55 protein-coding genes and 2 riboswitches (1 of these 57 cut by a window edge) are annotated in these 57,671 nt (G+C 43.1%); of the genes, 50 read left to right on the forward strand and 5 right to left on the reverse strand.

Features of this window, described 5'->3' with window-relative positions:
• The 4 genes in view from M0R36_08510 to holA are tightly spaced (at most 37 nt apart) and all read left to right on the forward strand, a layout consistent with a single transcriptional unit that may run on beyond the window.
• Window positions 1–411, forward strand: the 3' portion of a protein-coding gene (locus tag M0R36_08510; GenBank protein MCK9555836.1) for a phosphatidylglycerophosphatase A. The gene continues 90 nt to the left of window position 1, outside the view; only the last 411 of its 501 coding nucleotides appear in the window; the start codon falls outside the window, past its left edge; the stop codon is at window positions 409–411.
• A gap of 37 nt (window positions 412–448) precedes the next feature.
• Complete coding sequence (gene bamD / locus M0R36_08515) at window positions 449–1,651, forward strand: outer membrane protein assembly factor BamD (GenBank protein ID MCK9555837.1); 1,203 nt, start codon at window positions 449–451, stop codon at window positions 1,649–1,651.
• Window positions 1,648–2,232, forward strand: coding sequence for an LPS assembly lipoprotein LptE (lptE, locus tag M0R36_08520; GenBank protein MCK9555838.1), 585 nt, complete (start codon window positions 1,648–1,650; stop codon window positions 2,230–2,232). Before bamD ends, lptE begins: the two co-directional genes overlap by 4 nt.
• 9 nt (window positions 2,233–2,241) lie before the next feature.
• The gene (holA, locus tag M0R36_08525; GenBank protein MCK9555839.1) at window positions 2,242–3,231 is read left to right on the forward strand and encodes a DNA polymerase III subunit delta; all 990 of its coding nucleotides are present in this window, start codon (window positions 2,242–2,244) and stop codon (window positions 3,229–3,231) included.
• A gap of 44 nt (window positions 3,232–3,275) precedes the next feature.
• On the opposite strand, the gene rpsT is transcribed toward holA, so the two are convergent.
• Window positions 3,276–3,530, reverse strand: a complete 255-nt coding sequence (gene rpsT / locus M0R36_08530; protein ID MCK9555840.1) for a 30S ribosomal protein S20 — start codon at window positions 3,528–3,530, stop codon at window positions 3,276–3,278.
• Window positions 3,531–3,715: 185 nt separating this feature from the next.
• On the opposite strand from rpsT, the gene murJ reads away from it, so the two are divergent.
• The 18 genes from murJ to recJ all read left to right on the forward strand — a co-directional run bounded on the left by murJ (window position 3,716) and on the right by recJ (window position 26,310).
• Window positions 3,716–5,221, forward strand: coding sequence for a murein biosynthesis integral membrane protein MurJ (gene murJ / locus M0R36_08535; protein ID MCK9555841.1), 1,506 nt, complete (start codon window positions 3,716–3,718; stop codon window positions 5,219–5,221).
• A 56-nt stretch (window positions 5,222–5,277) separates the two neighbouring features.
• Window positions 5,278–6,687, forward strand: coding sequence for an excinuclease ABC subunit UvrC (locus M0R36_08540; GenBank protein MCK9555842.1), 1,410 nt, complete (start codon window positions 5,278–5,280; stop codon window positions 6,685–6,687).
• A gap of 77 nt (window positions 6,688–6,764) precedes the next feature.
• Window positions 6,765–9,860, forward strand: coding sequence for a preprotein translocase subunit SecA (secA, locus tag M0R36_08545; protein ID MCK9555843.1), 3,096 nt, complete (start codon window positions 6,765–6,767; stop codon window positions 9,858–9,860).
• The gene (gene lnt, locus M0R36_08550; protein ID MCK9555844.1) at window positions 9,860–11,422 is read left to right on the forward strand and encodes an apolipoprotein N-acyltransferase; all 1,563 of its coding nucleotides are present in this window, start codon (window positions 9,860–9,862) and stop codon (window positions 11,420–11,422) included. The genes secA and lnt overlap by 1 nt, the downstream gene beginning before the upstream one ends.
• Window positions 11,422–12,514, forward strand: a protein-coding gene (gene prfB, locus M0R36_08555) for a peptide chain release factor 2 (GenBank protein ID MCK9555845.1) whose coding sequence is annotated in 2 segments (ribosomal slippage) — window positions 11,422–11,487 and window positions 11,489–12,514 — 1,092 coding nt in all. Because the reading frame shifts where the segments join, the coding sequence is not laid out codon by codon here. Before lnt ends, prfB begins: the two co-directional genes overlap by 1 nt.
• A gap of 86 nt (window positions 12,515–12,600) precedes the next feature.
• The gene (gene fusA, locus M0R36_08560; GenBank protein MCK9555846.1) at window positions 12,601–14,634 is read left to right on the forward strand and encodes an elongation factor G; all 2,034 of its coding nucleotides are present in this window, start codon (window positions 12,601–12,603) and stop codon (window positions 14,632–14,634) included.
• Window positions 14,635–14,651: 17 nt separating this feature from the next.
• A complete protein-coding gene (locus tag M0R36_08565; protein ID MCK9555847.1) occupies window positions 14,652–15,410 on the forward strand; it encodes a YebC/PmpR family DNA-binding transcriptional regulator in 759 nt (252 codons plus the stop codon).
• A 12-nt stretch (window positions 15,411–15,422) separates the two neighbouring features.
• Window positions 15,423–15,920, forward strand: coding sequence for a crossover junction endodeoxyribonuclease RuvC (gene ruvC / locus M0R36_08570; protein MCK9555848.1), 498 nt, complete (start codon window positions 15,423–15,425; stop codon window positions 15,918–15,920).
• A 9-nt stretch (window positions 15,921–15,929) separates the two neighbouring features.
• Window positions 15,930–16,547: a Holliday junction branch migration protein RuvA gene (gene ruvA / locus M0R36_08575; GenBank protein ID MCK9555849.1), complete on the forward strand. Its 618-nt coding sequence runs from the start codon at window positions 15,930–15,932 to the stop codon at window positions 16,545–16,547.
• Window position 16,548: 1 nt separating this feature from the next.
• Window positions 16,549–17,568 (forward strand): Holliday junction branch migration DNA helicase RuvB, encoded by a 1,020-nt coding sequence (gene ruvB / locus M0R36_08580; GenBank protein ID MCK9555850.1) that lies wholly within the window; start codon window positions 16,549–16,551, stop codon window positions 17,566–17,568.
• Window positions 17,568–18,101: an epoxyqueuosine reductase QueH gene (locus M0R36_08585; protein MCK9555851.1), complete on the forward strand. Its 534-nt coding sequence runs from the start codon at window positions 17,568–17,570 to the stop codon at window positions 18,099–18,101. Before ruvB ends, M0R36_08585 begins: the two co-directional genes overlap by 1 nt.
• Window positions 18,085–18,324, forward strand: a complete 240-nt coding sequence (locus M0R36_08590; protein MCK9555852.1) for a DUF2905 domain-containing protein — start codon at window positions 18,085–18,087, stop codon at window positions 18,322–18,324. Before M0R36_08585 ends, M0R36_08590 begins: the two co-directional genes overlap by 17 nt.
• Window positions 18,321–19,472, forward strand: a complete 1,152-nt coding sequence (locus M0R36_08595) for a SpoIID/LytB domain-containing protein (protein ID MCK9555853.1) — start codon at window positions 18,321–18,323, stop codon at window positions 19,470–19,472. Before M0R36_08590 ends, M0R36_08595 begins: the two co-directional genes overlap by 4 nt.
• A gap of 11 nt (window positions 19,473–19,483) precedes the next feature.
• The gene (queA, locus tag M0R36_08600) at window positions 19,484–20,515 is read left to right on the forward strand and encodes a tRNA preQ1(34) S-adenosylmethionine ribosyltransferase-isomerase QueA (GenBank protein ID MCK9555854.1); all 1,032 of its coding nucleotides are present in this window, start codon (window positions 19,484–19,486) and stop codon (window positions 20,513–20,515) included.
• A gap of 22 nt (window positions 20,516–20,537) precedes the next feature.
• Entirely contained in the window at window positions 20,538–21,647 is a 1,110-nt protein-coding gene (gene tgt, locus M0R36_08605; protein ID MCK9555855.1) for a tRNA guanosine(34) transglycosylase Tgt, read from the forward strand.
• A gap of 18 nt (window positions 21,648–21,665) precedes the next feature.
• A complete protein-coding gene (gene yajC / locus M0R36_08610; protein MCK9555856.1) occupies window positions 21,666–22,031 on the forward strand; it encodes a preprotein translocase subunit YajC in 366 nt (121 codons plus the stop codon).
• 26 nt (window positions 22,032–22,057) lie between these two features.
• On the forward strand, window positions 22,058–24,586 hold the full coding sequence (gene secD / locus M0R36_08615; GenBank protein MCK9555857.1) for a protein translocase subunit SecD: 2,529 nt from the start codon (window positions 22,058–22,060) through the stop codon (window positions 24,584–24,586).
• An 11-nt stretch (window positions 24,587–24,597) separates the two neighbouring features.
• Window positions 24,598–26,310, forward strand: a complete 1,713-nt coding sequence (gene recJ, locus M0R36_08620) for a single-stranded-DNA-specific exonuclease RecJ (protein MCK9555858.1) — start codon at window positions 24,598–24,600, stop codon at window positions 26,308–26,310.
• A gap of 9 nt (window positions 26,311–26,319) precedes the next feature.
• On the opposite strand, the gene rpmB is transcribed toward recJ, so the two are convergent.
• A complete protein-coding gene (rpmB, locus tag M0R36_08625; protein ID MCK9555859.1) occupies window positions 26,320–26,547 on the reverse strand; it encodes a 50S ribosomal protein L28 in 228 nt (75 codons plus the stop codon).
• Between the two features lie 118 nt (window positions 26,548–26,665).
• Between rpmB and recG the strand changes: the two genes are divergently transcribed.
• The 16 genes from recG to smc all read left to right on the forward strand — a co-directional run bounded on the left by recG (window position 26,666) and on the right by smc (window position 44,365).
• Window positions 26,666–28,723 carry an ATP-dependent DNA helicase RecG gene (recG, locus tag M0R36_08630; GenBank protein MCK9555860.1) on the forward strand — a complete coding sequence of 686 codons (2,058 nt, stop codon included), beginning with the start codon at window positions 26,666–26,668 and terminating at the stop codon, window positions 28,721–28,723.
• A gap of 3 nt (window positions 28,724–28,726) precedes the next feature.
• A complete protein-coding gene (gene rsmD, locus M0R36_08635; GenBank protein ID MCK9555861.1) occupies window positions 28,727–29,290 on the forward strand; it encodes a 16S rRNA (guanine(966)-N(2))-methyltransferase RsmD in 564 nt (187 codons plus the stop codon).
• A gap of 1 nt (window position 29,291) precedes the next feature.
• Window positions 29,292–29,774 carry a pantetheine-phosphate adenylyltransferase gene (gene coaD / locus M0R36_08640; protein ID MCK9555862.1) on the forward strand — a complete coding sequence of 161 codons (483 nt, stop codon included), beginning with the start codon at window positions 29,292–29,294 and terminating at the stop codon, window positions 29,772–29,774.
• 1 nt (window position 29,775) lies between these two features.
• Window positions 29,776–30,759 (forward strand): phosphate acetyltransferase, encoded by a 984-nt coding sequence (gene pta, locus M0R36_08645; protein MCK9555863.1) that lies wholly within the window; start codon window positions 29,776–29,778, stop codon window positions 30,757–30,759.
• 16 nt (window positions 30,760–30,775) lie between these two features.
• Window positions 30,776–31,246 carry a DUF177 domain-containing protein gene (locus M0R36_08650; GenBank protein MCK9555864.1) on the forward strand — a complete coding sequence of 157 codons (471 nt, stop codon included), beginning with the start codon at window positions 30,776–30,778 and terminating at the stop codon, window positions 31,244–31,246.
• A gap of 32 nt (window positions 31,247–31,278) precedes the next feature.
• A complete protein-coding gene (gene rpmF / locus M0R36_08655) occupies window positions 31,279–31,461 on the forward strand; it encodes a 50S ribosomal protein L32 (GenBank protein MCK9555865.1) in 183 nt (60 codons plus the stop codon).
• Between the two features lie 2 nt (window positions 31,462–31,463).
• Entirely contained in the window at window positions 31,464–32,468 is a 1,005-nt protein-coding gene (plsX, locus tag M0R36_08660) for a phosphate acyltransferase PlsX (protein MCK9555866.1), read from the forward strand.
• A 13-nt stretch (window positions 32,469–32,481) separates the two neighbouring features.
• Window positions 32,482–33,474, forward strand: coding sequence for a ketoacyl-ACP synthase III (locus M0R36_08665; GenBank protein MCK9555867.1), 993 nt, complete (start codon window positions 32,482–32,484; stop codon window positions 33,472–33,474).
• 101 nt (window positions 33,475–33,575) lie between these two features.
• Window positions 33,576–34,457: an ACP S-malonyltransferase gene (gene fabD, locus M0R36_08670; GenBank protein MCK9555868.1), complete on the forward strand. Its 882-nt coding sequence runs from the start codon at window positions 33,576–33,578 to the stop codon at window positions 34,455–34,457.
• Between the two features lie 18 nt (window positions 34,458–34,475).
• Complete coding sequence (fabG, locus tag M0R36_08675; GenBank protein ID MCK9555869.1) at window positions 34,476–35,219, forward strand: 3-oxoacyl-[acyl-carrier-protein] reductase; 744 nt, start codon at window positions 34,476–34,478, stop codon at window positions 35,217–35,219.
• Window positions 35,220–35,245: 26 nt separating this feature from the next.
• The gene (acpP, locus tag M0R36_08680) at window positions 35,246–35,482 is read left to right on the forward strand and encodes an acyl carrier protein (protein ID MCK9555870.1); all 237 of its coding nucleotides are present in this window, start codon (window positions 35,246–35,248) and stop codon (window positions 35,480–35,482) included.
• A gap of 79 nt (window positions 35,483–35,561) precedes the next feature.
• Complete coding sequence (gene fabF / locus M0R36_08685; protein MCK9555871.1) at window positions 35,562–36,803, forward strand: beta-ketoacyl-ACP synthase II; 1,242 nt, start codon at window positions 35,562–35,564, stop codon at window positions 36,801–36,803.
• Between the two features lie 101 nt (window positions 36,804–36,904).
• A complete protein-coding gene (locus M0R36_08690) occupies window positions 36,905–38,062 on the forward strand; it encodes an acyl-CoA dehydrogenase family protein (GenBank protein ID MCK9555872.1) in 1,158 nt (385 codons plus the stop codon).
• Entirely contained in the window at window positions 38,059–38,838 is a 780-nt protein-coding gene (locus M0R36_08695) for an electron transfer flavoprotein subunit beta/FixA family protein (protein ID MCK9555873.1), read from the forward strand. The genes M0R36_08690 and M0R36_08695 overlap by 4 nt, the downstream gene beginning before the upstream one ends.
• A gap of 283 nt (window positions 38,839–39,121) precedes the next feature.
• Window positions 39,122–40,321 carry an electron transfer flavoprotein subunit alpha gene (locus tag M0R36_08700; protein MCK9555874.1) on the forward strand — a complete coding sequence of 400 codons (1,200 nt, stop codon included), beginning with the start codon at window positions 39,122–39,124 and terminating at the stop codon, window positions 40,319–40,321.
• Window positions 40,322–40,786: 465 nt separating this feature from the next.
• A complete protein-coding gene (gene smc / locus M0R36_08705) occupies window positions 40,787–44,365 on the forward strand; it encodes a chromosome segregation protein SMC (protein MCK9555875.1) in 3,579 nt (1,192 codons plus the stop codon).
• 8 nt (window positions 44,366–44,373) lie between these two features.
• Here smc and M0R36_08710 read toward each other — a convergent pair whose 3' ends face one another.
• Both M0R36_08710 and M0R36_08715 read right to left on the reverse strand, forming a co-directional pair.
• Window positions 44,374–45,537, reverse strand: coding sequence for an aminotransferase class I/II-fold pyridoxal phosphate-dependent enzyme (locus M0R36_08710; GenBank protein MCK9555876.1), 1,164 nt, complete (start codon window positions 45,535–45,537; stop codon window positions 44,374–44,376).
• An 11-nt stretch (window positions 45,538–45,548) separates the two neighbouring features.
• On the reverse strand, window positions 45,549–46,037 hold the full coding sequence (locus M0R36_08715) for an Lrp/AsnC family transcriptional regulator (GenBank protein MCK9555877.1): 489 nt from the start codon (window positions 46,035–46,037) through the stop codon (window positions 45,549–45,551).
• Window positions 46,038–46,146: 109 nt separating this feature from the next.
• Window positions 46,147–46,281: riboswitch (FMN riboswitch) on the forward strand.
• A gap of 298 nt (window positions 46,282–46,579) precedes the next feature.
• Here M0R36_08715 and M0R36_08720 point away from each other — a divergent pair.
• From M0R36_08720 to M0R36_08765, 10 genes are read left to right on the forward strand one after another with little or no spacing between them, the layout of a single operon-like run.
• On the forward strand, window positions 46,580–47,785 hold the full coding sequence (locus M0R36_08720) for a bifunctional 3,4-dihydroxy-2-butanone-4-phosphate synthase/GTP cyclohydrolase II (GenBank protein MCK9555878.1): 1,206 nt from the start codon (window positions 46,580–46,582) through the stop codon (window positions 47,783–47,785).
• A 15-nt stretch (window positions 47,786–47,800) separates the two neighbouring features.
• On the forward strand, window positions 47,801–48,268 hold the full coding sequence (gene ribE / locus M0R36_08725) for a 6,7-dimethyl-8-ribityllumazine synthase (GenBank protein ID MCK9555879.1): 468 nt from the start codon (window positions 47,801–47,803) through the stop codon (window positions 48,266–48,268).
• A gap of 11 nt (window positions 48,269–48,279) precedes the next feature.
• On the forward strand, window positions 48,280–48,708 hold the full coding sequence (nusB, locus tag M0R36_08730; protein ID MCK9555880.1) for a transcription antitermination factor NusB: 429 nt from the start codon (window positions 48,280–48,282) through the stop codon (window positions 48,706–48,708).
• On the forward strand, window positions 48,701–49,525 hold the full coding sequence (locus tag M0R36_08735; protein MCK9555881.1) for a PHP domain-containing protein: 825 nt from the start codon (window positions 48,701–48,703) through the stop codon (window positions 49,523–49,525). Before nusB ends, M0R36_08735 begins: the two co-directional genes overlap by 8 nt.
• Window positions 49,526–49,538: 13 nt before the next feature.
• Window positions 49,539–50,453, forward strand: coding sequence for a signal recognition particle-docking protein FtsY (gene ftsY / locus M0R36_08740; GenBank protein ID MCK9555882.1), 915 nt, complete (start codon window positions 49,539–49,541; stop codon window positions 50,451–50,453).
• 4 nt (window positions 50,454–50,457) lie between these two features.
• On the forward strand, window positions 50,458–51,585 hold the full coding sequence (gene ribD / locus M0R36_08745; protein ID MCK9555883.1) for a bifunctional diaminohydroxyphosphoribosylaminopyrimidine deaminase/5-amino-6-(5-phosphoribosylamino)uracil reductase RibD: 1,128 nt from the start codon (window positions 50,458–50,460) through the stop codon (window positions 51,583–51,585).
• Window positions 51,585–52,229 (forward strand): riboflavin synthase, encoded by a 645-nt coding sequence (locus M0R36_08750; GenBank protein MCK9555884.1) that lies wholly within the window; start codon window positions 51,585–51,587, stop codon window positions 52,227–52,229. The genes ribD and M0R36_08750 overlap by 1 nt, the downstream gene beginning before the upstream one ends.
• Window positions 52,226–53,059 (forward strand): helical backbone metal receptor, encoded by an 834-nt coding sequence (locus M0R36_08755; GenBank protein MCK9555885.1) that lies wholly within the window; start codon window positions 52,226–52,228, stop codon window positions 53,057–53,059. Before M0R36_08750 ends, M0R36_08755 begins: the two co-directional genes overlap by 4 nt.
• Entirely contained in the window at window positions 53,043–54,038 is a 996-nt protein-coding gene (locus tag M0R36_08760) for an iron ABC transporter permease (GenBank protein ID MCK9555886.1), read from the forward strand. Before M0R36_08755 ends, M0R36_08760 begins: the two co-directional genes overlap by 17 nt.
• The gene (locus M0R36_08765; protein MCK9555887.1) at window positions 54,035–54,799 is read left to right on the forward strand and encodes an ABC transporter ATP-binding protein; all 765 of its coding nucleotides are present in this window, start codon (window positions 54,035–54,037) and stop codon (window positions 54,797–54,799) included. The genes M0R36_08760 and M0R36_08765 overlap by 4 nt, the downstream gene beginning before the upstream one ends.
• A gap of 3 nt (window positions 54,800–54,802) precedes the next feature.
• Here the strand turns inward: M0R36_08765 and M0R36_08770 are convergent, their stop codons facing one another.
• Complete coding sequence (locus M0R36_08770) at window positions 54,803–55,471, reverse strand: TonB family protein (GenBank protein MCK9555888.1); 669 nt, start codon at window positions 55,469–55,471, stop codon at window positions 54,803–54,805.
• Window positions 55,472–55,570: 99 nt separating this feature from the next.
• A riboswitch (cobalamin riboswitch) is annotated at window positions 55,571–55,696 on the forward strand.
• A gap of 77 nt (window positions 55,697–55,773) precedes the next feature.
• On the opposite strand from M0R36_08770, the gene M0R36_08775 reads away from it, so the two are divergent.
• Together M0R36_08775 and M0R36_08780 are read left to right on the forward strand one after the other, a co-directional pair.
• Window positions 55,774–56,727 (forward strand): PEP-CTERM sorting domain-containing protein, encoded by a 954-nt coding sequence (locus M0R36_08775; GenBank protein ID MCK9555889.1) that lies wholly within the window; start codon window positions 55,774–55,776, stop codon window positions 56,725–56,727.
• Window positions 56,728–56,859: 132 nt separating this feature from the next.
• Window positions 56,860–57,627 carry a prepilin-type N-terminal cleavage/methylation domain-containing protein gene (locus M0R36_08780; protein ID MCK9555890.1) on the forward strand — a complete coding sequence of 256 codons (768 nt, stop codon included), beginning with the start codon at window positions 56,860–56,862 and terminating at the stop codon, window positions 57,625–57,627.
• Window positions 57,628–57,671 lie beyond the last annotated feature (44 nt).

The following is a 57,671-nucleotide window of genomic DNA, read 5'->3' on the forward strand; positions in this document are numbered from 1 at the left end:
GGAACCTTAATCGGGTTTGCAATATTTTTTTTATTGAAAGACCATATCATCCTGAACAGCGGCTGTTTTTTTGTATTGCTCTGCGCCGGTTTTCTTGTTTCCGGCAAAGCGGAAAAAATGCTGGATAGAAAAGACCCGGGTTGTATTATTATCGATGAAATCGCGGCGGTTTATATCGTTTTTTTATTAATTGATATTCCCGAAAAGTTATTTTTTACCGCTATTATAACCGGCTTTATCGCTAACAGGTTTTTTGATATATATAAGCCCTTGGGAATAAATAAGTTGCAGCATTTAAACGGCTCGTTGGGTATAATGCTTGACGATATTTTAGCCGCTGTTTATTCGAATATTACGGTGCGTGTGGTTTTATTATTGACACTTAAATTGGCCTCCTATAAGATAACTTAGTTTTTTATTGTTTAAAAATAATTACACAGGTAAAAAAATGATGAGATATTGTTATAGAATAACAGTTATGCTGATACTGCTGTCTGTTCCCACGTTTTCTCCCGCTCCGTGGATATGGACCCCTGAGTCGGGGAAATTCGTCAATCCTAAATGGGAACCGAAAAAAAGCGCAAAACTTCAGATGGAATACGCTCATTCCCTTGAGGAAAAAAAAGAATATAAGGAAGCGGCCGAAGAATATAAAAAGGTGGCGAAATTTTTTCCGGGTTCGGCTTTTGCTCCCGAGGGCCAGATGGCAATGGGGAGGATGTATGAAAAAACGGGCAAATATTATGATGCGTTCCTGGGATATAAATCCATTCTTGAAAAATATCCTTCATACGGTCATGTAGACGATATATTAGATAATATTTATAAAATCGGAAACGATTTTCTGGCCGGAAGACGCAGATACTTATGGAAATTTAAAATTCTCAGCGCGACAGACAAAGCCGCCGAAATATTTGAATTTCTCGTCGAGCAGGCGCCTTTTTCAAAACTTGCGCCTGAGGCGCAATTTAAAGCCGGTTTAGCCTATCAGAAGACAGGCGATTACAACAAGGCAATCGAGGCTTACAAAAAAGTCCTGGAAGTTTATTCCGGCACGGAATTCGCCGATGACGCGAAATTTCATATCGGGATGTGCTGGTATGACAAATCAAGAGGCCCTGAATATGATCAGGAAGCGACGGATAATGCCATAAAAGAGTTGTATCAGTTCAGGAAAAAGTATCCTCAAAGCGATCTTATGGGTAAAGCGGCAGAGCTTATAACGGAACTGGAAGAAAGGAAAGCCGAAGAACTGTATAGAAACGGCGTCTTTTATGAAAAACAGGGTAATTACATATCTTCAAAAGTATACTATGAACTTCTGCTGAACCAGTATCCTGATTCCAAATGGTCTAAAAAGGCAAAGAGAACACTTTCTTCCGCCGGGTTTAAGCAGATGGAGGAACAGCAGGAACCGGTTGAGAAAAGAATTGAAAAAGAAAATAAGCTTATGGGCGGAGGAGTTGATAGCCGGGAAACATCGGTAACCATGCCTCTTGATGAAGCGGTGGAAATGGTAACAGAACCCGTAGGAGGGGCGGTTGAAACAGTTACGAACCCTGTAAAGGATGTATTGGCTCCCGACACGAAAGAAACCGCCGGAAGCGATGAGGATACAGGAGAAGCGCAAACAGAGGAGAATTCCGATTGATATATAATCCGGGACAGAAATTGATATTTGCCTGCTGTATGACGGTAATTTTACTGTCGGGGTGCGGTTATAAAACCGGTTCATTGATATTAGATGATTATAGGACGATCGCGATACCCGTCTTCAGGAACGAGACATACCAGGAAGATATTGAAAGTTATCTGACAAATTCAGTGATTGAGGAGTTTCAAAGGGATGGTTCACTGATGGTATCCGGCAAAAAAAATGCCGACCTCCTCCTAAAAGGCCGCGTAACAGGATGGAAAAGGACCGGCGAAAGATTTGCCGGAGATGAATATCGCGAAGTTGTCGAATATCAGCTGGAAATAACCGTGGTATTCGATTTGATGGACCAGAAAACCGGAGACTATCTTTTTAAAGATCTGAAAATAAGCGGGAACAACACTTATTTTATTAACCCCGACATCCCCGCTTCAAAAAGACGGTCAATCCCTCTGGAAAGAGAACAGCAGACTGTTATTATCAGCAAAGATATTTATGAATCGGAGAAAGCCTCTATGTGGCGGGCGGCAGAAAGAATATCCAGGCAAATACTCCAGAAAGTAGTTGAACGCTGGTAATTACTCAGAATGATATCCGATAAGAAAAAAAGAGAGACTCAAATCCTTCCTGTTTATCTGGTTTACGGCAAGGATACCGTCCGGATTAAAGATGCCCTCGATGACCTCAGGAAATATTTCACCGGAGACGCGGATAAAGATATAACCGTATATTCCGCCGGCGATACATCCATTGAAACCGTTCTGTGCGATATTTCAACAGTTACTTTGTTCGGCGACAGGAAACTGGTTATTGTCCGGTCGTGTGATGATTACGGCCCCGGCGGCTTTAAACAGATTCTGTCATATATACAAAATCCTTTCCGGCAGAATTGCATAGTGTTTGTTTTTGAAAATCTCCCCAGGCTTATATCTTCCTCCCTGAAAAATATAAGCGAAGAATGTATTAAGCATTATCCCGAAGTTAAATCATGGAAATTACCGGAATGGATAAAAAGCAGGGTGGAAAAACATGGCAGAAAAATCCAGCCGTCCGCAACGGGCGCGCTGGCCGAAATAATAGGCGATAATTCCGGGACAATGAACATGGAAATAGAAAAACTGATAACTTATTCCTATGAAAAACCTGTTATAGGAGATGACGATGTGCATGAAATAGCGTCAAGCGGCGAAGGCCAGTTCTGGGATTTGGTTAATAATATCGTCGGGCGCAATATGAACAAAGCCATGTCTGTTTTTCAGAAGATGGATTTTAAAGGTCCGGATGCCGCAGGGTTGATTATGGTGACACACAAAAAAATCCTTGAATTGATATTGGCAAAGTTGACAATACAGAAGAAAATATCAGTTGATGACATGTCCCTGATATTGAAACTGAATAACAGGAAGGATAAATGGAAAATAGACAGGATATTCAGGGAATCCGGGAAATATGACCTGCCCGCTTTAATCGGTATAATTAAATCCTTCCCCGGGATTCTGATGTCTGTAAGAAAAAATGATGACAGGACAGTTAAGGTAATTATCGAAAAAATGCTGATTGATTTCTGCCGGGCTTGAATAAAATAAACATTGCCCGGCAATGCGACCGGGCAAAACGCAGCTTATTTAAACAGCCTGGACAGATTTGATTTTTTATGGGCCGCCGTGTTTTTGTGGATTATTCCCCTGGAGGAAGCTTTGTCTATTACAGATGAAACGGCTTTGAATATTTTTAATGCTTCATCTTTTTTGCCTTCCTGGTAAAGTTTTATTGCTTTCGAAGAAAGCGTTTTAATAGAAGATTTCGTGGCCTTGTTTTTAAGGCGTTTTTTTTCGCTGTTGCGCATTCTCTTTTTCGCGGAACTGATATTTGGCATATTTATCTAACCTCCATAAAGTTATGTTATAATCTGTCTTTGCAAAGATATGGTAATTTAATAAAAGAGCCTGTGCTTGTCAAGAATTAAATTAGTTTTCGAAATCGGAAATGATAATTGATGAAAAAACACCATTTCGCTAAAATGTCGTTATAATCGGCGCGGCAACTGTATTCAGCAGGGTGTTGGGCGTTGTCAGGGAAATATTTGTATTTAAATTTTTCGATCCCTGGATTACAGACGCTTTTTTTGTTGCCTTGCGCATACCTTCCACATTAAGAAGGCTGTTTGCCGAGGGAGCTTTAAGTTCGGGTGTTATCCCTGTCTTTTCTGAATGGCTTAAAAACAAGACAAAGAAGGAGCAGGAGGAGCTTGCGGGCTCTCTTTTTATTGTTTTTACCGGCATATTATCTTTTGTGACTTTAGCCGGTGTCGTATTCAGCCCTCTTATTGTGCGTATATTCGCAATGGGTTTTGTCCATGACCCGGCGAAAATGAAATTAGCTGTGGGACTTACAAGAGCCCTTTTCCCTTTTCTTCTTTTTATCGGACTGGCATCTCTTTTCGCAGGGATACTTAATGCCAAGAAACATTTTTTCCTGCCTGCCTTCGGGCCCGCGGTCCAGAATATCGCATTTATTGCGGCTGCTGTTTTTATATGTCCGGTTTTAGGCCCGTTGCAGACTGATATGGTTTACGGACTGGCAATAGGTGTTATTGCGGGTGTAATTCTGCAGGTTCTTATCCAGATACCCGCTTTCCGGTTTTCCGATGTTAGGTTTTCTTTCGGGAACCCCTTAAAAAACAAAGGGGTAAAAAAGGTTTTGCTGCTTATGGGTCCGGCGGCCTGGGGATTAGGTGTTACGCAGATAAACCTTCTTGTAGACCAGTTTTTGGCTTCATGGCTGGGTGACGGCCCGATATCGTATCTGTATGCGGCGACACGGTTATACCAGCTTCCCATAGGTATTTTTGCGGTATCTGTTTCGACAGTCGCTTTCGCTCATTTCTCCGAATTAGCCGCTGAAAAAAATATCGCCGGGTTAAGAAACTCGCTGGTATATACTTTAAGACAGATTACTTTTATAATGTTGTGTTCGGGATTCGGGTTGATTGCGCTGGGTGTTCCCATAATAAAACTGTTATTCGAGTACGGCAGGTTCAGCCTGAACGGTTCGACAATGCCCACTTATTTTGCGCTGGTCGCGTACTCGGTCGGCATGCTTGCTTACGGTTCCTGTATTATTCTTGTAAGAGTTTATTATTCGATGAAGGATATGGGTACCCCTGTCAGGTGCGCCTCTATATCCTTGATATCCAATGTGGTTTTGAACTTAATACTTATAGTCCCCATGTCTTATGCCGGACTGGCGTTAGCCACCTCGATTTCGGCTTTCATAAATATGTTCCTGCTTTTTTATAAGATAAGGGAAAAAATCGGGCAGATAGATTATCCTTTGATGCTTAAGCATGTTTGCAAAAATATTATTCTGGGTTCCCTGATGGGGTTATCCGGTATTGCCGTGTATAAAGCATTGGTATACTTTGAAGGCGGAGCGGCTGGCATCACGGTAAAATTCATAAATGTTTTTTTGCCTTTCGGCGTTGCTTTGGCTGTTGTTTTTCTTCTGGCCCGCATAATGAGAATTAAAGAGCTTGAAGATGTAATAAAATCTTTAAAAAGAAAATGAATAAGCGCCTGAAATCCATTATTTCCGATTTTCCCCCGCATCCCGGAGTTTACCGTATGAGAGATGAATCCGGGAGGATTATCTATATCGGGAAAGCCGCTGTCCTGCGGAAAAGAATCAGGTCGTATTTTGCGGATTCCCGGAAACTTGATGGAAAGACCCTGTCTCTTGTAGGCGAAGTTTACAGCGCGGACTATATAGTTACAGGCACCGAAGCGGAAGCTTTGATCCTTGAAAGCAGATTAATCAAACAATATATGCCGAAATACAACATGCTTCTGAAGGATGATAAAAGTTATCCGTATATAAAGGTAAGCGTGAATGATAAATTGCCCGGAGTGGAAATCGCAAGAGAAAAGGTAAGGGATTCAAATTTATATTTCGGGCCTTTTACGGATGTAAGGCTTCTGAGAAAAACCGTAAAATATCTCAAAACCAGGTTCAGGTTGAGAAGTTGTAATTTTACATTGCCGGGCGCGCATGAATTTAAACATTGCTTATACCGGAAAATAGGTATTTGTGACGCCCCATGTATAGGGATGGTTTCCCGCGGGGAATATAATAAAAGGGTCGGGAAGCTGTGTATGGTCCTCCGGGGAAAAAGCGCCCGGCTTCTGAAGATTATGTATTCGGAAATGAAATCGGCGTCGGCCGCGCTTGATTATGAAAAGGCGGCATATGTCAGGGATTGTATAAATGCGGTGAAAACGGTCATAGGGTCCTCCGGAAGATATCATGAACTCAGTTTTTACCCGTCTTTTTCCGAAAAGGAGAATGAAGACCTGAAAAAGATACTGGAGATAAAACGGGATGTCAATGTGATTGAAGCTTTCGATGCTTCTTTTTCCCTGGGCAGGCATGCTGTCGGTTCCATGGTCAGGTTTGTGAAAGGCCTCCCGGATAAAAAGAGCTACAGGAGATTTATCATAAGCGATGTTAATTCAAAAGATGATTTCTCCATGATAAAGGAGATGGTCTTCAGGCGTTATAAAAGATTGCTTGAAGAACACAAGAAACTGCCTGACCTTATTATGGTTGATGGCGGTAAAATACAGCTTGATTATGCAATGCGGAGTCTCAGCTCCCTGCGGTTGAATCGCATACCCGTGATGGCGCTTGCAAAGAGATTTGAAGAAATATATCTGCCGGGCCGTAAATTCCCCGTCAGGATTCCCGGAGACAGCCCGGTATTAAAGTTCTTCCAGAGGATAAGGGATGAAGCCCACAGGTGCGCTATCGGTTATCAAAGAAAAATAAGCGGCAAAACGATGTTCAGTTCACTGCTCCGGAGGATAAAAGGAGTGGGCCCGGTGAGACAGGAAAAGCTTCTGAATTATTTTAAGACCCTGAACGGCATCCTGAAGGCCGATCCCGCGGAAATTGCGGATAAACTTTCAATAAGCGGGAAAGGCGCGGCGCGGATACAGAAGGAAATTACGAATTTAAAATCAAAACTCAAAACTTAACACTTACAACTAACTTAATCTTGAAAAACCGAAAAAGAGTTGATATACTCACTGTTCATTTATGATAAAGAGGCAATATGTTTTCGCTTATATTACATAAGATATTCGGTTCGAAAAATATAAGGGATTTGAAAAAACTATCTCCTGTAATAGACGAAATAAACAGGTGCGATAAGGAATATCAGTCTCTTTCCGATGATGAAATCCGCGCAAAAACCGCCGATTTCAGGGAGAGGATTAAAAAAGAGATAGAGGATAACAACCTGCAGCCGAAAATCGGCGAATTAAAAGACAGGTTGTCATCGACTTTCGACCAGAAAGACAAAAAAGAACTTAAGTCCAGGATCAACGGCATTTACAGGTCTGTTTTAGACCCTATCCTTCCTGAAGCTTATGCGGCTGTGAAAAATGTATGCCGCCGGCTTTTAGGCAGAAAATTCAATGTCTGCGGCCATGAAATAGAGTGGGATATGGTTCCCTTTGACGTTCAGCTTCTCGGCGCTATTGTCCTTCATCAGGGTAAAATAGCGGAGATGGCTACGGGTGAGGGTAAAACCCTGGTTGCTACAATGCCTTTATATCTAAATGCGCTTTTCGGAAAAAATGTGCATCTGGTTACCGTAAATGATTATCTTGCCCGGCGCGACAGCGAATGGATGGGGAAAATATATGAGTTTCTCGGTTTAACCGTCGGCTGTATCCAGAACGGCATGACTCCCGATGAAAAAAAGGTGCAGTATCAGCGTGACATAACTTACGGCACAAACAGTGAATTCGGATTTGATTATTTGCGGGATAACGGATTGGCGACATCCGCCGATGATATTGTGCAGAGAGGATATTTTTTTGCGATTATCGACGAAGTGGACAGCATACTTGTAGATGAAGCGCGAACACCCCTGATTATTTCCGGCCCTTCCAGTGTCTCGACTCATAAATATGACAGCCTGCGTCCGAAAGTTGAACAGCTGTATCAAACCCAATCCATGTTATGTAACAGGCTTATGAAAGAGGTAAAAGATTCCATGGCGGCGGGTGAAACGGATTTAATGAATACGGGTTTAAAGTTATTCAAAGTAAGCAGAGGGTCTCCCAAGAACAGGCAGTTTTTAAAAATGATGGAAAAAGCGGAAATAAGAAAACTTCTTGAAAGAACCGATCTGGAGTTAAGGTCGGATTTGAAAAAAGAAGCCGAGATAAGGGTTTTGGAAGATTTGTTTTTTAACATTGATGAAAAAGGGCATGATATAAAATTAACCGAAAAAGGGCGTTTGGAGTTAAGCGCCGGAGGGGAGGATGAATATATAATCCCCGATATAATCACTAAATGCCAGGAGATAGACGAAGACAGTTCCATGGACGAGAAAACGAAAGCCGGGCTTAAAGCAAAGATAGAAAGGCATTACGAAGAAATATCCGAGAAAATCCATAATATAAACCAGTTGCTGCGGGCATATTCCTTATTTGAAAAAGATGTTGATTATATAGTTATGGACAACAAGGTCGTCATTGTCGATGAATTTACGGGAAGGATGATGCCCGGAAGAAGGTTCAGCGACGGTCTTCATCAGGCCCTGGAAGCAAAAGAAAAAGTCAAGATTGAAAGAGAGACCCAGACTTACGCGACTATAACAATACAGAATTATTTCAGATTATACGATAAACTCGCGGGAATGACGGGAACTGCCGAAACCGAAGCTGAAGAATTCAACCATATATACGGGCTTGATGTAACAGTGGTGCCCACCAACAAGCCGTGCGCGCGCAAAGACGATAATGATGTTATATACAGGACAAAGAGAGAGAAATACGCCGCGATAATCGAGGAAATAGCCAGGTTAAACAAGGAAGAAAACAGGCCTGTCCTTGTCGGGACAATCTCCGTTGAGGTATCGGAGCTTTTAAGCAGGATGCTGAAAAGAAGGAACGTGCCCCATGAAGTTTTGAACGCGAAATACCATCAGAAAGAGGCGGAGATAATAAAGCGCGCCGGTATGCCGGGCGCCGTGACCATAGCAACCAACATGGCGGGAAGGGGAACCGATATTAAACTCGGTAAAGGCATAGCGGAAAAAGGCGGCCTTGCTGTGTTAGGCACGGAGAGGCATGAATCAAGAAGGATCGACCGTCAGCTTAGAGGCAGGTGCGCGAGGCAGGGGGATCCGGGCAGTTCGCAATTTTTTGCTTCGCTGGAGGATGACCTGATGCGACTGTTCGGTTCCGACAGGATATCATCCATCCTTCAAAAGATGGGAATGGAAGAAGGACAGGAGTTGGCGCATCCTCTCCTTAACAGGTCCATAGAAAATGCGCAGAGAAGAGTTGAACAGCGGAATTTCGACATAAGAAAGCATACCCTTGAGTTTGACGATGTGCTGAATAAGCAGAGAGAAGTTATTTATGAGAACAGGATGCAGATATTGTTTTCTCAGGACCCCGAAAAATATTATTTGAGTATTGTTTATGATTTAATCAGGGAAAAAACCGCCGAGTACTGCCAGTTGTATAACGAATTGTCCGAACCCAGCCCTTATGAGTTTATAAGATGGGTAAATAATATATTGCCCGTTAACCTTGAAGCGCAGCCCATAATGGGCGCGGGAAATGATCCGGATGCCATAGCGGATATTATAGATGACAGGGTAAAAAGGGTCCTTGAACTGAAGAAAGAAATCGAGGGAGAGAAAGAAGTCTCCGTTTTAATCAAATTTGTCATGCTCAATACCATAGATAATATGTGGAAATCGCATTTGTATAATATGGATGATCTGAGGCACGGCATACACATGCGCGCGTATGCGGCGACCGGCGAGAATTTTGTTCTCGGGGAATACAGCAAAGAAGCCTATGCCATGTTCTCGGAAATGATGGCTAACATTAACCAGCGGATAGCCGCTTCTTTATTCAGAACCACCATGCAGCCGGGAAAAATGGATGAATTCATAAAAAACCTTCCCAGGTCCTATAAGCATGAAGAAATAAAATCCTTTAATCTGAATCCCCCTTCCTCCGGAAATGAATCTTCCGAACCGGCCGGCGCTTCGGGGAATCCTAATATTATGAATAAAGCGGCTACCGTGAGGAGGGAAGGTATCAAAGTCGGAAGAAATGACCCCTGCCCCTGTGGAAGCGGTAAAAAATACAAGAAATGCTGCGGAGCTAATTCCCTGTAATGAAGTTCAAAGTTTTTTACTCTCCCGTTATTTTAGCCGCATTAGCGGCTCTTTCGGGAACAATTATCTATACGGCTTATTATCCTGTCAGGCACCGCTTTGCCATAGTGGCGGGTCTGGCCCTGCTTTTTTTTGTTATAAAAGCGGCGTCATTATCGAAATATGTTTTTTTCTACGGGCTTATCGCAGGCATTTTTTACTTCACGCCTTTGCTGTGGTTTGTAAAATTCGTTTCCCTGCCCGCGGCCTGCGTCTTAATTTTTTATCAGGCCTGCTTTATCGGGGTTTTCAGTATATTGGCAAAAAAAATCTCGGAACGGTATAAGTTATACGGAATATTTTTTTATCCTTTTTTATGGGTGTCTGTTGAATACATAAGAAGTTCCGGCAATATGGGATTCCCGTGGATGCTGGCAGGGAATGTTTTTGACGCCGGGGCGGGTTTTTCATGGCTGGCGGCATGCGGAGGCGTCTGCCTCATATCTTTTTATCTTGCGCTGTTGGCATGCATAGCGGTTTTTGTTTTCGAAAAGAAGGCAAGATTGTCATTGAGGTTTATAGTTATTGCGGGCGCGATAATCTCGTTTCTTTTATTGTATCGCGAACTTCCGGATAGCAGGGATAATAAATTCTCCGGAGACTATATAAAAATAGCTTTAATCCAACCCTCGATACCTCAGAACACAAAATGGGACAGGAATTCCAAAGATTACATTCTCGAAAGATACAGGGACCTGACTGTTAACGCGGCATTGAGATTCCCCGAGCTGATAATATGGCCGGAATCATCTTTGCCTGGAATAATACCCGATAATGAAGAAATAGAGGAATTTATTCAGTCTGTATCTTCGCAGATAAACACCGCATTACTTATAGGCATCCAGACTTCGCGATACGAGAACGGGGAAAAAAGATATTTCAATTCGGCTGTCCTGTATTCAGAAAAAGGGGAAAAAATCCAGACTTACGATAAGCGCCAGCTGGTGCCCTTCGGGGAATATGTGCCGTTATCAAAAGTATTTTATTTTTTGAAAAACTTATCTCCCATAGGCGAAGGATTCAGCAGGGGTCTGTCACACAGTATTTTTGATTTACAGGATGCGTCAAGCAGGGTAAACGGTCCATGCAAATTCGGCGTCACCATCTGTTATGAAGATTTATTCCCGTCTATAAGCAGAGACTATGTGTCTAAAGGCGCTGCTTTTATCGTAAATATCACAAATGATGCCTGGTACGGATACACGTCGGCCCCGTTCCTGCATGCGCTTTCCTCTTCGATGAGGTGTATCGAAAATGATGTGCCCATGCTTAGATGTGCAAATACAGGTCTCACCTGTTTTATAGACAGGTCGGGTATAATAACAAGGGTAGCCGGAAGTTCAAAGGGAGTGCTTTTTCAGCCGGATATCTTGTTTGTAGAACTTAAAATGGATGAAATAACCAAAAACAGCAGAACTTTTTATAATAAGACCGGCGACCTTGTCGCCTATGCGTCTTTTGTTGTTTTAATATCTTTGATGACAAAAACAAAAATTCATAACTTATTGGGAAGGAGTATATAATGCAATCAGAGTTAAATCAAAGATTTAATAATGTAAAAAACCGTGTTCTTCAAATGAGAGGTTATCTTTGACGTCGATAACAAGAAAATAAAGCTCGGGGACTTCGAATCAAAGATGGCGGAATCTGATTTTTGGCTGGATCAGCCGAATGCAAAGAGGGTTTTAAGGGAGATAAAAGAATTAAAGAATATTATAGAGCCGCTGGAAAGGGCTGAAAAGGATTTAAAGGATTTAGAAGGGTTTATTGAACTGTATTCCGGGGACGAATCGTTAAGTGAAGATTTGAACAGGTCTCTGCGGGAGCTTGAATCATGTGTCGATAGGCTGGAATTTGCGGGATTGTTGAGCCTTCCGGACGATTCTAAAAATGCGATTATTACAATACATTCGGGCGCCGGAGGCACTGAGGCGTGTGATTGGGCGGAAATGTTGTACAGGATGTACTCAAGATGGTGTGAACACAAGGGCTTTAAACTTGAGACACTGGATTTTCAGCCCGGTGATGAAGCCGGCATAAAAAGCATAACACTGATCGCCTCGGGCATGTACGCCTATGGTTTTCTTAAAGTGGAGTCCGGAGTTCACCGCCTTGTGAGGATTTCACCTTTTGATGCGAATAAAAGAAGGCATACCTCATTTGCTTCCATTGATGTGATTCCTGAAGTCGACGATGATATAGAAGTAGACATCAATCCCGACGAACTTCGCATTGACACATACAGGGCTTCGGGAGCAGGGGGGCAACATGTCAACAAAACCGATTCGGCCGTCAGGATCACGCATATCCCCACGGGCATAGCGGTCCAGTGCCAGGAAGACAGGTCACAGCATAAGAACAAGGCAAATGCCATGAAAATATTAAAGTCAAGGCTGTATGAAAAATATTTATCAGAAAAAGAGGAGGAGCTGTCCCGGAGAAGAGGAGAAAAGAAAAAAATTGAGTGGGGAAGCCAGATCAGGTCATATGTTTTTCACCCGTATTCGCTGGTCAAAGATCACAGGACCGGCGTAGAGACTTCAAATACAGGCGCTGTAATGGATGGCGAGATAGACCGTTTTATTGACGCCGGGCTGAAGTGGATCGTTTCTTAGAAAATTTTTCTTGTAAAGATGTATTCCCTTTGTTAGATTTTTTGAATATTGTTTGTTCTTCTTTAATAAAAAAAATGGAGCTGGTCATGGAGAAATTTGGAATTGCTGATACGAGAAACTTTGTGGTTTTGGGGCATGGCACATGCGGTAAAACAACACTGGTTGACTCAATGATGCATAAGTCGGGGGAAAATTCCAGATTTGGCAGGGTTGACAACGGTTCTTCCATATCGGATTATACGGAAGAAGAAAAAGAGAGAAAAATAAGCATATTCGCGGCGCCTCTTCACCTGACATGGAAAAACCGCAGCATTTTCCTTATAGACACTCCCGGCTACGCGGATTTTTTCGGAGAAGTAACGGCATCTGTAAGGGTAGCCGATTCGGCTGTGATTGTGGTCGATTCTTCAACCGGAATCGGAGTCGGCACTCATAGAACCTGGGATGAGACGGAAAAATACGGAATGGGGAAACTCATATACATTTCGAGGCTGGATAAAGAACATACCGATTTTTCAAAGACCTATAACGAGATAGTGAAAACATTTGGAAAAAAATGTGTTCCGGTTATAGTCCCTGTGATCAAAGAAGGCGGAATAAGCGCCGTAGTAAATATCATAAGCGGCGGCAAGCCGGATTTACCGGAAGGTCCGCTTAAAGGAAATGCGGCGCAGTACAGGGAAAATCTGATAGAGGCGGTCGCGGAAAGCGATGACGCGCTTCTGGAGAAGTATCTGGAACACGGCGGGATATCGGATGAAGAACTTAAATCAGCCTTGAAGAAAGCTATAGTGAAAGGGATGGTTGTTCCCGTGCTTTCCGGCAGCGCCGACAAGGAGATAGGAACGGAAGAAATCCTTGATTTTATTGTCGAATATTTCCCCTCGCCCGCTGATTTAAAGCCGGCAAAAATTTCAGAAAAAGAAATTCTGCCCGAAGCCCAGGCCCGTTTAAGCGCTTTTATTTTCAAGACCATAACAGATCCTTATGTCGGTCAACTTACTTATTTCAGAGTTTATTCGGGCACTTTAAAGGCTGATTCGGAAGCCCTTAACGCCGCAAACGGGGGGAAAGAAAGAATCGCGCATATATATATAATCAAAGGCAAAGAGCAGATTTCGGTATCTGAAGCCGGGCCCGGCGATATTATGGCGGTGTCAAAATTAAAGAACACGCATGTAAACAACACATTATCTGATTTTACCGGTAAGGTGAACCTTCCCCCGATTATTTTTCCCAAACCGCTGGTTTCATATGCGGTTTATGCCAAAGCGAAAGGGGATGAAGAAAAAATCGGAGCCGGCCTGCATAAGATCGCGGAAGAAGACCCTACTTTAAAGATTGAGAGGAATCAGGATACCAAGGAACTGATAATATCCGGCATGGGAGATCTGCATATTGAAATTGCCATGGCCCGCGTGAAACATAAATTTAATGTGGAAGCAACTCTTTCCGTTCCCAAAGTAGCGTATAAGGAGACCATTAAAAAGTCCGCGGAAGGACATGAAAAATATAAGAAGCAATCCGGAGGCAAAGGACAATACGGCGAAGTCTATCTCAAAATCGAACCCCGTGAAAGAGCTAAGGGCTTTGAATTTGTTGACGAGATTGTCGGAGGTTCTATTCCCAGGAATTATCTTCCGGCTATTGAAAAAGGCATAAGGGAGTCTATGGTCGAAGGTATTTTAGCCGGTTATCCTATTGTGGATTTCTGCGCCAGATGTTATGACGGTTCATACCATGAAGTGGACTCATCTGAAATGGCGTTTAAAATTGCCGGTTCAAAGGCTTTTAAGGATGCTTTTCTGAAGGCCAGGCCGGTTTTGCTTGAGCCGATTATGAATATCGAAGTGGTTATCCCCAGCGATTATATGGGGGATATTACCGGAGATTTAAATGCAAAGAGAGGGCGTATTGTCGGAATGGAACCGGCGGGCATACTTCAAAAAGTCAAAGCGCAGGTCCCTCAATCAGAGATTTTCAGATATTCCACGGAACTAAGGTCTATGACAGGCGGCAGAGGGACTTTTACGATAGATTTTTCCCATTACGAGGAAGTCCCCGCGCATATTTCGCAGAAAGTGATTGATGAGAGCAAAAAGCCGGACGGGGAAAAATAGGGGAAGACGGGTATTTTATGAGCGGTCATTCAAAGTGGAACAGCATAAAACATAAAAAAGCTGCGATAGACGCCAAGAGAGGGAAAGTTTTCAGCAGGATAAGCAAAGAACTTACGGTTGCCGCAAAGGTGGGAGGAGGCGACCCTGTTATGAACCCCCGGCTGAGGACGGTGCTGCTTGCGGCGAAAGAGGCCAATATGCCTCAGGACAATATTGAAAAGGCGATAAAAAAAGGGACGGGAGAACTGCCGGGCGTGTCATATGAGGAAACTGTTTATGAATGCTATGGCCCCGGCGGTGTAGCAATTATGGTGGACGCGCTTACCGATAATAAGAACAGGACGACTTCGGAAATAAGGTCGATATTATCTAAAAAAAACGGAAGTATGGCCGGGGCCGGCGCTGTTGCGTGGATGTTTAACAAAAAGGCTTATTTCGGCGTAAAAGCGGAAAAAAAAGAAGAAGAGAATATCATGGAGCAGGTGATAGACGCGGGTGTTGACGATATTGCCTTTGATGAAGAGAATAATATATTTGAAATAACCGCTCCCCCTGAAAATTTTGAAAAGTTGAGAAAGTTACTGGAAACCTGCAAATATGACGTTGAGACCTCAAGCCTCACTTTTCTGCCGTCCTCGTATATAAAGGTGCAGGGATCGGAAGCTCAATCGGTTTTATCTCTGATAGATGCGCTGGAAGATCATGATGATGTCCAGAATGTCTATTCTAATTTTGACATATCCTCCGAGGAAATAGAAAAATTTGAAAACGGTTAAAATTCATTGATTATGCGTGTAATGGGCATAGATCCCGGAACCGTATTAACAGGTTTTGGAATAATTGATTTTCAGGGCAATAAATTTAAACCTGTGTTCTACGATTTTATCAGGACTAAAAGCGCATCAAAACTTTCTCTTAGATACCTGCAGATTTTCAACAGGCTGGAAGAAATCATAAAAGATTATAAGCCTGATTCTATAGCGATCGAAGGGCAGTTTGTGTTTAAAAATGTTTCTTCCGCTTTAAAACTCGGACAGGCAAAGGGCATAGTTGTGCTCTGTTCGGCAAAACACGATATCCCGATATATGAATATCAGCCGAAAGATATTAAGCAGTCGGTGACCGGAAGGGGTATTGCCGGCAAAGAGCAGGTTGCCGTAATGGTAAGGCTTATTCTGGGATTGAAGGCGGTTCCCAAGTCCCGTGATATTACGGATGCGCTTGCGATTGCCATATGCCATTGCAACAATATTTCCAATCGCGTTAACATGAGCAAAAGGATATAATATTCATATATGATAGGTTATCTAAAAGGAAAAATAATTAAAGTTGACCCCGTTCAGGCGCTTCTGGATGTAAACGGGGTAGGATATGAAGTCAGGATAACTTTGAGCACTTACGAGGGCATAAGCAGGTCTCACGCTTCGGACAGGCAGGCCGAATTGTATATCTGCACTATTGTAAGGGAAGACGATATCAGCCTTTATGGTTTCTCAACCCTGCAGGAAAAACATCTTTTCAGGCTGCTTGTGTCTGTTTCAGGCATCGGCCCGAAAGTCGCGATATCCGTTTTAAACGGGGTTACCCCCGCCGTGCTGTTGTCTGCGCTTAAAACAGAGAATGCGTCTGTGCTGTCATCCATCCACGGGGTGGGACAGAAGACAGCCGAAAGAATGATAGTTGAATTGAAAAGCAAGGTCGGGAAAATTGATTATTTTGAAAACAGGAATACGGTAAGAGGCGCGGGTGATTCGGAGAAACAGAATCTGCTTACAGACGCGGTTAACGCGATGATATCACTGGGATTCGAAACTAAATTTGCCGTCAGGGCTGTAGAATCCGCGTACAGGAAAGCCGGGACAGAAGCCGGACTGGAAGATATCCTGAGGGAATCATTGAAAGAGAAGAAATAGGATGAGCGAAAAAATATTTGATGAAGTTATACATAAGCCGGATGAACAGTTTGAAAATAAACTGCGCCCTTTGAAAATGGATGATTTTATCGGGCAGAAAGAAGCCAAGGAGAGGCTTTCGGTGGCGATAGAAGCGGCTTCTAAAAGAGGGGAATCCGTAGACCATATTCTGTTTTCCGGTCCTCCGGGGCTTGGCAAAACCACGCTGGCGTATATTATCGCCGATGCGATGGGGGTGGAGATAAGAACGTCATCAGGCCCTGTAATAGAAAAACCGGGTGACCTTGCGGGTATTTTGAGCAATATTGAAGAAGGTTCTGTATTCTTTATAGACGAAATACACAGGTTGAATCATGTAGTTGAAGAATATTTGTATTCCGCGATGGAAGATTTCAGGATAGATGTATTGATAGATCAGGGGCCCGGAGCAAGGTCCATAAGGCTGAATTTGCCGAAATTTACTCTCATCGGAGCCACAACACGCGCGGGGCTTTTATCAGCGCCTTTGCGCGCCAGGTTTGAAATATCGGAACGCCTGGATTACTACAACTTCGATGATATCGAAAGAATAGTCAATCGTTCTTCAAAAATATTGTCCGTTGATGCCGATAAGAAAGGTTCCAGGGAAATCGCGGTAAGGTCCAGAGGCACGCCCCGCATAGCTAACGCGCTTTTAAAACGGGTCAGGGATTACGCCCAGGTCCGCGCCGACGGAAAGATTACCGCCGAAATTGCCGTGACAGCATTGAAATTACTCGGTATTGACGATAAAGGGCTGGACGATATGGATAAAAAAATACTTGAAACGATAGGGTGTAAATTCAACGGCGGGCCCGTAGGCGTTAATTCCATAGCGGTTGCCGTGGGTGAGGAAGCCGAAACCATTGAAGAAGTTTATGAGCCTTATCTAATACAGCAGGGGTTCCTGAAAAGAACGCCGAGCGGGAGAAAAGTCACCGCTTCCGCTTACAGGCATTTAGGCCTTAAGGATAAGAATAATCAACATGACGAGCTTTTCTGATGAGAATATTGCTGCATGCATGCTGCGGGCCCTGCGCTACATATCCTATCGAACAGCTTCTGTCAAAAAAATATAAAGTAACATGCTATTTTTTTAATCCCAATATCCATGGTTATCAGGAATATGTCAAACGTTATGAGGCTCTCAAAACAGTGTGCGACAATTATAATGTCAAATTATCCGGTTTCGGAGAATATAATCTCTCTGAATGGTTTTCATCGGCATTAAAGAATATGGATGACCGGTGTTTATCCTGTTATACACATAGGATAGAGGCAACCGTTAAAAAAGCGGGGGAATTGGGTATAAACAACTTTACGACCACTCTGCTTATAAGCCATAAGCAGGATCATGAAAAAATCAGGGCGGTCTGTGAATCCAGCTCGGAAAATTCCGGTATAAGGTTTTTTTATGAAGATTTCAGGACGGGATGGAAGGATCACTGGCGCATTACCGGGCAATTAAACATATACAAACAGCAATACTGCGGCTGCCTCTTCAGCGAAAAAGAAAGGTTTGGAAAAAAAGCCTGACATGGACCTGCGGATATTCTCCAGGACAACGATTATCATAGGGATATGCCTTATTGTATTCGGAATAATACTGTCTTATTCGGATAAGATCCCGTTTTTGGGGAAACTTCCCGCCGACGTCCATATCAAAAGAGAGAATTTTACTTTTTATTTCCCCGTTAGCACGTGTATCCTGCTTTCGATAATTATATCCATTGTCCTGTGGCTGATTCATAAGAGATGAAAAAAATATTTTTTACCTTATTTTTTGTATTTTTCTGCGCCGCCTGTATTTTTCTGACGGGCATGGCGGCAAGATTAAAGGCTCCTGTTTATGTCAGGGTATTGATCCACAAGGACATTAACTCCTTCACCCTGTATTCAGATTCCCCGATGGCAATAGAAAATGAGCGCGGGGAAAAGATAGGCGGAGCGGAAGCCGGGGAAAAAATAAAAGTCAGGTTTCCGGGCCGGGACATAGTAATCAACAGGAAAAAGTACAGGGGAAATATACTTTATTTTGTTTCCGGCGGTAATATTAACCTCGACGGAGAATGGCTGAGGGGGAAAATCAAAGTAGAAAGGTTTCCGGCCGGGAGCGGATTCAGCATCTATATCGTCAATATACTGGAACTCGAGGATTACTTAAAAGGGGTTGTGCCCAATGAAGTCTTTCCGTATTGGGAGAGCGAAGCGCTGAAAGCGCAGGCGATAGCTTCGCGCTCGTACGCGTTATATCATGTAATCAATAATAAAGGGGCCCCTTATGATTTAAGCAATGTTTCTTCACAACTGTACAGAGGCGCAGAAACCGAGGATAAAAGGACCGATTACGCGATTGACGCGACTCGCGGGCAGGTACTGACATATAAGAATAAGATACTTTGCGCATACTTTGCTACGGTATGCGGCGGATATACGGAAGTGCCTTATAATGTATGGGTGAATTTCAAGGATGATTTTCCTGAAGCGGTGCGCTGCGGTTATTGTGATAAAGCCCCTGATTATTCGTGGAATTACTCGATATCTTCGGATAAACTGCGGGACAAACTCGCGGAAAAAAATATAAATTCGGGTGAAATAATAAGAATATACCCCTGTAAAAAGAGCCGGTACGGTTCAAGGATTACCGAGGTCGGAATCCTTCATGCCGGCGGGGATACGAAATTGAGGATTGCCCGGTTCAGGAATATTGTAGGGCCGGAAAATGTGAAAAGCGGCCGATTCAAGGTTGTAAAAAGGGGAGACAGGTTCTATTTTTCGGGCAGGGGGCACGGGCATGGAGTCGGGTTGTGCCAGTACGGCGCGCGGGAACTGGCGGCAAGAGGGTGGAATTATAAATCCATACTTCTGTATTACTATCCCGGCGCGGGCATTAAAAAAATCTATTAAAAACACATAAAATGAAAACTTCGGAATTTTATTATGAATTGCCCCCCGGATTGATAGCCCAGCACCCGGAAATATGCCGTTCTGATTCCAGGATGATGATATTAAAGAGGGGTAAAGGGGTAGATAAGATATTAAAATTCCGGGAAATCGGGGATTTTTTAAACGAAGACGACCTTCTGGTTGTCAATAACGCAAAAGTTTTGCCCTGCCGTATTATGGCTAAAAAATATCCGACGGGTTCAGACATAGAAATATTGCTTTCTGAAAAGACAGAAAATAACAGATGGATTGCGCTGGCAAAACCCGGAAAAAGATTAAAAAAGGGAACTATACTGAGTATCATGGATAAGGCTACCGTTCAGGTTGAGAATATTAATAACGGGTTTTATGAACTTTCTTTCCCCGACATTTCCGCGGAAGCAATAATGGAAAAATACGGGGAAATGCCCCTTCCTCCTTATATTGAAAGGAATGATGATTCGGGAAAAGCGCGGGATAAACTGGATTATCAGACTGTTTTTGCAAAAGAAGAGGGGGCTGTAGCGGCTCCGACCGCAGGGCTTCATTTCACGGAAGAGCTTTTATCAAAAATAAAGAAACTTGGAGTAAAAGTTGTAGAATTGACTTTAAACGTGGGTGTGGGGACTTTTAAGCCTGTGAAAACCGGAAACATCGAAGAACACAAAATGCATCCTGAGAAATATTTTATTTCCGAAGAGGGATCCGCCCTCATTAATGAACATCTATCCCGGAATAAGCGGTTGATACCGGTCGGCACCACCGTGGTCAGGGCGCTTGAATCCGCATATGACGGGGTAAAGCTCAAATCCGGCGGTTCCGGGACCGATCTTTTTATTTATCCCGGGTACAAATTCAGGGTCGTTAAAAATATGGTTACAAATTTTCACCTGCCCTGTTCGACATTACTTATGCTTGTATGCGCGCTGGCCGGGCGTGAAACGGTGATGGACGCTTATGAGCTGGCTGTTAAAGAACGGTTCAGGTTTTATTCATACGGCGATTCAATGTTTATAATTGAGTGACATCGGGTATCGGTGGCTGATTATGTTTAAATTCAGGTTAAATAAAAAAGACAGAAGCAGCGGCGCCAGAACAGGCACCCTGAAGACAGCCCATGGCATTATTGATACGCCTGTTTTTATGCCGGTGGGAACACAGGGAAGCGTTAAATCAATGTCATTTCAGGATCTGGAAAAAATGCGCATACAGATTATACTCGCCAATACATATCACATGTATTTAAGGCCGGGAATGGAGGTGATAGAGAAAGCGGGGGGATTGCATAATTTCTGCGGCTGGAAAGGCCCGATCCTTACAGACAGCGGGGGGTATCAGGTTTTCAGTATGTCCGAATTAAGGAAAATAGAAAAAGACGGAGTGTGTTTCAGGTCGCATCTTGACGGTTCGGAGCATTTTATCGGTCCGAAAGAGGCAATAGAAATTCAGCGTGTAATCGGGTCGGATATTGCTATGGTTTTTGATGAATGCACTCCTTTTCCCGCAACATATGATTATGCTTGCAATTCAGTATCCTTGTCTGTAAAATGGGCGCAATTGTGCAAAAATTTCCACAATTCCAAAAATCAGGCTCTATTCGGCATCGTCCAGGGAAGCGTGTATAAGGATTTGAGGGTAAAGTGCGCTAAAGAGCTTGTTGATATTGATTTCGACGGGTATGCGATAGGCGGCTTGAGCGTGGGGGAACCTGATACAGTTATGTATGAAATTGCGGATACGGTTGTGCCTTATTTGCCTGAAAAGAAACCGAGATATCTTATGGGTTGCGGCACGCCCGTAAACATCATTGAGAGTGTTTCAAGAGGGATTGATATGTTTGATTGCGTAATGCCCACCAGAAATGCCAGGAACGGGTCGGCGTTTACCTCGAGAGGCAAGATAAACATAAGGAATGCCGCGTATAAGCTGGATTTCGGTCCCGTAGAGAGGGGATGCGGGTGTTTTGCCTGTAAAAATTATTCCAGGGCGTTTATACGCCATATGATAATCTCGGGTGAAATCCTGGGGGCGAAACTGCTGACATGCCATAACCTTTATTTTTATAACAAAATGATGCGGGATATCAGGACATCCGTAAAAAGAGGAAATTTTTGCGGTTACAAAGAAATTTTTTTAAAAACATATAATAACAGATAATGACAAAGGAGAAGAATAATGATTTATGAAGTTTTAGTTCTGGGAATGGCCGGGACCGCGTCAGCGGGGCAAGGCGGCTCTTTATCTCAAACATTACTGATGGTGGGTGTCTTATTTGCGATATTTTATTTTCTTCTTATACGGCCCCAGAAAAAACAGCAGGAAAAGCACAAGCAAATGATAGAATCCCTGAAAAAAGGGGATAAAATAATTACTACCGGCGGAATATACGGCGTCATCGCAAATGTCAAAGATAAGTCATTTATAGTGAAAGTCGACGACAATACAAAAATTGAGGTTGCCAAAAGCTGTATTTCCACTATAGTTGTTAAAAAAGACCAGCCGTCTTCAGCGGAAGAAAACAGCGAAAAAGTGAAAGAATAAAATTTATTTTTACGGAGTATTTAGAGATGAAAAAGATTTCTTGGAGAATAATTCTTATAGGAATAGTAATCCTGGTGGCTTCATTCATCGTATATCCTACGATTAAATGGGGAACATATAAGGCGTCCGAAAAAACTGAACTTGCGGGTGATTCCCTGTCAGGCAAACAGGGGAAATGGAAAGAAGAAGAGCGAAATCTGAAAGACGCCGGAACCTTTGAAAAATCTGTTTTCCTGTTGAAGAAATGGTACCAGGGGAACCGCGACATGGTAATAAACCTGGGCCTGGACCTTAAAGGAGGGATGGATGTAACGCTCCGGGTAAGGACAAAGGAAAAAGAAATTTCTCCGGAAGTCGTGGACAGGACACTTGAAGTAATAAGGAACAGGGTGGACGGCATGGGTGTTTCCGAGCCGGAAATAAGCAAGGAAGGAACAGACAGGATCTCTGTTAAACTGCCCGGTCTTAAAGACCCCAAAAGAGCGTTGGATTTAATCGGCAAGACCGCAAAAATGGAATTCAGGCTGGTCGCGGAAGACAGCCTTGTTGAAACAACTCTTGCTAAATTGGCTGAAGTAAAGGACCTTACCGCTTATATTAATGTAGAAACAAAAAGGACAGCGGAAGGCGCTTCTTTTATAGAGTTGGATATTACGGATGATGATATGGTTTTTGTCTCGAAACTCCTTAAAAGCGAGGAAGCTCTTAAGTTTTTGCCCGCAGATTATGAATTTTTGTTTCAGCGTAAAGAAAATATGCAGAATAGTAAAAGAACATTATTCCTGGTTAAGAAGGAACCGGCGATAACCGGGGATATGCTGATAGACGCCAATGTGCATTTTGATAATATGTACCAGCCTTACGTATCTCTTGAGTTCAGCCCCGCGGGAAACAGAAGGCTGGCCAGTGTAAGCGGCATAGCGGAGAGCAAATATGAAAGGGAAAAAATTGTAACGAGACTCGGAATCGTGCTTGATGATGTCGTGTATTCCGCTCCGCTCATGAAGGTCAAGATATTACGGAACCCCATTATAGAAGGTTCTTTCACAAAGGACGAAGCCAATGACCTCAGGATAGTATTAAAATCGGGAGCCCTGCCGGCAAATGTTGATATTATGGATATCAGGGTTGTAGGCCCTTCTCTCGGAGCCGATTCAATAAGAAGCGGCGTTAAAGCCGCTCTCATGGGATTGGGGATTGTAGTGATATTTATGCTTATTTACTATATGTTCTCCGGGTTGATAGCGGATATCGCCCTGCTTTTAAATATTCTGATAATTTTTGCGGCTCTTGTAGCTTTCGGGAGCACTCTTACTTTACCCGGGATAGCCGGTATAATCCTTACGATAGGTATGGCTGTTGACGCTAATGTCCTTATTTTTGAAAGGATAAGGGAAGAGACAGATATCGGCAGGCAGTTGAGGACAGCTATAACCAACGGTTATAACAAAGCTTTCTGGACGATTTTCGACGCGAATATCACAACTTTTATAACGGCGTTCATTCTTTTTATTTTCGGCACGGGCCCCGTTAAAGGGTTTGCGGTTGTTCTTATGATAGGAATCGCAACGTCCATGTTTACGGCGCTTTTCGGGACAAGGACTTTCTTTGAAATCATGATGAGAATAAAAAAATTCCATCAGTTGCATATGTTGCGCTTCTTTTCAAAACCCAGCATTGATTTTATCGGCAAGAGGATAATTGCATATGCCCTTTCCCTTCTGCTGATTGTGGTAGGCATGGGGGTCTTCATATCGAAGGGCTCCGGCAATCTGGGTATTGATTTTACTTCCGGCAGCGAAACACAGATACAGTTTTCAAGAAAAATCGATATAGAAGATATCAGAAAAGCGTTTTCCGGAGAAGATTTCCCCGGGTTTCAGGTCCAATCCTATACCGATAAAGATACGGGAAAATGGGGTGTCTTTATTAAAACTTCCTCCGAAGAAAGCAGCAAGATATCCGAAGAACTGCTTGATATTATGAATAAAAAATTCCCTGATGCCGGCGCCGGGCTCGAAGGGTATTCTTATATAGGCCCTGTGGTGAGCAAAGACCTGAAAAGAAACGCGTTAATCGCAATTTTCCTTTCCCTGGTAGCCATTGTGGGTTATATATGGTTCAGGTTCGGCTTTAAATTCGGCATAGCCGCGGTTGTCGCGCTGATACATGATGTCCTGATTACTTTAGGTATGTTTGCAATTTTTGACAGGCTGATTACTCTGCCTGTTGTCGCCGCCATATTGACATTGATAGGGTATTCCCTTAATGACACGATCGTAGTCTTTGACCGCATAAGGGAAGACCTTAAAATGATGAGGAAGTCCTCTTATAAGGATATCCTGAACGCCAGCATCAATCAAACTCTGTCAAGAACGGTTCTTACATCGTTGACCACGTTGATCGTAGTCATCTTCCTTTACGCCTTTGGCGGAGAAAATATAAACGATTTTGCATTTGCTCTCCTGGTCGGAGTAATAGTCGGGACCTATTCATCCGTATTTGTGGCAAGTGCGCTTTTATTTGATTGGTATAAGAAAGGTCACCGCGCGTAAACTTTTGCCAGATGAGATGGTTTTTTAAGGAACCTCAGAATGAACGTGAGAGCGAAGGCGTAATAGCTTCCGGCGCAGGATTGTCTTCTCTTTCCTCGAGGATATTGCTGAACAGGGGATTTAAACCGGGCGATGATCTGGAAAAGTTTTTAAATCCTTCGCTGTCCATGTTGTCCGACCCATTTGATATAGACGGTATACAAAAAGCCTCCCGGAGGATATTATCCGCCGCCCGTTCAAACGAGAAAATATGTATTTACGGCGACTATGACGCGGACGGCATCACGGCGGCGTCTATACTTCTCAGGTTATTCAAGAGCGGGAATCTGGATTGTTTTGCATATATCCCGAACAGGTTTGACGAAGGGTATGGAATCAATATCCATGCGCTCAATGAGATTCTGCTTTCGGGATGCACTTTGATTGTCAGTGTTGATTGCGGCATAAAAGCCTTTGAGCCCGCCAGATACCTGAAAGAGAAAAAAATTGATTTGATAATTACAGACCATCATGAACCGTCGGATGATATCCCCGAAAGCTATTGTCTGATAAATCCCAAAGTGCAGTATAAAACAGGTGACATGAGAAATCTTTCGGGAGCGGGAATCGCTTTTAAACTGGCGCATGGGATAGTCAAGCTGGCAAGAACAGATAATGATACTTTCGCTGATTTTGATTTGAAGGAATTACTGGATTTAACGGCTGTCGGAACAATAGCGGATATCGTTCCTTTGGTCGGGGAAAACAGGATATTTGTCAAAAACGGTTTGAGCAGAATCAGGAATACCGGCAACAAGGGTCTGAAAAGCCTGGTAAATACGCTTTCGCTGAAACCCCCTTTCAGGACATATGACATCAGTTTCAGGATAGGGCCTGTTATTAACGCCGCCGGCAGGATTGAAGATGCGAACAAATGTGTAGAGTTGCTGACATCGGAAGATACGTCCTCAACTGAAAAAATCGCAAAGACTCTGGTCCTTCACAATGTTTCGAGACAGAATACGGAAGCAGGTATCGTCGCTTCGGCAGTGAAAATGATTGAGAGGCTGAAAAATAAGAATCAGTTAAATAAATTAATTATCCTGGAAGATAAAGACTGGTCTACCGGAATCATCGGGATCGCAGCTTCCAAGCTGGCGAAAAAATATAACAGGCCGGTTATTATATTCGGTTTTGAAAAGGGTATGTGGAAGGGTTCGGGAAGAAGCATCGAGAAATTTAATTTGATAAGAGAAATTGAGAGATTTGACGCTCTGATTGATTCATACGGGGGACATGAAATGGCTGCCGGGCTTAGTATCAAACCGGAAAATTTCGAGAACTTTAAAAGAGAATTTGAGATGCGTGTGAATAAGGCGATAAACGAAGATGACCTTATACCTGTTTTAAATATTTCAGCCCTGGCTGAGTTAACTGAGATTAATCACGTGTTTTTGGATGAAATCACCAGGCTGGAACCCTTTGGACAGGGGAACCCGGAACCGGTTCTGGCCACCCTTAACGCCGAAGTCGCAGCCGACCCCCAGGTTGTCGGCGGAAAGCACATAAAGTTTAATGTAAGCAAAGACGGTTATGCCCTGAACTGTATCGCTTTTGATAAGGCTGGAGAGCTCGGAGAAATCAGGAGAGGCGCGCTTCTTGATATAGCTTATAAAGTTAAAGAGAACAACTATATGAACAAAAGACAGCCCCAGCTCATTTTGCAGGATGTGAAGTTAAAATAAAAATATATTTTACGCTTTTTTTATCTTTCCTGCTTTTAAACACTTAGCGCAAACACTTACTGTTTTTGTTCCGCCGTTTATCAGCGCTTTGACATTCTGCAGATTCGGAGTAAATACCCTCTTTGAAATTCCGGTTATTTTTCTTCCGACTCCGCCTTTTTTCTTTGCCAGCCCTCTTCTGGTTATTGTCTTGCCGGCTTTCGGGCCTTTCCCGCAGATTTCACAAAATTTTGACATTTTAAATTCCTCCAAGACTGAAAATTCGCAAAATTATAACATAGGGCTTATTTAACGCAAGACATTTTTAATATAATTTTTACGGAAAAACAATCTTAATTCTGTTAAATTTATGTCTATGAATAATTTCATGTTCAATAGCGTGAGATATCTGAAGGGCGTTGGTCCCGCTAAATATAATCTTATGGTCAGAATGGGCATATATACTGTCTACGACCTTTTGAATTATTTGCCCCGGAAATATGAGGACAGGTCTGATTTCGTTAAAATACGGCAGATCAGGAAGGATGAGCAAGCTACCTTTATTGCGCAGGTGGCGTTGGTCGGTTCTAAAAGAACGAGGGGCAGGAAAGAAATAGTAAATGTCGCTTTTTCCGATGAAACGGGAATTATATGCGGAGTATGGTTTAATCAGCCTTATATAAAAAATGTATTTGAAAAAGGGCAAAAAGTCATTATTACGGGCAAAGCTTCGGAATACGGAAAATTGCAATTAGTCAATCCTGAATATGAAATACTGGATTCGGAGGATTATGAGCTTATCAATACCGGCAGGATAGTTCCCTTTTATTCCGTTACGGAGGGTCTTTCCCAGAAAGTCTTAAGGCGGGTGATAAAAAATCTTCTGGATATCCATCTGGATGATATTGAAGAATACCTTCCCCGTTCAGTCATGGAGAAAAGGGGAATCAGCGGTATCCGTGAATCTTATTTAAATGCGCATTTTCCGGAAACAGCCCGGAAAGCTTTAATGTCCAGGAGAAGCCTGGCCTTCAGGGAGTTTTTCCTCTTCCATGCGGATATACTGAATAACAGGAATAAAGCGCGCAGGTTATACAGGGGCATCGCGCATGATACGGACGGGAAATTGTTTTCTGCCTTCCTTCCGACTCTGCCTTTCAGGCTTACGGGCGCGCAGACAAAGGCTCTTTTATCTATAAAGCGGGATATGTCGGAAAATACCAGGATGAACAGGCTTCTTCAGGGCGATGTGGGAAGCGGAAAAACCGTTGTTGCGGTTTGCGCCGCGTATATCGCGGTTCAAAACGGGAAACAGGCCGTGTTTATGGCGCCTACCGAAATCCTTGCCGAGCAGCATATGAAAACAATATCCTCTCTTTTCTCTTCGCACAATATAAAAACAGCGCTTCTGCGCGGAAACATGAAAAAATCAGAAAGGGACGATATCCTCAGGAAAATCAAAAGCGGCGGATATGATATTATAATAGGGACACATGCTCTTATTCAGGAAGATATCAGGTTTTCCGCTTTAAGCCTTGTGGTGATAGATGAACAGCATAAATTCGGAGTAGTGCAGAGAGAAAAGCTGGTGAGTAAAGGATTGTATCCCGATACGATTGTGATGACAGCCACACCTATTCCTCGAACGCTGGCAGTTACCGTTTACGGGGATATGGATGTTTCTGTCATTAAAACTCTTCCTGAAGGCCGGATTCCCGTGAAAACATTTCATATCACCGGACGGAAGCTGGATGACGCGTATAATTTTATTAAAAGAAAAGTCCTGGCCGAAGGAGATCAGGCGTATATTGTTTATCCTGCCGTCGAAGATTCCGGAAGATCCGAACTTAAATCTGTTATCGATATGTATAAGAAGCTGTCGGACTCCGTCTTTTCCGGAATAAGGACGGGGCTGGTGCACGGAAAACTGAAAGCGGAAACAAAAGAAGAGATAATGAAACTTTTTATGGACGATGAGATTAAAATACTGTTTGCCACGAGCATAATTGAAGTCGGGCTGGATAATCCGAAGGCTACAGTTATGATGGTGGAAAATGCCGGGCGTTACGGCCTTTCCCAGCTTCACCAGTTGAGAGGGAGAGTGGGGAGAGGGAAAAAACAGTCATACTGCATTTTACTGAGCGATGAAAAAAATGAGCAGGCCGAAAAGCGCATTAACGCCCTGGTAAAAATCAATGACGGCTTTAAGATAGCCGAGATAGATTTGGCTTTAAGGGGTCCCGGTCAGTTCTACGGCACAAAACAACACGGTATATCCGATTTCAAGGTTGCTGATGTTATAAAAGACAGGGAAATGTTGTTTCAGGCAAGGCATGATGCGAAGATGATGTTTATGAAAGATCCCCGCGTTATGCGGAGCTCATTTTCTTTAGCTTCTGTTTTATACGGGCATAAAAAGAGGGTTTATCAATAGAGTATGAGGGTGATATCTGGAAAAGCAAAAGGGAAAAGATTGTTTTCCCCCGGAAATTCTTCTCTGCGGCCGACATTAGACAGGGTGAAGGAGAGTATTTTCAATATGATATCAGGCGCGCTGCCCGGGGCTGCGGTGCTGGATCTTTTTGCGGGTACGGGTCAACTGGGAATAGAGGCCTTAAGCAGGGGATCAAAGCATTGTCTCTTTATGGAAAAAGACGCCGGCGCGTGTAAAATAATACAGAAGAACCTTTTGTACACAAACTTAAACAGTTACGCGACATTAATAAGAAGGGATGTCCCGGACGGTGTCAAAAGCCTGCATAAGCAGGGGGTTCGCTTTGATCTGGTCTTTGCCGATCCGCCTTACAAATACGATTATTTCGGCTTCAGTGAAGGTATAAATCTATTGAAACTGGAGTATCTGTATGATATTATCGCCGTTAACGGTTTATTCATAGCCGAACACAAATCAAAAAACAGGCTTGATTTCGGGCCGGAATTCAGGGAAATAAGGAACAGGGTTTTCGGGCAGACATCAATAACCATTCTTAAGAGATTTTAATATGAATAAAAAAGCTGTATATGCGGGCAGTTTTGATCCTGTTACCTACGGGCATGTGGATGTCATAGAGAGGGCTTCAAAGATATTTGAAGAATTGGTGGTCGCGGTAGCGTGTAATGTCTCGAAAACATCTTTATTCAGCGTTGAAGAACGGTTGGATCATATCAGGGGCTCATTGAATAACATCAAGAATGTGACGGTATGTTCTTTTGACGGTCTTCTTGTTGATTATGCGGGAAAAATAAACGCGAAGGTCCTGGTAAGAGGCTTAAGAGCCCTTACGGATTTCGAATATGAATTTCAGATGGCTTTGACCAATCGAAAACTTGCGGAAAACATTGAAACGATTTTTTTGATGCCGAAAGAGCAATATTCTTACATAAGCTCTAAAATGATTAAGGAAATTATTGCGCTGGGAGGGGATGTGTCCTGTTTTGTGCCTTCCATAGTGAAAGAAGCTTTGATCGGAAAGATGAGGAAATAAAATGGGCTTTTTTGAAGATATCGTGGCGAGAGTGCAAAAAGGCAGAAAAATAGTTTTTCCCGAAACTTACGACGTCCGGGTTTTGAAGGCGGCGCTTGAGATATATGAGCAGGGCTGGGCCGAACCTGTTCTCCTGGGGAAACCGGATGTTATTAAAAAAGAGGTGGATACAGGGGATAAAATCACGATAATCGACCCTGATTCATACGGGAAAAAAGAAGAATTTATTGACGCGTATTATGAACTTAGAAAACATAAGGGAATAAGCCGGAACATCGCTGAGAAATTTATTGCGAAGCCGCTTTTTTTCGGGGCAATGATGGTTCGCAGGGGTATTGTTGACGGCATGGTCGCAGGCTCAACCGCGACTTCGGCTGATGTAATAAGATCCGCCATACATGTAATAGGCACTCGCCCCGGAATTAAAACGGCATCCAGTTCTTTCGCGATGATAGTGCCCGACTGCCCTTTCGGTTCGGCCGGAAGGTTTATATATGCTGATTCGGGTTTAGTCCCCGACCCGGATGCGGAACAGCTTGCGGATATCGCTATCGCGTCTTCAAAAATGTGCAGGGTGCTCTATGACACCGAACCGGTCGTGGCGATGCTGTCATTTTCGACTAAAGGCAGCGCGCGCCATAAAATATTGGATAAGGTTATTGCGGCTGTTGAAATCGCAAAGTCCAAGGAACCGTCTTTAAAAATCGACGGGGAACTGCAGGGGGATGCCGCATTGGTTCCCGCTATAGCTCAGAAGAAGGCTCCCGGCAGTCCCGCGGCGGGAAAAGCCAATGTCCTGATTTTCCCGGATTTAAATGCCGGGAATATCGCTTATAAACTTACGGAAAGATTAGCCAGGGCTGAAGCCTACGGTCCGTTACTCCAGGGTCTGGCGAAACCGGTAAATGACCTTTCCAGGGGTTGTACTGTAAACGACATTGTAACTGTTGCCGCGATAACAGCGCTTGAATCAGCGCTTAACTGAATACCCCGCCTGCCGAATGAAAAATTTGCTCATATATGTAAAACAGCTTGAAAAAAAGCCTCTGGTTTTTTCTGAAATGCTGGATAGGGATATAGTGGAAACCGGACCGGGCCTGCCGTTCCTGACGGAAGATATCCTTGCGGCCGGAACAGCCGAACTTATAGGCAAAACGCTTTTGGTTAAATGTAAAATCAAAACAGCGTATAATATCACATGCGCAAGGTGCCTTGACAGCATTGAAAAAGAATTTTTAACGGACGATTTCCTTGTGAATATTGAGATAATAAATCAGGATATTATTGACTTGACAGGATATATCAGAGAAGATATTATACTTGCGCTTCCTGCTGTCTCTTTATGTAAAAAAAATTGCAAGGGACTTTGTCCGTCATGCGGTATAAATTTGAATAAGAGCAGCTGCGGTTGTATGGAAGGCGGCGAAAAAGGCGGCCCGTGGAAGAAGCTTGACGATTTAAATATTAAATAACATTTGAAATTAATAAATAAGGAGAATGGAAAATGGCTGTTCCTAAACGAAGAACATCAAAATCAAGAAAAGGCATGAGAAGAGCGCATGATGCGGTAACATCTGTTCAGACCGTAGAATGTCCTGTCTGTAAAGCTCCCAAGATTCCACATAGGGTATGTCCCAGCTGCGGACATTATAAAGACCGTAAAATCATGGATGTCGAGGAAGCTTGAATATGAAAATTGCTGTTGATGCGATGGGCGGGGATTATGCCCCGGAACAAATTGTAAAGGGGGTAGTCGAAGCTGCCAGAGAAAACAGGCAGTCGCGCGGCATCATATTAGTCGGTATTCAGGAAAGAGTCAGGGAAGAGCTGGAAAAATATAATACGGATGGACTGCCCATAACCATCTGTCACTCTTCCGAGATTGTCGAGATGAACGACCCTCCCGCGGTTGCCGTGAAGAAAAAAAGGGACTCTTCTATTTCCATTGCCGCCGATTTAGTCAGGAACGGAGAAGCATCGGCTCTGGTAACTGCCGGGAATACCGGCGCTGCGGTGGCGGCGACAGTCCTGAAATGGAGAATGCTTAACAAAGTAGACAGGCCCGCTATCGCAACTGTCTTTCCATCCCCGTCCGGATACACACTGCTTTTGGATGTCGGGGCAAATGTTTCATGTAAACCTCTTCACCTGTTACAGTATTCAATAATGGGCAAGGTTTACGCTGAACACGTGATGGGTATACGCGACCCCAAGATCGGGCTGCTTAGCGTGGGTGAAGAATCGACCAAGGGAAATGTCTTTACAAAAGAAGCTTACAGGAATCTCCAGAATATACCGGGAATCAACTTTGTGGGTAATGTTGAAGGAAAAGATATCTTTTCAAATGCGGTTGATGTTGTTGTTACCGACGGATTTGTAGGTAATGTAGTTCTGAAATTAAGCGAAGGAGTCGCATCTGCTTTGCAGGAAATGCTGAAGTCGGAAATTGAAAAAGCTATTATAAATAAAGTAGGCGCGCTGCTTATGATGTCCGCCTTTAAGAATTTAAAAAAGAAGGCCGACTATGATGAACACGGCGGAGCTCCTTTACTGGGGGTTAACGGGGTTTGTATTATATGCCACGGGCGTTCATCGGCGAAAGCGATCAAGAATGCGATCAATGTCGCTGAAGGCTATGTGATTAACAATGTCAATGAGCACATAGAAGATGAAATCAGGACTTTCTTAACATAATCAGGGTGGAAAATTGAGAAACAAAATCACTGCTTCAATAATCGGCACAGGCTCCTATCTTCCGGAAAAAGTTATCACGAATAAGGACCTTGAATCGATGGTTGACACTTCTGATGAGTGGATAACCACGAGAACCGGCATTAAGGAACGGCATATCGCCGCAGATGATGAGTATACTTCGGATATGGGCGCGAAAGCGGCTATGCGGGCCCTCCATTCAGCCGGCAAAAAGCCTTCCGCGATAGACCTTATTATAGTGGCCACGATAACGCCGGATATGCTTTTTCCGTCAACCGCCTGTTTTGTACAGGATAAGATAGGAGCAAGAAACGCCGCCTGTTTTGATATAGGAGCCGCCTGTTCGGGGTATATATATGCGATAGAGATCGCAAAAAGGCTTGTTGAAACAGGCAGCCACAATACAATACTTGTCATCGCGTCTGAAAAATTGTCTGCGATTACCGATTGGAGCGATAGAAATACCTGTGTCCTTTTCGGCGATGGAGCGGGAGCCTGTATTATTTCCGGGGAAGAAACCGGAAAACCACGGATTTTATGCACTTATACGGGCGCGGACAGCAGCGCGGCTGAACTATTGATGATGCCGGGCGGGGGGACGAGGTTTCCCGCATCAATACAAACAGTTGAGAAAAAAATGCATTTTTTGAAGATGGAGGGGAGAGAAGTGTTTAAAAATGCGGTATTGTCTATGTACAAGGCCGCCGAAAGAATAATGAAAAAATGTGATGTAAAGATAGATGAGATAAACTGTTTCCTGCCGCATCAGGCAAATATAAGGATAATTGACGCGGTCGCAAAAAAAATAGGGATAGCTAAAGAAAAAATTCATCTGAATATTCAAAAATTCGGGAACATGTCAGCGGCGACGGTTGCTGTCGGGCTTGATGAAGTTTTTAGGGGGTGGGATTTAAAACCCGGAGACAAAATGCTTGTTGATGCTTTCGGCGCGGGTTTTACTTTCGGTTCTCTTATTATCGAATGGTAATCATATTTTCAAACTGAAAATCTGTTTTAATTATATTCGGGGTTATTTAAGTGAGAATTATTTCTTTTATTTTTCCGGGCCAGGGTTCCCAATACGCGGGTATGGGTAAAAGTCTTTATGAAAACTATGAGTCTGCCCGGCGTATTTTTAATAAGGCTGAGGATATTCTGGGGTTCGGCCTTAAAACACTTTGTTTTGACGGACCCGGAGAAGAGATACTGAAAACCGATATATGCCAGCCTGCCATTTTGACGTGTTCTGCGGCGGCAATGGCGGTTTTGAAAGATGATTACGGGATTATTCCTTCTTTCTGCGGCGGATTAAGCCTTGGAGAGTATTCGGGTCTTGTGTGTTCGGGGGCGCTTCTATTTGAGGATGCTATTTCTCTCGTTCATAAAAGAGGCAGGTTTATGCAGGAGGCATGTGAAGAAACGGAGGGAACAATGGCTTCCGTTATAGGAAGCGATGAAAATAAAGTAAATGAGTTTGTGCGTGAAGCGGCTTGTGAAGGGGTTATTTCCGTAGCGAATATGAATTGCCCCGGCCAGATCGTGATTTCGGGGGAAAAAAAGGCCGTTTATAAAGCTATAGAACTTGCAAAGGCCGCCGGAATAAGGAAGATAATCGAACTGAAAGTAGCGGGGGCATATCATTCCCCCTTGATGGAATCGGCCAAAAGCAAACTGAAAAAAGAATTGGAAGCTGTTGTAATCAACAGGCCCTCCGTTAAATGCGCGTCTAATGTCCTCGGAACATTTTATTCTGAAACAGATGATATAAAGGCTCTTCTCTCAGAGCAGGTCACCTCTCCTGTGCTATGGCAAAAATGCGTTGAATCGATTATCAAAGAGGGCTGCGGCCTGTTTTTCGAGCCCGGCTGCGGAAAAGTGCTTACGGGACTGATTAAAAGAATTGATGCGTCAAAAACATGTATTGTTATTGAGAAAAAGGAAGATCTGGAATCTTTAAAAGCCAGGGTGTGAATAAGGGGGTTCAGGATTATGTTATTGAAAGATAAGACTGCGATAGTGACCGGCGCCGCGCAGGGTATAGGTAAAGAAATAGCGTTGAGATTAGCCGGCGAAGGGGCAGACATTGCTTTATGCGATATAGATGAAGAAAGCCTGAAAAAAACAGCCGCTGAAATAGCGGATTTGGGCAGAAAATCATATGCGTATAAATGTAATGTATCCGACTTTGCAAGTGTCGATGAAACTGTCAACAAAATTCTTGACAATGCAGGTAAAGTGGATATACTCATTAACAATGCTGGCTTGACAAGAGATTCTTTAATGATGAGGATGAAAGAAGAAGATTGGGATCTTGTCATCAGCGTTAACTTGAAGGGCGTATTTAATTTCACGAAGTCTGTCTGTCGCCCTATGTTGAAGCAAAGATCAGGTAAAATCGTCAATATAGCTTCTATAATTGGCTTGGTCGGCAATGCCGGGCAGGCTAATTATGCGGCGTCAAAAGCCGGAGTTATCGCTTTGACAAAAACGGCAGCCAGAGAAATGGCATCGAGAGGCATTAATGTAAATGCCGTTGCTCCCGGATTTATCCAGACCAGGATGACCGATGTTCTTTCTGAAGATGTTAAGCGGCAAATGTTAAAAGCTATACCTCTCGGTTATTTTGGCAAACCCGGGGATGTGGCAAATGTAGTATTATTTTTATCTTCTGATTTATCGTCATATGTTACAGGCCAGGTTGTTATTGTTGATGGCGGAATGGTAATGGCATAAAATGTTTTCAAAAAGGAGGAAATAAGATGTCATCTGTTGCCGAGAGAGTAAAAAAAATAATAGTTGAGCAGTTGGGAGTCAATGCTGAAGAAGTAACTAATGAAGCTTCGTTTATAGATGATCTGGGCGCTGATTCTCTTGATACGGTAGAGTTGGTTATGGCCCTTGAAGAAGAATTCAATGCCGACATACCGGATGAAGAAGCGGAAAAACTTAAGACAGTCGGCAACGTAATCAAATATATCGAAGACCATCAGCAGTAAAATTATTCTTTAAATAGGGCATTTCACTGGTTGTTACATGGAATGCCCTGTTGTTAATATCAAAAGGATGTAATTTCCGATGTCACATAAAAGAGTAGTAATAACAGGCTTGGGAGTCATATCGCCGAACGGCGGTAATCTGCAGGAATACTGGGATGCTCTGATTCATGGTAAAAGCGGTATTTCCCGCCTGACATACTTTGACCCTTCTGACTTCAACTCGCACATTGCCGGCGAAGTAAAGAATTTCGACGCGTCAAAATACATTAATCCGAAAGACCTCAGGAAAACGGAAAAATTTGTCGCTTTTGCCGTCGCGACCGCTAAGATGGCGCTGGATGATTCCGGCATTGATATGAATAATGAAGATCCGACCAAAATAGGCGTTTACGTCGGTTCGGGTATCGGCGGTATCCAGACGATGCAGGAGCAGCATACGAGATATGTTGAAAAGGGACCGAACAGGTTATCTCCGTTTTTGATTCCCATGCTGATAACTAATATTGCCGCAGGGCAGGTTTCGATAAGTATCGGCGCAAAAGGCCCGAATTTATGTGTTGTAACTGCTTGCGCCAGCGCCGCGCATTCTATAGGAGAAGCGTGGAGGGCGATTAGGGACGGCGATGCGGATGCCATGTTTGCGGGGGGCACGGAAGGGGCTTTGACTGTTCTGGGATTCGGCGGCTTTTGCGCGATGAAAGCCCTTTCGACAAGAAATGATGAGCCGGAAAGAGCGAGCCGTCCTTTTGACAGAGACAGAGATGGTTTTATTATGTCGGAAGGCGCCGGAATCGTTGTGCTTGAAGAGCTTGAACACGCAAAAAAAAGAGGAGCCAATATATATTGTGAAATGACCGGTTACGGACTTTCGGGAGACGGTTATCATATTACGGCCCCGGATCCTCTCGGAGCCGGAGGCGCCAGAGCTTTGAAAATGGCTATAAAAAAATCCGGGTTGCCCCTGGAAGATTACAGTTATATAAATGCCCACGGCACGTCAACAAAGCTTAATGACAAATGCGAAACCCTCGCAATTAAATCGGTTTTCGGAGATCATGCAAAAAAACTTGCGGTAAGCTCCATAAAATCAATGACCGGCCACCTGCTGGGAGCGGCCGGCGCGGTTGAATTGATCGCCACCGCCCTGACAATCAAGAACAGTATAATACCGCCTACGATAAACTATGAAAATCCCGACCCGGAATGTGACCTTGATTATGTTCCTAATTATGCCAGGGAAGCAAAAGTTAAGGCCGCCTTATCCAATTCTTTGGGATTCGGAGGGCATAACGCAACATTAGCTTTAAAGAAATTTGAATGATTTTTAGTGTTGATGAAGGTTTTAAATCTTCTAAAGCAATAAGATATAATCAGTATACCTGTCGTTTTTAGCTGTTTTGAAAAAGCCCTTAGGAGGAAAAAATGAATTACGGATTTACAGAAGAACAATTAATGATACAGGAAATATGCGATAAGATCGGAAAAGAAAAAATTGTTCCTGTAAGGGAAAAATATGATGAAACGGGAGAGTTTCCCTGGGATATAGTTAAGATCCTGTCGGAGTCAGACATATTCGGGGTTTATCTGGCCGAGGAATACGGCGGGATGGGCGGGGGCTGCCTTGATATGTGTATTGCGACAGAGACGTTAAGTAAGTATTGCGGGGGAATCGCCCTTGCTTTTGCCGCGACAGGTCTTGGAACATACCCTTTGCTTTTATACGGCTCGGAACAGCAAAAGAAAAAATATCTTCCCGATATCGCTTCAGGAAAAAAACTTGCCGCTTTCGGCCTTACGGAATCAAATGCGGGAAGCGATGTGGGAGGCATACAGACAACAGCCGTGAAAAAAGGGGATTATTATATTCTTAACGGGACAAAACAGTGGATTACAAACGGCGGTGAAGCTGAAATATATTCAATCATAGCGTCTACCAATAAGGCAAAAGGAGCAAGGGGATTATCCGCTTTTATAGTGGAAAAAGGGACTGAAGGCTTTTCCTTCGGAAAAAAAGAAAATAAAATGGGGATTCGCGCGTCGGTAACCAGGGAACTTGTTTTTGAAGACTGCAGGATTCCCAAAGAAAATATCCTCGGGCGGGAAGGCGCGGGTTTTATGGTTGCGATGAAAACCTTCGACAAATCGAGGCCCGGTGTCGCTGCCCAGGCGCTGGGGATAGCCCAGGGAGCGCTGGATGAAGCTGTTAAATTTTCCAGGCAAAGGATCCAGTTTGAAAAACCCATAGCGTCTTTTCAGGGCGTTCAGTTTATGCTTGCCGATATGGCGACAAAGGTCGAAGCCGCCAGAACATTGGTGTATCAGGCCGCAAGAGAAGTTGATTCGGGAAATAAAAATGTCTCGAAAATATCCGCTATGGCCAAAATGTACGCTTCGGATGTAGCGATGGAAGTGACTACAGACGCCGTTCAGATATTGGGCGGAAGCGGTTATATGAAGGAATATCCCGTTGAGAAAATGATGAGAGACGCCAAGATCACACAGATATACGAAGGGACCAATCAGATACAACGCGGCATTATCGCAATGAATTTGATTAAAGAAGGGGCATCTTTAGAATGAATATAGTGGTTTGCATAAAACAGGTTCCCGATACAACTGAAGTGAGAATTGACCCTAAGACCAATACGCTTATCAGGGAAGGTGTTGCAAGCATAATAAATCCTTTTGATTTATACGCCATAGAAGAGGGCGTCAGGCTTAAAGAGAAATTCGGGGGGAAGGTAACAGTAATAAGCATGGGGCCTAAACAGGTTGAAAATGCCCTGAGGGAAGCGATATCCCTGGGCGCCGATGAAGCAGTGTTAATGAGCGACAGGGCATTTGCCGGTTCAGATACGCTGGCCACATCATTGGCTCTGTCGGAGGGAATCAGGAAAACGGGTTTTGACGTGATAATATGCGGCAAACAGGCTATTGACGGGGATACGGCGCAGGTGGGTCCGGGTATCGCAGCCCATCTGGATATTCCTCAAATCACCTATGTAAAGAAGATAGAGTCCGTAAATGACGGGAAAATACTTGCTGAGAGGATGGTCGAAGAAGGATATGAAGTAGTCGAGTCGACCCTGCCGGTTTTAATTACAGTCGTAAAAGAGATAAATGAACCGCGCCTGCCGTCGTTAAAAGGCAAGATGAAAGCAAAAAAAACTGAAATTAAAATAATTACGTCCGAAGACCTCGGTATAGATAAAACCAGAATAGGGCTGGACGGGTCTCCTACATGGGTCATGAAAATATTTACGCCTCCCAAAAAAGAAGGCGGAAAAATGTTTGAGGGCAGCGCTGATGAAGTGGTCGCTAAATTAATATCCGAATTACAGGATAATCTTATTTGATAAAAGAGTTAAAAAATAATAGTAACCACATTTACCCGCCTTAGGCGGGGATGGAAAAAAATAAGAGAAAAAAATAAAATTATATAATAAAAATTAAAATAGTTTTATCTGTGATTATCTGAGTTATCTGTGGTTTAAAAAAGCTTTTAAATTTTTTGTGTTTTTATAATTTCAGTTTTTCTGTATTTTTTATCTGTGTGTTCTGTGTAATCTGTGGTTAAGAAAGTTTTTAAGTTTTTGTTTTTTAATAGTAAAGATTTTAATTTTGAGAGGGTGTATCTAGATGGGAATCGAGATTGAGATTGAAAAGTGTGTGGGATGCGGCGCATGTATTAAGGCGTGTCCTTACAACGCTATTTCAATGCGGGATAAAATAGCTTATATTGACGAAGAAAAATGCACGCTGTGCGGCGCATGCGTTGAATCCTGCAAATTTGACGCGATAATCATGAGGGTTCACCATGAAGATGCGGTCAGGGATTTAGCGGCGTATAAGAATGTATGGGTTGTGGCAGAACAGAAAAAAGGCGAAATACAATCTGTTTCATATGAACTGCTGGGCGCCGGCAGGAAACTTGCGGATGACAGAAATTCAAAATTGGCCGCTGTGCTGATCGGCAAAGATATCCGCAAACAGGCGGAAAAACTTGTTGAGCGCGGAGCGGATAAGGTATATGTGGCGGAACATAAAGACCTGGAATATTTTAATGATGAACCATATTCCAGGATACTGGCTGACCTCATACGAAAAGAGAAACCCGAAATCGTTCTTACGGGCGCGACGGCAATAGGCAGGGCTTTGATTCCCAGGGTTGCGGTGCAGATAAGAACCGGTTTGACGGCTGACTGCACTTCTCTTGCGGTAGATCCGGACTCGGGCTTACTGTTACAGACAAGGCCTGCTTTCGGCGGGAATATCATGGCCACTATACTATGCAGGGATTACCGGCCTCAGATGGCTACCGTAAGACATAAGGTAATGAAAGAGCTTGAGCCTGACCCATCCAGAAAAGGCGATATAATCACCGTAAAGCCGCGTGAGGCAGATTTAAAATCCAGGACCAGAGTCCTGAAACTTGTTGAAGAAATAGAGTCTACGTTAAATCTTGCTGAGGCTGACATAATCGTCTCCGGAGGCAGGGGGTTAAAAGGCCCGGAAAATTTCCATTTGATTGAAGAACTTGCAAAAGCGCTCGGCGGAGCCGTAGGGGCAAGCAGGGCGGCTGTTGATGCCGGCTGGATTCCTTATTCACATCAGGTAGGGCAAACGGGTAAGACAGTCTGTTCCAAAATATACATTGCCTGCGGGATTTCCGGAGCTATACAGCATAAAGTGGGTATGCAGTCATCCGATTGTATAATAGCGATTAATAAAGACCCGAATGCTCCTATATTCGAAATAGCGACATATGGTGTTGTCGGAGATATATTTGAAATCCTTCCGAAATTGACCGAAGCCTTTAAGAAAGTCCTGAAAAAGTAGTTAAGTAGTTCAACAGTTCAGCAGCAAAAAAGATTTGAAACCACAGAGCACACAGATAATCACAGATTTTTAAAACTAAAACTCTAAATCCTAATATCAAAATTCAAAACAATATTTAATTTCAAATAACTAAAATTACAAACAGATTTTAATTTTTAAGTGTTGATAAGCTCCTGTTCTCTATCTGTGTAAATCCCTGTCTGCCGCAGGCAGGTGTGTCATCTCCGCCTAAGGCGGGTAAATATGTAAATATCCGTGGTTAAAAAAATTTAAGTTATTTGTGTATTTTTGGTTCTTATCTGTGTGTTCTGTGTTATCTGTGGTTAAAAAGTCTTTAAAGTTTAATATAATTCCGTTCCTGTCCGTTGCTTGTACTCCACAAAATATGGTATTTTTACTTGATTATTCCTCCAATATATAGTATTTTTTAAAAAATTGCTCTAATAGTATCCGGAGGTAATAATAATGTATTTTAAACGTCTTGAATTGTCAGGCTTTAAATCTTTTGCCGATAAAACCGTTCTTAATTTTGAGCCCGGAACAACAGCTGTTGTCGGGCCTAACGGCTGCGGAAAAAGCAATATATCCGATGCAATACAATGGGTTCTGGGTGAACAGAGCGCCAAGTCGCTTCGCGGCTCAAAAATGGAAGATATTATTTTCGACGGCACGGCTGAAAGAAAACCTGTCGGTCTCTCGGAGGTGTCTTTAACACTGGGCGATGCCGATTCAACCATGGAGCTGGGATATAATGAAATCACCGTAACAAGAAGATTATTCCGCTCGGGAGAAAGCGAATACCTGATAAATAACAATATCTGCAGGCTTAAAGATATTAATGAATTGATAATGGGCACGGGACTGGGACTCAGCGCCTATTCTGTAATGGGCCAGGGCAGAATGGATGAAATATTAAAGTCGAAACCGGAGGAAAGACGCTATCTTTTTGAAGAAGCCGCGGGAATAACTAAATATAAGAGCAAAAAAAATGAAGCTTTAAGAAAACTTGAATATACGGAATCCAATTTATTAAGGCTCGGAGATATTATAAGCGAAGTTAAAAGACAGATAAATTCGGTTAAACGGCAGGCCACGAAAGCTCAGAAGTATAAAGATGTTGATGATGAACTGAGAGAACTTGAGGTAAAAACAGCGGCTTATAAATACGGCGAAATGAAAGAAGCTTTTACCGTATTAAAGGAAAAATCCTTAAATTATGACGAGAATGAAAAGCAATTACATGAAGAATTGTCATCTGTGGAAAAAGATATAAATAAAAGCAGGATTGAACTTGACGGCATCCTCTCGAAAATAAGCGAAATAAGGGAAAATAAATTCGAATTGTCGAAAAGGAATGAAAATCTCAAGACCAAAGTGGCTTATAACAAAGAGAGAATGGAAGAAATAAGGAAGAATTCAGAGCTTAAAAAAGCCGAACTGGCTGATCTTGAGAAAAAAGCCGGCGAGCTTGAAGAAAAGGAAAAAAATGTTTGCGATGATATCCGGCAGATTACGCTTCAGATAAATGATATTAACGGAAAAGTCAACTCGGCTTCAGAGAATCTGACGAAAATAAATGCCGGGATTAACGGAAAAACATCCGAAATAAAGCAAAGAAAAGAAAAGTCGATAGAGGTATTGAGTTTAAACACAAAGTGCAAAAACGGGATTATCGTAATCGACCAAAGGGAAAGGGATATTGTTTTAAGGGAAAAAAGGTTCAGGGTTGAGTCCGGCGAGCTTGATTCGAAAATAGAGAATGTTAACCGCGACCTGAAAATCAAAGCGGCTGATTTGCAAAGGCAGCAGCAGCATACAAAGAGAATCAAAAAGGAAATTCAGGATCTTGAATCTGAACTGGCCTCAAAACAGGAGCGGATAAGCTCGATCGAGCATGACAGAATAAACCTTCAGAAACAGAAGGCGGAAAAAAGTTCAAAACTTGAAGTATTGATGGATTTGAAGAAAAACTACGAGGGCTTTTATGAGGGCGTGAAAGATATCCTCAGGGCCTCCAGGGATTCAAATCTTCTTGAAGGTATTATCGGCCCGGTATCCGAGATAATACAGGTGGAAAATGGTTTTGAACTGGCATTTGAAGTTGCGCTGGGTTCCAACGCCCAGGTTGTTGTCAGCGGTTCAGTAGAGGAGGGCTCCAGGGCGCTGGAGCATATTAAAAAGAATTCCAAGGGGAGAGCTACTTTTGTCGCAATTAATAATCCAAAAGTCATTGACAGGTTCAATGTTTCCGCGCTGCAGAACGAAGAAGGTTTTATAGGGCATATACTTGATTTTGTAAAATTTGAACAAAGATATAATGATGTAATAAACTACCTGCTCGGGGATGTAGTGGTCTTCCATGATATTGATACGGCGCTGGCGGCTTCCAAAAAGCATAATTTTCCCTGCGATATAGCCACAAAATCAGGTGAATATGTTTCTTCCAGATGCCTGATTTCAGGAGGGGAAAATGAGAGCGCCCTGCAGGGGGTTGTAGCAAGGGAATCCCAGATCCTCCGCCTTCAGGATGAAATAAAAAATATTGAAGGAAAGTTGAACGTTCTGGATTCTTCATACGAACAGGTTGACTCCGAGACCTCGCTTCTCATCGGGCATTCCAAAGATATAAATTCAGAACTTTATAAAAATGAGATTAATCTTGCAAACATGAATTTTGAGATTGCCCGTCTTCAAAGCCTGATAACCCAGTATAATTCGGATAAAGAAAGGCTGCATTCCGAAATAAATTTCTTATCGGCGGAAAAAGCGGAAGTGCTTGAGGAAAGAAATGAATTAAAGCTTTCTCTGGAACAAACATCCAGGGAATCAGACAGCATCAAAAAATCAATCGATGATTATGATCAGGAAATGAGCCGGCTGGAAGATAATAAAAACGATATAATGGAACAGCTTACTTCTTTTAAAATTACCCAGAACGAACTGAAGTTCAGGGAAGATTCCATTAACCAGAGGGCGGCAGCGATTGCTTCCGCCAAAGAAGATTACACATCAAGATTAGACCGTGTAAAAATGGAATTAACGGCGGCCGGGGAAAGAACAGAAAAATTGGCCGAAGAAAATATATTATCCGCGGAAGAGATAAAATCCACGGAAAACGGGTTGAGCCGGTCCGATGCCGAGGAACAGGATATCCTCGGGAAGAAAAACTCCCTGTCTGAGATGATAAAACAGATGGAGGATAAATTATCTGAAAAAAGGAATTCCATGAGCCTGCTTCAGGAAGAGGGCAGGGATATCGAGGTCAGGGTTACGGAATATAAACTTAACATGAAAAATTTAAAGGATAATATCTGGGAAGAATATAAGGCTGACCTTGACATCAATAATGATCTTGATTTCAGCGGGACAGACTGGGACCAGACGGAAACGAGAATATCGGAATTAAAGAGGAAGAAAGAATCCATCGGGCCTGTCAGCCTGGGCGCGATAGAGGAATGCGAAGAACTTGAAGAGAGGCTGAAATTTTTAACTGAGCAGCATGAAGATCTTCTTAAAGCGAAAGAGTCGCTTCACACCGCTATAAGGACGATTAACGCTACAACCAGAAAACTTTTTACCGAAACATTTGAATCAATAAGGTCTAATTTCAGGGAGACTTTCAATATTTTGTTCGGCGGCGGCAAGTCAGATTTATGTTTTGTCGGAGAAGGGGATGTGCTGGAAGCGGGTATAGATGTGATGGCAACGCCTCCCGGCAAAAAGCTCAGGCATATATCACAATTGTCCGGCGGCGAATCCGCTTTAACCGCGATAGCTTTGATGTTTGCCCTTTTTAAGGTCAGGCCGAGCCCGTTTTGCGTCCTTGATGAAATAGATGCCCCCCTGGATGAATCAAATATCATGAGATTCGTTAACCTTTTAAAGGATTTTACGGTTAATACACAGTTCATAATCATCACGCATAATAAGAAAACAATAGGTATCAGCGATGTCATGTACGGCATTACCATGGAAGAAAAGGGGATTTCTAAAGTCGTATCGGTTAAATTTGCGGGAAAAGAGCCGGAAATCGCATCCGCTTGATAAAGCCGTTATTTTCCGGATTTTTTAACAAACCTTCCAATCCGCAGCAAAGCTTCTTTCAGTTTATCTATGCTTGTCGCATAGCACATTCTTATGAAGTCCTCATATCCGTCGCCGAAAGCTGTTCCGGGGACAACGGCTACCTTTTCAGAATGGAGAAGTTTTTTTGCAAATGTCTTCGAGTCCATACCGGTTTTCTTTATGGACGCAAAGGAATAAAACGCCCCTTCGGGCATATGGGCCTGAAGGCCTATTTCATTAAGGCCGCCAATAAACAGATTTCTTCTTCTCCTATATTCGTTTTTCATTTCTATGACAGCGGCGTAGCTTCTTTTTAAAGCCTCTATTGAAGCGATTTGGCCTGTAATGGGAGCGCACAACATCGTGTATTGGTGGATTTTATTCATTGCTGAAATCAGCCATTCCGGGCCGCATGCGTATCCTATTCTCCAGCCGGTCATGGAATAAGCTTTGGAAAAACCGTTAAGGTATAGGGTTTTCTCTTTCATTCCCGGCAATGTGATGAGAGGGATATGTTCAAAATCATAGGTTAAATCCCCGTAAATTTCATCGGTTATAACGATGATATCCCTCTTTTTAAGCGTGTTTGCTATGGCTGTAAGTTCTTTTTTTGTATAAGAGGCCCCTGTGGGGTTGCAGGGATAATTAAAAAGTATCGCTTTTGTTTTTTCCGATAATACGTTTTTAATATCTCCGGGGACCAGTTTGAAACCGTTTTCGGCCGAAGTTTTGATAATAACCGCTTTCCCGTCCGATAGTGTTATCAGCGGTTCATACGCGACATAGCAGGGTTCATGGATAATTACCTCATCCCCTTTATTTAAAATAGCTCTCATTGCAAGGTCGTTTGCTTCGCTGACTCCGACAGTAATCAGTATTTCTGTTTCGGGATCGTAATTTACCCCGTAACGTTTCTTTATATTTTTTGAAATTTCATTTCTTAATTCAAACAGGCCTTTATTGGATGTGTAAGAGGTATATCCGTTTTCAAAAGAGTATATGGCTGATTCTACTATATTCCAGGGTGTGGCAAAGTCGGGTTCACCCACGCCGAGGGAAATGACATCGTCCATTCCGATTACCAGGTCAAAGAATTCCCTGATGCCGGAAGGCTTTAAGAATCGGACTTTATCTGAGATCTTTTTAACCATACCCGTGACTTTCACATGGAAATAGCGATTCGTTTGTCTTTTATTGTTCTGCGGAGGATATCTCCGCTTTCCTTATACTTTTTTAATATGAAATGAGTCTGGGTCCCGCGCACATGCTCTATCGTTGAAAGTTTTTCCGCCACAAAATTACCTATAGTGTGTATGCTTTTTCCCGCTATTATCAACAGGAGGTCATATCCGCCGGAGAGCAGATAACAGCTTTTTACCTCGGGGAAACTGTATATTCTCTCCGCAACCTTGTCAAATCCCGAACCTCTTTCGGGGGAGATGTTCACCTCTATCAATGCCAGTACATCCGTGCAGCTCTCATCTTTCAGGAGCTCTTTGTTTATGACAGCCTTGTATTTGATTATTATCCCTTTTTTTTCATATTCGGAAATCGCTTTTTTTACATATTGCGCGCTTTTTTTTATCATTTTGGCGATTTCTTCGGGCGTAGTCCTTGCGTCTTTCTCCAATATCTCTAATATTTCATCCATAATAACCTCCACCGGAATTATGATTATTTATGTGTAGTATAAATACAGTTATATAAATAGTCAAAATATATTTATGATATTGACATAATGAATTATTGTGATAACATAGTTGAGTCTTCAGGGCAGGGTGTAAATCCCGGCCGGCGGTAAACCTTATAACGAGGCAAGCCCGCGAGTTCCCATGGGAACTGATCCGGTGTGATTCCGGAGCCGACGGTTAAAGTCCGGATGGAAGAAGGCGTTTTTATTAAAATATCTTACGCTCTGAAGTCCGCTTCAGGGCTTTTTTTTTGAAAGGATTAAGGATAGTAAAAAATAAAAATAATAGGCGGAAACAACACAAATACTAAAAGAGCGATAGTAACCACAGATGACACAGAACACACAGATAGAGATTATAAATACAAAAAAAGAATTTAAGAATTATAGTTTTTTATTTTTAAACTATTTATATATTTTTTGCTTTTTATCTGTGATTATCTGAGTTATCTGTGGTTAGGTAATTTTAAAGTTTTTTGGATTTAATATAAAGAGAAGGCCATATGAAATTCAACAGTGTCGAAGAGATTATTTCGGAGCTTAAAGAAGGCAGGATGGTTATCCTTGTCGATGACGAGAACCGTGAAAACGAGGGTGACCTGGTAATGGCCGCCGAAAAGGTCTCGCCTGAGACTATAAATTTCATGCTCTCCCACGGAAAAGGGCTCATTTGCGTTCCTATGTCACCCGACAGGATAGATAAACTTAATCTGGATCCCATGGTCAGAATAAATGCCGATACTTATAAGACGGCGTTTACGGTTTCTGTCGATGCCAGGAACGGAGTCTCTACCGGCATATCCGCTTTTGACCGCGCAAAAACCATAAAGTTACTTGCAGACGATAAATCCATCCCGTCCGATTTTGTAGTGCCGGGCCATATTTTCCCTCTGAAAGCCCGTGAGGGCGGTGTCCTTGTAAGAGCGGGGCATACAGAAGCTGCGGTTGATTACCTTAAGCTGGCGGGGTTAAATACAGTCGGCGTGATATGTGAAATTTTAAATCCCGACGGAAGCATGGCCAGGCTGCCTGAACTTGAAAAATTCGCCGGAAAATACAAACTTAAAATCTCATCAATAGAAAACCTTATCAAACACAGGCATAAGACCGAAAAGTTCATCAGAAAAGAGGTTGAAACCGATTTGCCTACAAAATTCGGGATTTTTAAGATGATAGGGTATTCATCCAGTATAGATGGACAGCAGCACGTCGCGCTTATAATGGGAAAATTTGACAAGGCGGCTCCTACACTGGTGAGAGTCCATTCGGAATGTTTAACCGGGGATGTTTTTAAATCCATGAGATGTGATTGCGGAAGCCAGCTTGAACAATCTATGCAGAAAATTGCGGAGGAGAAAAAAGGCGTTATCCTGTATATGAGGCAGGAAGGACGGGGAATAGGCCTTATCAACAAGTTAAAAGCTTATTCATTGCAGGACAAGGGATATGATACAGTGGAAGCCAACATAAAATTGGGATTTGAAGACGATCTTCGTGATTACGGCATCGGAGCCCAGATTCTTGAAGATATCGGGGTGGGGAATATTATCCTATTGACAAATAATCCGAGGAAAATCGTGGGACTGGAGGGATACGGGATAAAAATTGTGGGAAGAAAACAGTTAATCAGTAAAGTCAACAGGTATAACAGGAAATATTTGCTTACCAAGAAAAACAGAATGGGCCATTTTCTGAACATAAAAGAATGATAACGGAGGTGTGTAATGGGAAAGATTATCAGTGGTAAACTTAATGCGTCGGGAAAGAAAATCGCGCTGGTTGTAAGCAGGTTCAATGAATTTATTACCGCTAAGCTGATCGAGGGAGCCAGTGACTGTCTTATAAGACATGGAGCGGGTGAGAAGGATATAGATATTGTATGGGTCCCGGGTTCTTTCGAAATACCGGCGGTTGCAAAAAAAATAGCGAAGGGAAAAAAATATAATGCTATAATCTGCCTGGGAGCGGTGATTAGAGGGGATACGCCTCATTTTGATTATGTGTGCAAGGAAGTATCAAAAGGCGTATCTGTCCTGTCAATGGAATCGGAAATACCCGTAGTATTCGGGGTTGTTACAACCGATTCTCTGGAACAGGCCATTGAGCGCGCCGGGACCAAATCAGGGAACAAAGGCTTTGACGCGGCGCTGACGGCTATAGAATTGATAGATCTCTATGAAGAGATAAAATGACGGGATAATATATGGGCAACAGAAGGATAGCGAGAGAGATAATTCTAAAAAACCTGTATGCTAATGAGATCTCCGGTTGTGATAACAGTGATTCCGGCGATCTGGTTTCCGAAGAGTTTGCCAGGCTGGATGAAAAAAGCCGTTTGTTTGTTTCGGGCATATACAGGGGTATAATGGAAAATAAGGAAAAGATTGATTCGATTATTGTCCGGTATGCCGACAATTGGGATTTAAACAGAATAGCCATACTGGATAAGAATATACTGCGGTTTGCTATTTACGAAATGTTGTTTGTCGAAGATATCCCGCCGGTTGTTTCAATCAACGAGGCGATAGATATAGCAAAAAAATTCAGCACGAAAGACTCAGGCAAGTTCGTAAACGGTATTCTCGATAAAATTCATAAAGAATTAATAATAAATAAAGATAAAAATGGCTGATATTTGCGATCTTCATATACATACCCGGTTTTCCGACGGGATATTCTCTCCCGAAGAAATTGTAAAAATGGGTATTTCCGCCCGGCTGAGGGCTATTGCCATAACCGACCATGACACAATCGACGGGATCCCGCAGGCCGCGGATGCGGCTGAAGGGAAAAACATTGACGTGGTGCCCGCGGTTGAAGTCAGCGCTGATTCAGAAGATGATGAAATTCATATTCTGGGATACTTTATCGATTTAAATTCCGGCAGTCTGAAAAGGGAATTAAAGCGCCTGCGCGGCATAAGGGTGGAAAGAATATACCGGATGATAGAAAAGCTTAAGGCTCTCGGTATCAGTTTAAACCCGGAAGAGATAATAAAAGCCGGGGGTACCCAATCAGTAGGCCGTCCCCACATCGCGAGGGCTTTGGTTTCGTCGGGATATGTTAAAAATATTTCCGGGGCGTTCAGAAAATTTATAGGTGAAGGAGGCCCGGCATATGTAAAAAAGGAAAAACTTTCTCCCGAGCAGTGCATTTCCTTTATAAAAGATGCCGGCGGAGTTCCTGTCCTGGCTCATCCCGGAACCGTCAGGTCAAAACATGTCCTGAAAAAGGTTATCCGGTCAGGCGTCAAAGGCATTGAAATTTATCATCCCGACAATAATCCCGCGGCGGAAGATTTTTATATCGGGCTTGCCGAACAGTACGGGCTTATTGTTACGGGCGGTTCCGATTTCCACGGCCCGGAAAGCGCGCGTTCATATGTAGGGTTGAAAACAGTCGGTTATTCCGCTGTTGAAATGCTGAAAAAAACTAAATGTAAAAAATAAACAGGGCTTATCTATGATAACGGGAATCTTCTCCAGAATGAAGAAAGCCATGGGCAAAAGCCGTTTTAATATTTCCGCGCTCATTAAAACGATCCTCAGACAGGGTCTCTCCGAAAGAGAGATGCTGGAGGAAATAGAACGTTTATTGCTGCAGTCCGACGCGGGCCCCGCCGTTTGTGAATCAATAGCACGGGATTTAATGAAAGAACGGGAATTTTTCAGGGGGGAAGAAAGCGTTAAAAAGAAGCTTAAGGAATTGCTGCTTGTTTATTTTGGGATAAATGATGACAGGAGAAATTTAAATATGACGGGCGGAACCTCTGTCATTATGTTTGTAGGGGTTAACGGCAGCGGGAAAACGAGTTCAATAGCGAAAATCGCTAATTATCTCCTCAAAGAAAACAGGACAGTGATGCTGGCCGGTTGCGATACGTTCAGAGCCGCCGCGACCGAACAACTGGAATTCTGGTCTGAAAAACTGAAAATACCCCTGATCAAAGGGTTTGGCGGCGCCGACCCTGCAAGCGTGGCATTCGATGCCTGTAAATCCGCCGATGCTAAAAAGTGCGATTTTCTGCTGATTGATACCGCAGGCCGCCAGCATACAAAAGGGCATTTGATGGAAGAGATGAAAAAAATCAAATCCGCTGTAAATAAATGCGGGATTTCACAACCTTCGGAAATCCTTCTTGTCCTTGATGCCGTAACCGGCCAGAACGGGCTCGTTCAGGCTTCGAAATTCAATGAAACCCTCCGTTTAACCGGGGTAATCCTGTCCAAAATGGACGGGACGGCAAAGGGAGGCATTACGCTGCGTATTGAAAAAGAGGAAAAACTCCCTGTTAAATTTATTTCTTTCGGCGAATCGCTTGATGATTTAAGCCGTTTCGATCCGCGGGATTTTATCGAGTCATTATTAATGGATTAACTTTATGCCTGTTTTTACCGATATGCAGAAAAAATGGATGCTGATGGCCCTGGAAGAAGCGGGGAAAGTGGTCGGGCTGACAGCTCCAAATCCGGCTGTCGGCGCTGTCCTGGTCAAAAACAACAGGTTGATTGCCAGGTCATATCATAAATATCCCGGCGGTTTGCATGCGGAGGCAAATGCAATCAGCCTGGCAGGGCCTGATGCGAGAGGCGCTGATTTATATGTAACGCTTGAACCATGTTCATCAACGGACAAAAGAACGCCTCCGTGCACGGAAGCTATAATCAGAACAGGCATAAAAAGGGTTTTTTCCGCGATTACAGATCCGAATCCGGTTCACTGCGGCAGAGGTTATAAGAAATTGAGAAAAAAGAATGTAAGTGTTTTTGACGGGTTGCTGTCCGAACAGGCGAGGGAGATAAACCTGCCGTTTTTCAAAAGGGTCATAGAAAGGCTTCCGTTTGTTACTTTAAAATTCGCCCAGTCGCTTGACGGGAAGATAGCGACAAGAACCGGGGATTCAAAATGGATTTCCTCGGTTCCTTCGAGGAAAATGACGCATATATTAAGGAGCCGGAATGACGCTGTAATGACCGGAATCAATACGGTGCTTGCCGATAATCCTTTTTTGACTGTCAGGCATATTAAATCAAAAAAACAGCCCTTGCGGATTATAGTTGATTCCCGGTATAAAATACCTTTGACCTCGAATGTATTAAGAAATGATGACGCAAAGACATTAGTAGCCGGTTCCTCAGGCCCTGACAGGAAAAAAGGCCGCAAAATCATATCTATGGGCCATGGAACTGTGAGAATCAAAAAAGACAAAACCGGGCTTATGGACATGAAAGCTCTTTTGAAATACCTGCTTCATATGGGAATAAACAGCGTATTGGTTGAATCAGGAGGCGCCCTGGCGGCGTCTCTGCTGGAAAAAAACCTTGTTGACCGCGTGATATATATCATAGCGCCTGTTTTAATCGGCGGGCATGACGCGATTACATCATTTGAAGGAAAAGGCATCGGAAATGTTTCGGATGCCGTGAAAGTCGAGGGAGTCAATATTAAAAGGTGCGGGCCGGATTTTGTATTAACGGGCGAGCTGAATTCCGGCTGGAGGAAATTCTGATGTTTACGGGTATCATATCTTCGCTGGGCGCGGTGGAAAAGATTGATAAAAAAGTGAAAAATCCGGTAATATCCGTCATTACCGGCGGCGAAAATTTTCTTGATGACGTTAAACAGGGAAGCAGCATAAGCGTTAACGGAGCATGTCTTACGGTCATTTCCGCCGGTAAAAACAGATTTGCCGCGGAACTGTCGGCGGAGACAATATCCAGGACGATTTTCAAATCCTGCAAAAAAGGCGATCTTTTAAATCTTGAAAAAGCCGTCACCCCGGGGAAATATTTTGACGGGCATATGGTTACCGGCCATATAGACGGCTGCGCGAAAGTCGTTGAAATACGCTCAAAAAACGGCCGGGAGATTTATTTTGAAGTTCCCGAAGAATTAAGCGCTCATATAGCCGACAAAGGTTCAATCGCTGTAAACGGGGTCAGCCTGACCGTATGCAGGCCCCGGAATAACAGTTTTTCCGTGCATGTTATCCCTCACACATGGGATTCAACAAATCTCAGGATGCTTAGGCGCGGAGACCTTGTAAATGTCGAGGTGGATATAATATCTAAGTATATTGAAAAACATTTATCCGGTAAAAAAACCGGGCGCATAACTAAAGAACGCCTTAAAGAACAGGGTTATATCCGGTGAGATTATATTGTCTGTGCATATTATCCTTCACTGTTTTCATATCCCGGGGCGCGGCGGCGGATGATTTCAGGATTGTCTGCCTTGCTCCCGATGCGAACGAAATAATATTCGATATCGGCGCCGACAAATATCTCGTCGGAATAACCGAAGAATGCGATTATCCTCCTGCTTCGGGGACAATACCCAAAGTGGGGAGTTTTTCATTCCCGTGTGTTGAGTCTATCATTGCGAAGGATCCCGATGTAATAATAACTTCCGGCCTGGAACAGAGCAAGTTGAATGAGGATCTGAAAAAATTCGGCTTTAAAACAGTGGAAATCTTCCCGTCCGACCTGAATGGTATGTTTGACGCTTATAAAAAAATAGGGGAGATATGCGGGATGGAGAGTAATGCCGAAGAATGCGTCAATCGTATTAAGAAAGATGTAGATGATGTAAAATCCAGATCTTCAAAGTTTAATTATACCCCTAAAATATATCTGGAGATATGGGACAGGCCCCTGATGACCGTTTCGGGAGAATCTTTTTTGAACGAAATCATAAGGATATCGGGAGGGGTCAATATAACAGGGCAATACCCCAGGGCATATTGCAGGATAAATTCGGAAGTTATCATAAAGCATGACCCTGATATTATAATAATACTTCACGGTGATTATAAAGATATGCTTTCCAGGGAAGGATGGCAGAACATAGCGGCGGTAAAAAGCGGATATGTTTTTAATGACATCGACCGGGACACACTTGTAAGGGCGGGGCCGAGACTGGCCGATGGGCTGAGACAGATATATCTGAAAGTCAAAAAGTATAATGATGAAAAAACGCGCTAAAAATAAAAATATCTATTTCGTTTTATTCACGGTCTTACTGGTATCCTTATTTATAGTATCACTTTCAATAGGACCCGTAACTATAAGCTTTAAAGACACATATGCTCATTTTTTTGGACAATATAACCCTGTAATCCAACTTCGTTTAATGAGAGCTTTGATGGCGGTTATAACGGCATGCGGCCTGGCCGCGGCAGGTGTTATTCTTCAGTGTCTTTTGAGAAATCCGCTTGCCGACCCATATGTTCTCGGTATTTCGGCCGGTTCCGCGACAGGGGCTGTTATGGCGATAATATCCGGTTTAAACATGTATGTTTTTATCCTGCCTGTTCCTATGTTTTTTGCTTTTATAGGAGCTATGGCATCAATATTCGTGGTTTACAGGCTTGCTGTCTTCAGGGGCCGTCTGTCCGTCCAGAACCTTGTGCTTGCCGGCATAGCCATCAATGCGCTTTTATCAAGCCTGCTGCTTTTTACGATTTATGCTTCCAGGACCGAAGCGGTGCACGGGATTGTATGGTGGCTGCTCGGGAGTTTTCAGTTATTTGAGACAAAGGTATTGATATTTTCCGGCAGTATCGTATTTATCTGCCTTTTGGCGTCAGTGCCTTTCTTAAAAGAACTGAATGTAATATCTTTAGGCGAAGATATGGCGACTTATGTCGGGGTTAATGTGGAATTTTTAAAAACCTATTTTTTTATTATTTCCGGTATTCTTACAGCCGCTGTTGTCTCAAGCGTGGGCATGATAGGTTTTGTCGGGCTTGTTATACCGCATATCGCAAGAAAGCTTTTCGGCCCGGATACAAGGTATCTTTTCGGTTTTTCAATCCTGATAGGGGCGATATTCCTTATCCTGTCGGATATATTTTGCCGGCTGATTTTTGCCCCGGCGGAACTGCCGGTGGGCGTAATTACATCACTGGTCGGAGCCCCTTTCTTTATTTTTGTGCTGATAAAGACGAGAAATGAACAATGAATGAATTGCTAAAACTGGAATCTGTATCGGCCGGATATGGTTTTGCAGATGTCTTATCCGATATATCTTTTTCCGTAAAAAAAGGCGCGTTTACCGTTGTCGCGGGTCCGAACGGCTCGGGAAAAAGCACTTTAGTGCGCGCTTTGGGTAACAGTATTAAAATAACAGGGGGAAAAATATCTTATATGGGAAAGGATATCAGCTCTTTCAGCGGCAAGTCCTATGCCCGTGAATTAACGGTTGTCCCCCAGGAGTCAAAAATAATTTATGATTATGATGTGGAAGAATATATTTCAATGGGAAGATATCCATATACCGGATTCTGGGGTTCGCTGACAGGGAAGGATAACGACGAGATCGATTCGGTTGTTTTGAAATGTGAAATCGGGGAGCTCAGGAATAAGGCGATTAATAATCTGAGCGGCGGGGAAAGGCAGATGGTTTTTCTTGCAAGGGCGCTGTGCCAGAGAACAAATGTTTTAGTTATGGATGAACCGCTGACTTATCTTGATATAAAACATCAGAAGTTGATAATGAATATACTGAAGATAATCAACGGGACGCTGGGGACCACAGTTATCCTGATAGCCCATGAATTGAACCCCGTCCTGGAATGCTGTTCCGAAATAATACTTTTGAAAGAGGGAAAAATCTTCGACAAAGGCGTAACGGAAAAAATTGTGACGCGGGAAACCCTTTCCGAACTTTATGAAACCGATGTCAATGTCGGCTGTTATAAAGGAAAGCGCATGGTATATTGAACTTTAATCATAAAGTTCAAAAACCACCTCAAGACTGAACATTATTTCAGTCTGGTCTATCCCCTTTGGGAAAGGCGGAAAATGTTCGGATGCTTCTTTTACCGATTCCAGCGCAGCCTTGTTAAATTCATCTAAATTCGACTTACTGGCTTTCGGTATATTGATGTAGGTTAACCGGCCTTTATTATTTAAACAGAAAACAACAACTACTTTCGCTTCTATGCCCTGTTTTTTTGCGATTTCCGGATATTTCAGCCTTACGTAGATTTTTACGATGGAATCCAGGTCAAGAGTGTATTTTTTTATCAGCGCAGCCTGGGGAGCAAACTCTTTTTTTGCTTTTTCGATTGTTTGCTTGTCCTGCTCCCTGTCTATCTCTTTTTTTTGTGTTTTCGGCTGTTCTATTTTCTTTTTGACGGTCCGGCTTATAGATTCACTTTTAGGTTTTTCGGTCTGGACATTTACAGATGGCGATATATCGGGCATGGCAACAGGCTTCGGATTCGGAAGCGGCATTTGGGGCTGGTAGAAAAGGACTTCGATATATTTTTCCTTTTTTCCCAGGGATGCGAGCCTTCTTATAGTGGGAGATGCCCCCAGGACTATAAAGTGCAGTGATATGGAAATCAAAAGTGACAGCAGTAATAACCTGTTTCTAAAAAGAGAAACCATAAATTTCCTGAAATTGACAGTTTGTTTTATACTATTAAATATGAATTTTCTAAAATATCAAGAAAGAAATACATTGACATTATAGACGTTTTTTTTATAATTTGTAACAAGTTCTTTGGTTTTTAATTATCGGATAAGGGAAATTCCGTTAAACTCGGAAGCTGGGCCGCAACTGTAATCGGTTTTTGCGCCGAAAGCCAGAATGCCTTATCTGAAAAATGATTCTCCGGTGCCGGGAAAGCAGCCCGATCTCTGATTACGGAGAAGCGGGTTTTTTTATGCTTCATAACCGGGGGGAAATTATGAAAGGGGTTTTTATGAAGAAAGTGATTTCGATGTTTCTCTCCGCCTGCCTTATTGTATTTGTTGCCACAAATGCGTTCTGCTGGGTTGAGGATTTTACCTCCGATCCCGGCTGGAACTATGCGGGGGAAACCGGCGTCTCTCTGTTTTCATGGGAAGGAGTTTCGGGGACGGTGGGGGCCAAATGGCAGTCCGACAAGCTTACAACGAGATATTACAGGCCTCTCGGCGCCGAAGTCACCGAAAATTCATCTTTCAAGTTCGGCTGCGATATGCAGGTTAATTCTTTAATCCAGAATCCATGGGGGATGCAGATAGCGTTCGGCCTGTTCAATTCAGACAATACGGGGGACAACAGGACAGGTTATTATGATGACCCCGGATCTTATTCCGGTTACCATACCGGCGATACTATTAACACGTTCGAAATGAATTACTATCCGTATCAGGACGGTTACGGGGGGCCATGGTTCGGAGGAACGGTTATACCTTCCATCGATGTTGAGCCGGATGAGCCCGGCGACCAGATTAAAATTGTGTATTCGGGGTCTGAGGTTACCTACAGCGCAGTCGGTTTTGACGGAGGGGAACTTCCCATGGATACATGGCTGTATCCCGAGATAACATATAATGCGGCTGACGGGTCGGTAAGTTTTATAATATACGCGGATTCCGGCAGAACCGCCGTTGCCGTAATCAACGGCGTGAGCGCTCTGGCAAGTTTCATTTACACGGGAGACCCTTTTGCTTTAAATTCTTTCGGTTTTTTCAGTTATTACGATTACCTGGCTTTTGACCCTTCCGCGCCTTCGATAAACGGAAGCGGGATGTTCGATAACGCCTATTTTGCGGTAGTGCCTGAGCCGGGTTCATTTGTTTTATTTATAGGCGGGTTGCTGGGTGTCCTGTTTCTGGGAAAACGGAAAAATAAACAAATATTTTTTATGAAATAAAAACATATCCGCTGAACGATATGAAAAAATATACAACGGGGGTTCACCCCATTAGAGAACTGCTATAAGGCAGAAAGAAGTTTTTCCGGCGGAAGCAAAGATAAACCCGATTATAAAACAGGCGTTGATTCAATGAGCGATAGGAAGCGAAATTCTCTAACGGGGTTCACCCTTATAGAATTACTTGTAGTTATTACGATCATTTCAATTCTCTGTTCTTTTCTGCTGCCTGCCTTAAGGGAGGTAAAGGAATCCGCAAAAAGGGGCATTTGCATGTCTAACTTAAGGCAATTGTATATTGCGGCGTCTTTTTACCTTCAGGATAACAGAGATACATTTTTCCCTTATTATGTCACTGAGCCCGGCGGAAGGTTATGGTGGTTCGGGTTTGAAGCGGGTTACGGCTCCGGTGTTCCCGAAGGCGAAAGAGATATCGATATAACACAGGCTTTTTTATACCCGTATCTCAGGAGTATCGGGGGAGTGGAAAGATGCCCGTCATTTGATTATGATGACGCGCAGTGGAAGGCAAAATTCGATGGGGCGACTTACGGATACGGCTATAATATTCACGGTATCCAGAATAAAAGACTCTCCGGAATTAAAGATCTTACAAATACGGTTTTATTCGCCGATTGCGCCCAGATCAATACTTTTCAGGCTCCGGCATCTCCTTCTAACCCGATGATTGAAGAATTTTACTATGTCAGCCCCTATTTATTCGAAAGGCTTGTTCATTTCCGGCATAACGGCTGCGCCAATGTGCTGTTTTGTGACGGGCATGTTAAATCCCTGCGGCCTTATGCGGAAAGTGTTGATACGACAGGACTAAAGATCGGACATAAGGTCGGAAGAATAAATCCGCCCGGAGATTACTCGCTTTTTAACATCGATAACTGACATAGGGAGTCAGAGCCTCTTCAACCTGAAAATTCTTGACATTG

The sequence above is a fragment of the bacterium genome (genome assembly GCA_023228325.1).
Taxonomy (GTDB): domain Bacteria; phylum Auribacterota; class UBA6266; order UBA6266; family UBA6266; genus UBA6266.

What these genes read in the sequence shown, in the direction of transcription:
- bamD (MCK9555837.1), top strand. Translation starts at nt 449, where the DNA reads ATGATGAGATATTGTTATAGAATAACAGTTATGCTGATACTGCTGTCT.
- holA (MCK9555839.1), top strand. Translation starts at nt 2,242, where the DNA reads ATGATATCCGATAAGAAAAAAAGAGAGACTCAAATCCTTCCTGTTTAT.
- rpsT (MCK9555840.1), bottom strand. Translation starts at nt 3,530, where the DNA reads ATGCCAAATATCAGTTCCGCGAAAAAGAGAATGCGCAACAGCGAAAAA.
- M0R36_08540 (MCK9555842.1), top strand. Translation starts at nt 5,278, where the DNA reads ATGAGAGATGAATCCGGGAGGATTATCTATATCGGGAAAGCCGCTGTC.
- secA (MCK9555843.1), top strand. Translation starts at nt 6,765, where the DNA reads ATGTTTTCGCTTATATTACATAAGATATTCGGTTCGAAAAATATAAGG.
- lnt (MCK9555844.1), top strand. Translation starts at nt 9,860, where the DNA reads ATGAAGTTCAAAGTTTTTTACTCTCCCGTTATTTTAGCCGCATTAGCG.
- fusA (MCK9555846.1), top strand. Translation starts at nt 12,601, where the DNA reads ATGGAGAAATTTGGAATTGCTGATACGAGAAACTTTGTGGTTTTGGGG.
- M0R36_08565 (MCK9555847.1), top strand. Translation starts at nt 14,652, where the DNA reads ATGAGCGGTCATTCAAAGTGGAACAGCATAAAACATAAAAAAGCTGCG.
- ruvC (MCK9555848.1), top strand. Translation starts at nt 15,423, where the DNA reads ATGCGTGTAATGGGCATAGATCCCGGAACCGTATTAACAGGTTTTGGA.
- ruvA (MCK9555849.1), top strand. Translation starts at nt 15,930, where the DNA reads ATGATAGGTTATCTAAAAGGAAAAATAATTAAAGTTGACCCCGTTCAG.
- ruvB (MCK9555850.1), top strand. Translation starts at nt 16,549, where the DNA reads ATGAGCGAAAAAATATTTGATGAAGTTATACATAAGCCGGATGAACAG.
- M0R36_08585 (MCK9555851.1), top strand. Translation starts at nt 17,568, where the DNA reads ATGAGAATATTGCTGCATGCATGCTGCGGGCCCTGCGCTACATATCCT.
- M0R36_08595 (MCK9555853.1), top strand. Translation starts at nt 18,321, where the DNA reads ATGAAAAAAATATTTTTTACCTTATTTTTTGTATTTTTCTGCGCCGCC.
- queA (MCK9555854.1), top strand. Translation starts at nt 19,484, where the DNA reads ATGAAAACTTCGGAATTTTATTATGAATTGCCCCCCGGATTGATAGCC.
- tgt (MCK9555855.1), top strand. Translation starts at nt 20,538, where the DNA reads ATGTTTAAATTCAGGTTAAATAAAAAAGACAGAAGCAGCGGCGCCAGA.
- yajC (MCK9555856.1), top strand. Translation starts at nt 21,666, where the DNA reads ATGATTTATGAAGTTTTAGTTCTGGGAATGGCCGGGACCGCGTCAGCG.
- secD (MCK9555857.1), top strand. Translation starts at nt 22,058, where the DNA reads ATGAAAAAGATTTCTTGGAGAATAATTCTTATAGGAATAGTAATCCTG.
- recJ (MCK9555858.1), top strand. Translation starts at nt 24,598, where the DNA reads ATGAGATGGTTTTTTAAGGAACCTCAGAATGAACGTGAGAGCGAAGGC.
- rpmB (MCK9555859.1), bottom strand. Translation starts at nt 26,547, where the DNA reads ATGTCAAAATTTTGTGAAATCTGCGGGAAAGGCCCGAAAGCCGGCAAG.
- recG (MCK9555860.1), top strand. Translation starts at nt 26,666, where the DNA reads ATGAATAATTTCATGTTCAATAGCGTGAGATATCTGAAGGGCGTTGGT.
- rsmD (MCK9555861.1), top strand. Translation starts at nt 28,727, where the DNA reads ATGAGGGTGATATCTGGAAAAGCAAAAGGGAAAAGATTGTTTTCCCCC.
- coaD (MCK9555862.1), top strand. Translation starts at nt 29,292, where the DNA reads ATGAATAAAAAAGCTGTATATGCGGGCAGTTTTGATCCTGTTACCTAC.
- pta (MCK9555863.1), top strand. Translation starts at nt 29,776, where the DNA reads ATGGGCTTTTTTGAAGATATCGTGGCGAGAGTGCAAAAAGGCAGAAAA.
- M0R36_08650 (MCK9555864.1), top strand. Translation starts at nt 30,776, where the DNA reads ATGAAAAATTTGCTCATATATGTAAAACAGCTTGAAAAAAAGCCTCTG.
- rpmF (MCK9555865.1), top strand. Translation starts at nt 31,279, where the DNA reads ATGGCTGTTCCTAAACGAAGAACATCAAAATCAAGAAAAGGCATGAGA.
- plsX (MCK9555866.1), top strand. Translation starts at nt 31,464, where the DNA reads ATGAAAATTGCTGTTGATGCGATGGGCGGGGATTATGCCCCGGAACAA.
- fabD (MCK9555868.1), top strand. Translation starts at nt 33,576, where the DNA reads ATGGGTAAAAGTCTTTATGAAAACTATGAGTCTGCCCGGCGTATTTTT.
- fabG (MCK9555869.1), top strand. Translation starts at nt 34,476, where the DNA reads ATGTTATTGAAAGATAAGACTGCGATAGTGACCGGCGCCGCGCAGGGT.
- acpP (MCK9555870.1), top strand. Translation starts at nt 35,246, where the DNA reads ATGTCATCTGTTGCCGAGAGAGTAAAAAAAATAATAGTTGAGCAGTTG.
- fabF (MCK9555871.1), top strand. Translation starts at nt 35,562, where the DNA reads ATGTCACATAAAAGAGTAGTAATAACAGGCTTGGGAGTCATATCGCCG.
- M0R36_08690 (MCK9555872.1), top strand. Translation starts at nt 36,905, where the DNA reads ATGAATTACGGATTTACAGAAGAACAATTAATGATACAGGAAATATGC.
- M0R36_08695 (MCK9555873.1), top strand. Translation starts at nt 38,059, where the DNA reads ATGAATATAGTGGTTTGCATAAAACAGGTTCCCGATACAACTGAAGTG.
- M0R36_08700 (MCK9555874.1), top strand. Translation starts at nt 39,122, where the DNA reads ATGGGAATCGAGATTGAGATTGAAAAGTGTGTGGGATGCGGCGCATGT.
- smc (MCK9555875.1), top strand. Translation starts at nt 40,787, where the DNA reads ATGTATTTTAAACGTCTTGAATTGTCAGGCTTTAAATCTTTTGCCGAT.
- M0R36_08710 (MCK9555876.1), bottom strand. Translation starts at nt 45,537, where the DNA reads ATGGTTAAAAAGATCTCAGATAAAGTCCGATTCTTAAAGCCTTCCGGC.
- M0R36_08715 (MCK9555877.1), bottom strand. Translation starts at nt 46,037, where the DNA reads ATGGATGAAATATTAGAGATATTGGAGAAAGACGCAAGGACTACGCCC.
- M0R36_08720 (MCK9555878.1), top strand. Translation starts at nt 46,580, where the DNA reads ATGAAATTCAACAGTGTCGAAGAGATTATTTCGGAGCTTAAAGAAGGC.
- ribE (MCK9555879.1), top strand. Translation starts at nt 47,801, where the DNA reads ATGGGAAAGATTATCAGTGGTAAACTTAATGCGTCGGGAAAGAAAATC.
- nusB (MCK9555880.1), top strand. Translation starts at nt 48,280, where the DNA reads ATGGGCAACAGAAGGATAGCGAGAGAGATAATTCTAAAAAACCTGTAT.
- M0R36_08735 (MCK9555881.1), top strand. Translation starts at nt 48,701, where the DNA reads ATGGCTGATATTTGCGATCTTCATATACATACCCGGTTTTCCGACGGG.
- ftsY (MCK9555882.1), top strand. Translation starts at nt 49,539, where the DNA reads ATGATAACGGGAATCTTCTCCAGAATGAAGAAAGCCATGGGCAAAAGC.
- ribD (MCK9555883.1), top strand. Translation starts at nt 50,458, where the DNA reads ATGCCTGTTTTTACCGATATGCAGAAAAAATGGATGCTGATGGCCCTG.
- M0R36_08750 (MCK9555884.1), top strand. Translation starts at nt 51,585, where the DNA reads ATGTTTACGGGTATCATATCTTCGCTGGGCGCGGTGGAAAAGATTGAT.
- M0R36_08760 (MCK9555886.1), top strand. Translation starts at nt 53,043, where the DNA reads ATGAAAAAACGCGCTAAAAATAAAAATATCTATTTCGTTTTATTCACG.
- M0R36_08765 (MCK9555887.1), top strand. Translation starts at nt 54,035, where the DNA reads ATGAATGAATTGCTAAAACTGGAATCTGTATCGGCCGGATATGGTTTT.
- M0R36_08770 (MCK9555888.1), bottom strand. Translation starts at nt 55,471, where the DNA reads ATGGTTTCTCTTTTTAGAAACAGGTTATTACTGCTGTCACTTTTGATT.
- M0R36_08775 (MCK9555889.1), top strand. Translation starts at nt 55,774, where the DNA reads ATGAAAGGGGTTTTTATGAAGAAAGTGATTTCGATGTTTCTCTCCGCC.
- M0R36_08780 (MCK9555890.1), top strand. Translation starts at nt 56,860, where the DNA reads ATGAGCGATAGGAAGCGAAATTCTCTAACGGGGTTCACCCTTATAGAA.